Origin of the sequence: Vibrio sp. 2092 (assembly GCF_033339635.1) — a bacterium.
GTDB classification, from domain to species: domain Bacteria; phylum Pseudomonadota; class Gammaproteobacteria; order Enterobacterales; family Vibrionaceae; genus Vibrio; species Vibrio alginolyticus.
The window spans coordinates 57,672-113,893 of the sequence record NZ_JAWOUY010000015.1 but is presented as its reverse complement, the minus strand read 5'-3'; the positions used below and the strand labels follow the sequence as shown (position 1 = coordinate 113,893).

The 56,222-nt window shown below is 44.4% G+C and carries 61 protein-coding genes (2 of these 61 cut by a window edge); 41 read left to right on the top strand and 20 right to left on the bottom strand.

All coding sequences use genetic code 11. The annotated features are described in order from the left end of the window. The 3 genes from R7P80_RS21545 to R7P80_RS21535 form a co-directional block, all read right to left on the bottom strand. Positions 1 to 854: the 5' portion of an HlyD family secretion protein gene (locus R7P80_RS21545; RefSeq protein ID WP_005377122.1), read on the bottom strand. It extends 127 nt beyond the left edge of the window; 854 of the gene's 981 nt are visible here — the first part of the coding sequence; it begins with the start codon at positions 852 to 854; its stop codon lies beyond the left edge, outside the window. 3 nt (positions 855 to 857) lie between these two features. Next, entirely contained in the window at positions 858 to 2,273 is a 1,416-nt protein-coding gene (locus R7P80_RS21540) for a TolC family protein (RefSeq protein ID WP_053306992.1), read from the bottom strand. A 130-nt stretch (positions 2,274 to 2,403) separates the two neighbouring features. Beyond that, complete coding sequence (locus R7P80_RS21535; protein WP_005377125.1) at positions 2,404 to 2,631, bottom strand: hypothetical protein; 228 nt, start codon at positions 2,629 to 2,631, stop codon at positions 2,404 to 2,406. Between the two features lie 476 nt (positions 2,632 to 3,107). Between R7P80_RS21535 and R7P80_RS21530 the strand changes: the two genes are divergently transcribed. Together R7P80_RS21530 and R7P80_RS21525 are read left to right on the top strand one after the other, a co-directional pair. Then, positions 3,108 to 4,727 carry a sensor histidine kinase gene (locus R7P80_RS21530; protein ID WP_053306993.1) on the top strand — a complete coding sequence of 540 codons (1,620 nt, stop codon included), beginning with the start codon at positions 3,108 to 3,110 and terminating at the stop codon, positions 4,725 to 4,727. After that, on the top strand, positions 4,724 to 5,410 hold the full coding sequence (locus R7P80_RS21525; RefSeq protein WP_017634565.1) for a response regulator: 687 nt from the start codon (positions 4,724 to 4,726) through the stop codon (positions 5,408 to 5,410). Before R7P80_RS21530 ends, R7P80_RS21525 begins: the two co-directional genes overlap by 4 nt. Before the next feature lie 91 nt (positions 5,411 to 5,501). Here the strand turns inward: R7P80_RS21525 and R7P80_RS21520 are convergent, their stop codons facing one another. Both R7P80_RS21520 and R7P80_RS21515 read right to left on the bottom strand, forming a co-directional pair. Then, complete coding sequence (locus R7P80_RS21520; protein WP_064376719.1) at positions 5,502 to 7,637, bottom strand: TonB-dependent siderophore receptor; 2,136 nt, start codon at positions 7,635 to 7,637, stop codon at positions 5,502 to 5,504. Between the two features lie 99 nt (positions 7,638 to 7,736). After that, entirely contained in the window at positions 7,737 to 8,702 is a 966-nt protein-coding gene (locus R7P80_RS21515) for a helix-turn-helix domain-containing protein (protein ID WP_053350326.1), read from the bottom strand. 537 nt (positions 8,703 to 9,239) lie between these two features. Between R7P80_RS21515 and zwf the strand changes: the two genes are divergently transcribed. The 4 genes from zwf (at position 9,240) to R7P80_RS21495 (ending at position 13,696) form a co-directional block, all read left to right on the top strand. Then, positions 9,240 to 10,742, top strand: a complete 1,503-nt coding sequence (gene zwf, locus R7P80_RS21510; RefSeq protein ID WP_017634563.1) for a glucose-6-phosphate dehydrogenase — start codon at positions 9,240 to 9,242, stop codon at positions 10,740 to 10,742. After that, positions 10,739 to 11,455 (top strand): 6-phosphogluconolactonase, encoded by a 717-nt coding sequence (gene pgl / locus R7P80_RS21505; protein WP_017634562.1) that lies wholly within the window; start codon positions 10,739 to 10,741, stop codon positions 11,453 to 11,455. The genes zwf and pgl overlap by 4 nt, the downstream gene beginning before the upstream one ends. Before the next feature lie 38 nt (positions 11,456 to 11,493). Then, a complete protein-coding gene (gene gnd, locus R7P80_RS21500) occupies positions 11,494 to 12,942 on the top strand; it encodes a decarboxylating NADP(+)-dependent phosphogluconate dehydrogenase (protein ID WP_005377160.1) in 1,449 nt (482 codons plus the stop codon). 226 nt (positions 12,943 to 13,168) lie between these two features. After that, entirely contained in the window at positions 13,169 to 13,696 is a 528-nt protein-coding gene (locus tag R7P80_RS21495; RefSeq protein WP_005377161.1) for a hypothetical protein, read from the top strand. Between the two features lie 10 nt (positions 13,697 to 13,706). Here the strand turns inward: R7P80_RS21495 and R7P80_RS21490 are convergent, their stop codons facing one another. Continuing rightward, positions 13,707 to 13,910, bottom strand: coding sequence for a hypothetical protein (locus R7P80_RS21490; RefSeq protein WP_005377162.1), 204 nt, complete (start codon positions 13,908 to 13,910; stop codon positions 13,707 to 13,709). Between the two features lie 578 nt (positions 13,911 to 14,488). Between R7P80_RS21490 and R7P80_RS21485 the strand changes: the two genes are divergently transcribed. Continuing rightward, positions 14,489 to 14,626, top strand: a complete 138-nt coding sequence (locus R7P80_RS21485; protein WP_005377165.1) for a hypothetical protein — start codon at positions 14,489 to 14,491, stop codon at positions 14,624 to 14,626. Between the two features lie 61 nt (positions 14,627 to 14,687). Here the strand turns inward: R7P80_RS21485 and R7P80_RS21480 are convergent, their stop codons facing one another. Further along, a complete protein-coding gene (locus R7P80_RS21480) occupies positions 14,688 to 16,454 on the bottom strand; it encodes a sigma-54-dependent Fis family transcriptional regulator (protein WP_225491905.1) in 1,767 nt (588 codons plus the stop codon). Positions 16,455 to 16,693: 239 nt separating this feature from the next. Here R7P80_RS21480 and R7P80_RS21475 point away from each other — a divergent pair, with 239 nt between their 5' ends. Then, positions 16,694 to 18,214: an aldehyde dehydrogenase family protein gene (locus tag R7P80_RS21475; protein ID WP_005377169.1), complete on the top strand. Its 1,521-nt coding sequence runs from the start codon at positions 16,694 to 16,696 to the stop codon at positions 18,212 to 18,214. Between the two features lie 125 nt (positions 18,215 to 18,339). Here the strand turns inward: R7P80_RS21475 and exsE2 are convergent, their stop codons facing one another. Together exsE2 and exsC are read right to left on the bottom strand one after the other, a co-directional pair. Then, complete coding sequence (gene exsE2 / locus R7P80_RS21470; protein WP_225491906.1) at positions 18,340 to 18,645, bottom strand: T3SS regulon translocated regulator ExsE2; 306 nt, start codon at positions 18,643 to 18,645, stop codon at positions 18,340 to 18,342. Between the two features lie 8 nt (positions 18,646 to 18,653). Next, positions 18,654 to 19,100: a type III secretion system regulatory chaperone ExsC gene (gene exsC, locus R7P80_RS21465; RefSeq protein ID WP_005377174.1), complete on the bottom strand. Its 447-nt coding sequence runs from the start codon at positions 19,098 to 19,100 to the stop codon at positions 18,654 to 18,656. Positions 19,101 to 19,488: 388 nt separating this feature from the next. Here exsC and R7P80_RS21460 point away from each other — a divergent pair, with 388 nt between their 5' ends. The 20 genes from R7P80_RS21460 to R7P80_RS21365 all read left to right on the top strand — a co-directional run bounded on the left by R7P80_RS21460 (position 19,489) and on the right by R7P80_RS21365 (position 35,597). Further along, positions 19,489 to 19,902, top strand: coding sequence for a YscW family type III secretion system pilotin (locus R7P80_RS21460; protein WP_225491907.1), 414 nt, complete (start codon positions 19,489 to 19,491; stop codon positions 19,900 to 19,902). Positions 19,903 to 20,511: 609 nt separating this feature from the next. Then, the gene (locus R7P80_RS21455) at positions 20,512 to 21,372 is read left to right on the top strand and encodes an AraC family transcriptional regulator (RefSeq protein WP_005377191.1); all 861 of its coding nucleotides are present in this window, start codon (positions 20,512 to 20,514) and stop codon (positions 21,370 to 21,372) included. Between the two features lie 148 nt (positions 21,373 to 21,520). Continuing rightward, complete coding sequence (locus R7P80_RS21450; protein WP_132937103.1) at positions 21,521 to 22,501, top strand: T3SS regulon anti-activator ExsD domain-containing protein; 981 nt, start codon at positions 21,521 to 21,523, stop codon at positions 22,499 to 22,501. A gap of 12 nt (positions 22,502 to 22,513) precedes the next feature. Continuing rightward, on the top strand, positions 22,514 to 22,942 hold the full coding sequence (locus R7P80_RS21445; RefSeq protein ID WP_054575043.1) for a YscB family type III secretion system chaperone: 429 nt from the start codon (positions 22,514 to 22,516) through the stop codon (positions 22,940 to 22,942). Next, positions 22,939 to 24,813, top strand: coding sequence for a type III secretion system outer membrane ring subunit SctC (gene sctC, locus R7P80_RS21440; protein ID WP_263856725.1), 1,875 nt, complete (start codon positions 22,939 to 22,941; stop codon positions 24,811 to 24,813). Before R7P80_RS21445 ends, sctC begins: the two co-directional genes overlap by 4 nt. 5 nt (positions 24,814 to 24,818) lie before the next feature. After that, on the top strand, positions 24,819 to 26,120 hold the full coding sequence (gene sctD / locus R7P80_RS21435) for a type III secretion system inner membrane ring subunit SctD (protein ID WP_017821344.1): 1,302 nt from the start codon (positions 24,819 to 24,821) through the stop codon (positions 26,118 to 26,120). Next, on the top strand, positions 26,107 to 26,310 hold the full coding sequence (locus tag R7P80_RS21430; RefSeq protein ID WP_005377198.1) for an EscE/YscE/SsaE family type III secretion system needle protein co-chaperone: 204 nt from the start codon (positions 26,107 to 26,109) through the stop codon (positions 26,308 to 26,310). Before sctD ends, R7P80_RS21430 begins: the two co-directional genes overlap by 14 nt. 18 nt (positions 26,311 to 26,328) lie before the next feature. Continuing rightward, complete coding sequence (gene sctF, locus R7P80_RS21425) at positions 26,329 to 26,577, top strand: type III secretion system needle filament subunit SctF (RefSeq protein ID WP_005377199.1); 249 nt, start codon at positions 26,329 to 26,331, stop codon at positions 26,575 to 26,577. Between the two features lie 3 nt (positions 26,578 to 26,580). Continuing rightward, a complete protein-coding gene (locus R7P80_RS21420; RefSeq protein ID WP_005377200.1) occupies positions 26,581 to 26,940 on the top strand; it encodes a YscG family type III secretion system chaperone in 360 nt (119 codons plus the stop codon). Then, positions 26,937 to 27,572 (top strand): YopR family T3SS polymerization control protein, encoded by a 636-nt coding sequence (locus tag R7P80_RS21415; RefSeq protein WP_054728549.1) that lies wholly within the window; start codon positions 26,937 to 26,939, stop codon positions 27,570 to 27,572. The genes R7P80_RS21420 and R7P80_RS21415 overlap by 4 nt, the downstream gene beginning before the upstream one ends. An 8-nt stretch (positions 27,573 to 27,580) precedes the next feature. Continuing rightward, a complete protein-coding gene (gene sctI / locus R7P80_RS21410) occupies positions 27,581 to 27,925 on the top strand; it encodes a type III secretion system inner rod subunit SctI (protein WP_005387149.1) in 345 nt (114 codons plus the stop codon). Then, positions 27,925 to 28,671: a type III secretion system inner membrane ring lipoprotein SctJ gene (sctJ, locus tag R7P80_RS21405; RefSeq protein WP_086012989.1), complete on the top strand. Its 747-nt coding sequence runs from the start codon at positions 27,925 to 27,927 to the stop codon at positions 28,669 to 28,671. The genes sctI and sctJ overlap by 1 nt, the downstream gene beginning before the upstream one ends. Next, the gene (gene vscK, locus R7P80_RS21400) at positions 28,664 to 29,329 is read left to right on the top strand and encodes a SctK family type III secretion system sorting platform protein VscK (RefSeq protein WP_054728547.1); all 666 of its coding nucleotides are present in this window, start codon (positions 28,664 to 28,666) and stop codon (positions 29,327 to 29,329) included. Before sctJ ends, vscK begins: the two co-directional genes overlap by 8 nt. Next, positions 29,308 to 29,946: an HrpE/YscL family type III secretion apparatus protein gene (locus tag R7P80_RS21395; RefSeq protein ID WP_005387146.1), complete on the top strand. Its 639-nt coding sequence runs from the start codon at positions 29,308 to 29,310 to the stop codon at positions 29,944 to 29,946. Before vscK ends, R7P80_RS21395 begins: the two co-directional genes overlap by 22 nt. A 185-nt stretch (positions 29,947 to 30,131) precedes the next feature. Then, a complete protein-coding gene (locus R7P80_RS21390) occupies positions 30,132 to 30,563 on the top strand; it encodes a type III secretion system chaperone (RefSeq protein ID WP_263856726.1) in 432 nt (143 codons plus the stop codon). A 3-nt stretch (positions 30,564 to 30,566) separates the two neighbouring features. Further along, positions 30,567 to 31,730: a VopS family T3SS effector adenosine monophosphate-protein transferase gene (locus tag R7P80_RS21385; RefSeq protein ID WP_104979260.1), complete on the top strand. Its 1,164-nt coding sequence runs from the start codon at positions 30,567 to 30,569 to the stop codon at positions 31,728 to 31,730. Between the two features lie 255 nt (positions 31,731 to 31,985). Then, positions 31,986 to 32,432 (top strand): type III secretion system chaperone, encoded by a 447-nt coding sequence (locus R7P80_RS21380; RefSeq protein ID WP_025768119.1) that lies wholly within the window; start codon positions 31,986 to 31,988, stop codon positions 32,430 to 32,432. A gap of 10 nt (positions 32,433 to 32,442) precedes the next feature. Continuing rightward, positions 32,443 to 33,420 carry a type III secretion system effector VopR gene (gene vopR, locus R7P80_RS21375; RefSeq protein WP_017821338.1) on the top strand — a complete coding sequence of 326 codons (978 nt, stop codon included), beginning with the start codon at positions 32,443 to 32,445 and terminating at the stop codon, positions 33,418 to 33,420. 230 nt (positions 33,421 to 33,650) lie between these two features. Continuing rightward, a complete protein-coding gene (locus tag R7P80_RS21370; RefSeq protein ID WP_005387141.1) occupies positions 33,651 to 34,109 on the top strand; it encodes a CesT family type III secretion system chaperone in 459 nt (152 codons plus the stop codon). 9 nt (positions 34,110 to 34,118) lie between these two features. After that, on the top strand, positions 34,119 to 35,597 hold the full coding sequence (locus tag R7P80_RS21365; RefSeq protein WP_042523794.1) for a hypothetical protein: 1,479 nt from the start codon (positions 34,119 to 34,121) through the stop codon (positions 35,595 to 35,597). 89 nt (positions 35,598 to 35,686) lie between these two features. Here the strand turns inward: R7P80_RS21365 and R7P80_RS21360 are convergent, their stop codons facing one another. The 10 genes from R7P80_RS21360 to vscN form a co-directional block, all read right to left on the bottom strand. After that, a complete protein-coding gene (locus R7P80_RS21360; protein WP_372035280.1) occupies positions 35,687 to 36,589 on the bottom strand; it encodes a DMT family transporter in 903 nt (300 codons plus the stop codon). A gap of 106 nt (positions 36,590 to 36,695) precedes the next feature. Beyond that, positions 36,696 to 37,406, bottom strand: a complete 711-nt coding sequence (locus R7P80_RS21355; protein WP_031781101.1) for a helix-turn-helix domain-containing protein — start codon at positions 37,404 to 37,406, stop codon at positions 36,696 to 36,698. A 102-nt stretch (positions 37,407 to 37,508) separates the two neighbouring features. Next, positions 37,509 to 38,558, bottom strand: a complete 1,050-nt coding sequence (gene vscU / locus R7P80_RS21350; RefSeq protein ID WP_042523790.1) for a SctU family type III secretion system export apparatus subunit VscU — start codon at positions 38,556 to 38,558, stop codon at positions 37,509 to 37,511. 15 nt (positions 38,559 to 38,573) lie between these two features. Further along, positions 38,574 to 39,359, bottom strand: coding sequence for a type III secretion system export apparatus subunit SctT (gene sctT / locus R7P80_RS21345; RefSeq protein WP_137282056.1), 786 nt, complete (start codon positions 39,357 to 39,359; stop codon positions 38,574 to 38,576). Continuing rightward, entirely contained in the window at positions 39,356 to 39,622 is a 267-nt protein-coding gene (gene vscS / locus R7P80_RS21340; protein WP_005377227.1) for a SctS family type III secretion system export apparatus subunit VscS, read from the bottom strand. Before vscS ends, sctT begins: the two co-directional genes overlap by 4 nt. 13 nt (positions 39,623 to 39,635) lie before the next feature. Then, positions 39,636 to 40,286: a SctR family type III secretion system export apparatus subunit VscR gene (gene vscR, locus R7P80_RS21335; RefSeq protein ID WP_005377232.1), complete on the bottom strand. Its 651-nt coding sequence runs from the start codon at positions 40,284 to 40,286 to the stop codon at positions 39,636 to 39,638. After that, on the bottom strand, positions 40,283 to 41,251 hold the full coding sequence (gene vscQ, locus R7P80_RS21330) for a SctQ family type III secretion system cytoplasmic ring protein VscQ (RefSeq protein WP_025768125.1): 969 nt from the start codon (positions 41,249 to 41,251) through the stop codon (positions 40,283 to 40,285). The genes vscR and vscQ overlap by 4 nt, the downstream gene beginning before the upstream one ends. Beyond that, complete coding sequence (locus R7P80_RS21325; RefSeq protein WP_182016480.1) at positions 41,248 to 42,453, bottom strand: type III secretion system needle length determinant; 1,206 nt, start codon at positions 42,451 to 42,453, stop codon at positions 41,248 to 41,250. Before R7P80_RS21325 ends, vscQ begins: the two co-directional genes overlap by 4 nt. Positions 42,454 to 42,462: 9 nt before the next feature. After that, the gene (locus R7P80_RS21320) at positions 42,463 to 42,924 is read right to left on the bottom strand and encodes a type III secretion protein (protein WP_005377236.1); all 462 of its coding nucleotides are present in this window, start codon (positions 42,922 to 42,924) and stop codon (positions 42,463 to 42,465) included. Further along, the gene (gene vscN, locus R7P80_RS21315; RefSeq protein ID WP_182039224.1) at positions 42,921 to 44,243 is read right to left on the bottom strand and encodes a SctN family type III secretion system ATPase VscN; all 1,323 of its coding nucleotides are present in this window, start codon (positions 44,241 to 44,243) and stop codon (positions 42,921 to 42,923) included. Before vscN ends, R7P80_RS21320 begins: the two co-directional genes overlap by 4 nt. Positions 44,244 to 44,428: 185 nt before the next feature. Between vscN and sctW the strand changes: the two genes are divergently transcribed. The 13 genes from sctW (at position 44,429) to R7P80_RS21250 (ending at position 55,268) form a co-directional block, all read left to right on the top strand. Next, positions 44,429 to 45,322 (top strand): type III secretion system gatekeeper subunit SctW, encoded by an 894-nt coding sequence (gene sctW, locus R7P80_RS21310; protein ID WP_017821331.1) that lies wholly within the window; start codon positions 44,429 to 44,431, stop codon positions 45,320 to 45,322. Beyond that, the gene (locus R7P80_RS21305) at positions 45,303 to 45,587 is read left to right on the top strand and encodes a TyeA family type III secretion system gatekeeper subunit (protein WP_005377239.1); all 285 of its coding nucleotides are present in this window, start codon (positions 45,303 to 45,305) and stop codon (positions 45,585 to 45,587) included. Before sctW ends, R7P80_RS21305 begins: the two co-directional genes overlap by 20 nt. Then, positions 45,574 to 45,948 (top strand): type III secretion chaperone SycN, encoded by a 375-nt coding sequence (gene sycN / locus R7P80_RS21300; RefSeq protein ID WP_005377240.1) that lies wholly within the window; start codon positions 45,574 to 45,576, stop codon positions 45,946 to 45,948. Before R7P80_RS21305 ends, sycN begins: the two co-directional genes overlap by 14 nt. Beyond that, positions 45,945 to 46,322: a type III secretion system protein VscX gene (vscX, locus tag R7P80_RS21295; protein ID WP_064368455.1), complete on the top strand. Its 378-nt coding sequence runs from the start codon at positions 45,945 to 45,947 to the stop codon at positions 46,320 to 46,322. The genes sycN and vscX overlap by 4 nt, the downstream gene beginning before the upstream one ends. A 5-nt stretch (positions 46,323 to 46,327) precedes the next feature. Continuing rightward, positions 46,328 to 46,669, top strand: coding sequence for a type III secretion system chaperone VscY (gene vscY, locus R7P80_RS21290; RefSeq protein ID WP_005377248.1), 342 nt, complete (start codon positions 46,328 to 46,330; stop codon positions 46,667 to 46,669). Further along, positions 46,653 to 48,779: a SctV family type III secretion system export apparatus subunit VcrD gene (vcrD, locus tag R7P80_RS21285; RefSeq protein WP_104979251.1), complete on the top strand. Its 2,127-nt coding sequence runs from the start codon at positions 46,653 to 46,655 to the stop codon at positions 48,777 to 48,779. Before vscY ends, vcrD begins: the two co-directional genes overlap by 17 nt. Beyond that, the gene (locus tag R7P80_RS21280) at positions 48,779 to 49,192 is read left to right on the top strand and encodes an LcrR family type III secretion system chaperone (RefSeq protein ID WP_005377252.1); all 414 of its coding nucleotides are present in this window, start codon (positions 48,779 to 48,781) and stop codon (positions 49,190 to 49,192) included. The genes vcrD and R7P80_RS21280 overlap by 1 nt, the downstream gene beginning before the upstream one ends. Positions 49,193 to 49,252: 60 nt before the next feature. After that, complete coding sequence (locus R7P80_RS21275; RefSeq protein WP_005377254.1) at positions 49,253 to 49,537, top strand: LcrG family type III secretion system chaperone; 285 nt, start codon at positions 49,253 to 49,255, stop codon at positions 49,535 to 49,537. Between the two features lie 10 nt (positions 49,538 to 49,547). Next, positions 49,548 to 51,371, top strand: coding sequence for a virulence-associated V antigen (locus R7P80_RS21270; protein WP_064368454.1), 1,824 nt, complete (start codon positions 49,548 to 49,550; stop codon positions 51,369 to 51,371). A gap of 12 nt (positions 51,372 to 51,383) precedes the next feature. After that, on the top strand, positions 51,384 to 51,869 hold the full coding sequence (gene vcrH, locus R7P80_RS21265; RefSeq protein ID WP_005377258.1) for a SycD/LcrH family type III secretion system chaperone VcrH: 486 nt from the start codon (positions 51,384 to 51,386) through the stop codon (positions 51,867 to 51,869). Between the two features lie 7 nt (positions 51,870 to 51,876). Next, on the top strand, positions 51,877 to 53,076 hold the full coding sequence (vopB, locus tag R7P80_RS21260) for a type III secretion system translocon subunit VopB (RefSeq protein ID WP_005377260.1): 1,200 nt from the start codon (positions 51,877 to 51,879) through the stop codon (positions 53,074 to 53,076). A 10-nt stretch (positions 53,077 to 53,086) separates the two neighbouring features. Then, positions 53,087 to 54,091: a type III secretion system translocon subunit VopD gene (gene vopD / locus R7P80_RS21255; protein WP_005377262.1), complete on the top strand. Its 1,005-nt coding sequence runs from the start codon at positions 53,087 to 53,089 to the stop codon at positions 54,089 to 54,091. Positions 54,092 to 54,296: 205 nt separating this feature from the next. After that, positions 54,297 to 55,268: a TAXI family TRAP transporter solute-binding subunit gene (locus R7P80_RS21250; RefSeq protein WP_005377264.1), complete on the top strand. Its 972-nt coding sequence runs from the start codon at positions 54,297 to 54,299 to the stop codon at positions 55,266 to 55,268. Between the two features lie 293 nt (positions 55,269 to 55,561). On the opposite strand, the gene R7P80_RS21245 is transcribed toward R7P80_RS21250, so the two are convergent. Then, positions 55,562 to 56,222, bottom strand: the 3' portion of a protein-coding gene (locus R7P80_RS21245; protein WP_005388172.1) for a sulfite exporter TauE/SafE family protein. It continues 110 nt past the right edge of the window; only the last 661 of its 771 coding nucleotides appear in the window; the start codon falls outside the window, past its right edge; it ends in the stop codon at positions 55,562 to 55,564.

The following is a 56,222-nucleotide window of genomic DNA, read 5'->3' as shown; positions in this document are numbered from 1 at the left end:
TCACCCATAACGGCAACATGCGTTACTTTGAACTCAACATTTTTGTTTAAGGCAGGCAAATAGGCATCAAAGGTTGCTCCTTTTTTAAAGTGTTGAAGGTAATCTTCACGCACATTAAGTGTCGCCCAGGCATCTTCTGTATCTATCACAGTAACAACCGGGAAGCCCTGAGGTGCTAATTCACCACTTTGAAGTAGAACTTGAGAGACTTCGCCGTCAAACCAGCTGTAGATCTGAGTATCTTTCGCGTACGCTTCTACTTCGGCTACGGCACCTGATGCCATGCGCGCTTTTTCCGCCGCAGCCACTTTGGTTTCACTTCTAGCGCCTTCTTTTGCCATTTCGTACATTTGAAACGCGGCACTTTCTGTGTATTTCGCTGCTTGCCACTGAGTTAAAGCTTCATCGCGTTTTTGTTCTGCAACCACGCCATCGTTATAAAGGTTATTCACACGATTGTAGGTTTTTTCCATTAAATTCGCAGCGGCTTTGGCTTTCATCCACTGATCTTTTGCTGCTTGGATTTGTTGCTCACGTGCGCCTTTCTCAGCTTCTTGAGCTAAGGCGTCCGCCGCTTTTTCACCTGCTTTTGCTTGTTCTAACTTCGCTTCAATTTCAGGACTATGAAGGGTAAAAATAAGCTGACCTTTCTCTACATCGTCGCCTTTACGTACCATGACCTCATCAATACGCCCTGGGACTTTTGAGGAAATGCTGTATTGCTGGGCTTCAATTAATCCCTGTAAGCGGATCGGTTCCGGTTGATAGGCTTGGTAAAATTGATACCCAACCCAAGAGGCAACACCCAAAGCACAAAGTGAGAGTAAAACGGGTTTTAGTGATTTAGCTGCCATGATTTATTTCACCTCTTTGGATGTTGAAGCAGGGATATAAGCGGTATTTTGATATTGTTCGAAGCTGTTCATTTCACTGCTCAATGCGAGTAGCTTGGTTAAAGATATTAAATAGCGGAAACGCGCCGCTGAACGTTGTGTTTCTATACTCGCGACATAAAGTTGTGCATCCACAACATCCAGAGAAGACGACAGACCCTGAGTAAATGCTTTTTCACGCAAGCGCAGGTTTTCGTTAGCGAGTTCAATGCTAGATGCGAGCCCTTGTACTTCATCAATGGCTTGCTGAGCCTCCAAGTATGTCTTTTGGACTAACAGCGATAAGTCTTGTTTGGCTTGGGACTTTAATGAGTCGACCTGCGAGACGACGCTTTGAGCGGCTTTGACTTTTTCGCTTCGCCCTGATGATTCAATCAGTGGAATGCTGACACCAACACCAACTAACCAGTCAGGCTTCATTTGGCTTGCGAGAGAATCGTCTTCATACAAGCTGTAGTCGCCGTAAAGATAAACTTCAGGGTAGTATTTCCCTTTTTCTGCTTTGATTAAGCTAGAGGCTTGTTTGTGTTTAGCGCTCAGAAGTTCTAACCCCGGATAGGTAAGCAGCGTTTGATCGACAAAAGCGCTAAGAGGGGGAAGACTGTCGTTGATAAACAAAGATTCAGCGGGCTCTACGGCATCATCTTGCGCGAGTAATTTACCTAATGCAGCCTGAGCGATACTCAAATCGCTGGCTGCTTTACGTGTTTCTACAGATGCTTTATCTAAAGAAGCCTCGGCTTGCAGGCGCTCAACGTGCGCGATTTGTCCTTGCTCTTCAAGCTTAATGGCAAAATCTCGATGCTTTTTTAGCCCAGCTTCAACCGCTTGCCGCGTTGCGAGTACTTCCTTTGCCAGTACGACAGAAAAGTAGTACTTCGATAAATCTTCAAAACGCGCTTGTTGTTCCATTAAAAGCTGACTTTTCGCCTCATCCGTTTTGCCTTCTGCTGCTGATTGAGCCGCAGAAATTCTACCACCAGTAAAAATTGGCCAAATGGCACGAATAGACGAAGAGAAAATATCGCGCTCGGTTATGGTCGAAGTGGTATTAGCTAAGGCACCAAAAATAGGCTGAAAAGCAGGAGGTACGTTAATGTGTGCTCCTGTGCTGTCTAGAATCTGTTTTCCCGAAAGCGTGATATCGGTATCTAAACGCGTGTAATTCGCGCCAATGGTAACTTGAGGTAAGTTGAGATTGCTGGTGGCACTCTCTTGGTATTGGTAGTTCTCGACGTTTGAGCGTTGAGCTTTAAGAGAATAGTTGTTTTCTAGCAATAGCTGCCATGCGGTATCAAAAGTGATCGGTGCCGCATGACAGGCAAGGGAAATCGAGCTGCTAAGTAAGCCCAGTATCCAAAACTTTCCTGTTTTTTTCATAATGGCTGCTTTGTCGTAGAGTATTAGCTCTAATATAAAGGATTCGTAACTGCGTGTTAAGTAGGAGGGAAAATTGGGCAGTAGTATGCGCCCAGTTATATTTGTGCTGGGCGCGGGAGATGTTACAAATTTATTTCGTATATGGACAGTGAAACTCCGCTCTCCACTCGAGCTGACGAGAACCTCGCATCGTATTCAATAGATCTTTTCCACTCATTTGAGGGAACGATAACAGGACTTTGAGATCAGAAGTACCGCCTCCGTTTTTTTCATAAGCCCTGACGTGTGTAAATGTTGAATACATATTCTCTGACAGCATCGCCTTATTCAGGCATATTCCAAAGGTATCGCGTTCCATGTTTGGTGTTCCTTCTAACTATAAATGCACCTCTGTTTATAGTTTTCCAGTTTTCAGATGGTGTCTAAGTGTTTGTCATGTAGTCAGTATTTGTGTTTTGTTTTATTTTTGTCCAAACCACTGACATCAATGTTGAGCTTTTAATAGACTTCCAGCTTCACTGCTTTCAAACCGAAACTCTCATTGGTTTCGTTGATTAAAAATTATACGTTGTAAAGTCTAAAAACGCCTCAAAAACCGCTAAAATCGATGTGATCGCGATCATGATTTTAAGGGCAATTTATGTATGGAATTGAGTATCAGAGAGGAATGCTAAATTTGGTGAATGGTTGTAATTTTATGTTTCAGCTCGTCGATTAATTAACCGTAAACTCTGCGGTTTGTTTGCCTTCCTCACAGATTTATCACCGCGACAACGTCATGCTGTTAACTGAGTGTTAACGTTACGCTCAAGAGTGAATCACAAGGATGTATCAATGAGTTGGAAAACCATCAGCTTTCGTAAGCGGATGCTCATTATCATGACGCTATCGGGGTTGATAGAGCTGTTATTGCTTGTCGCCGCGGGGTTCACTTATCTCAAAATCAATCAAGAGCAAGAAATGGGAGAAAAAGCACTGGGTGTTGCCCGTTTTTTAGCGGACTCAGCGGTTGTTCGTGAAATGATCGAAACCCAAAACCCCCAGCCATACCAACTTCGCTTTAGAGAATTAACCGAAGCCATAGGTGCTGCATTCATCGTTATTGGCGACCATAAGGGAGTACGCTTAATCCACCCTGTTGATGAGCGGTTGGGCAAGCCAATGAGAGGTGGCGACAATCGTCGAGCGCTAGAACAGGGGTTGTCTTATGTTTCGACGGCACAGGGCTCGTTAGGTTATTCAGTTCGTGGTAAAGCTGCGATTTTTGACGAGCAAGGGAACATCATTGGTGTGGTTTCGGTTGGCTATTTGCTCGACCGACTGCAAGACCGCATCGAACCATTTTTGGCCTTTTTGATTTTAATGGTCATCGTAGTTGTCGTCGCTAATGCCATTGTATCCAATTATGCGTCGAGAAAGTTTCAGCGCGCCATTTTAGGCTTTGAGCCTGAAGAAATAGGGCGGTTGTACGGCGAATTAGAAGTGACGATGAGCACCATCAAAGAGGGCGTGTTAAGCATTGATGCCCAAGGGATACTTCGCTCGATAAATCGTAGTGCCTGCCAGATTCTCGGTATTGATAGAGAATCAGCGCTCAATAAACCTTTGACTGATACGCTGCGTGATAGCGATCTATATACAGTGTTAGAAAGCGGGCAGGAAGATCATGATATTGAAATATTCCTTAATCATAAGCGCCTGATTGCAAATCGCTCTCCAATTTATGTTGATGGAAAAATCGTGGGGGCGGTATCGAGTTTCCGTTTAAGGGATGAAATCAATGATCTAACCGAGCAGCTATCACAAACCAAGGAATATGCAGATTTGTTACGTTCACAGACCCATGAGCATCGCAATAAGCTCAACACCATTAGTGGGCTAGTACAAATGGGTGAACTTGATGCGGTGCAAAAGTTAATTGGACAAGAAACCGCACACTATCAGGCAATGATTGAGTTTTTAAGAGATACCGTTAAAGACCCGCTAATTGCAGGTATGTTGCTTGGAAAAACTGAACGTGCTCGCGAGTTAGGCTTACAACTGGTGGTTGAGGAAGGCAGTCGTCTGGAGCCCCTGCCTGAGTGGCTAAATTCGGAAGACCTAGTCACAATTTTGGGTAATTTGATTGATAACGCTTTCGATGCCACGTTAACTTCAATTCGCGATGAATCAAATGTTGCGTCAGAACGCAGAAACATTGATGTGTCCGTTAGCGATTACGGAAATGAAGTGATACTTGAGGTGATAGATCATGGCTGTGGCCTCCCAAAAACAATGGATCCACAAACATTATTTACAAAAGGCGTTTCGACGAAATCTCGTCAAAATCGAGGTGTTGGGTTACACCTTGTCAATCAGCTTGCTACTCGATATCACGGCCATGTTGAGATGATACCCAATACAAATTATGGGACAAGAATAACGGTGTACTTACCCAAGGAAGAACAATTATGAGTATGGCGACTCGCGTAATGATCATTGAAGATGATCTGGCTATTGCTGAGCTGCACCACAAATACTTAAGCCAACTGACAGGTTTGGAAGTGGTTGGAATTGCGACCACGAGAATGGAAGCGGAAATGCAACTCGACATTCTTAAGCCAGATTTACTATTGATGGATGTCTATCTTCCCGATGGCACAGGGCTTGAGATACTAAATACACTGCGTGCAAGTAACCAAACGTGTGATGTCATTTTGATTACAGCCGCAAGGGATGTCGATACATTACAACAGGCGATGAGGGGTGGCGTTGTCGATTACCTGTTAAAACCCGTGATGTTTCCACGCTTAGATGCCGCACTGAAAAAGTATGTGTCCCAACGCCAACAACTAGACATCGTAGAGAGTTTGGATCAGAACCTCGTTGATAAAATGCTGCAGTCTCATGCCAATCAAGACAACTTGCCGAACCGATTACCAAAAGGGATTGATGGTGTAACCCTAGACAAGATCAGAGAGTTGTTCCCAAATGGCAGTGTGCTGACCGCTGATGAGGCAGGCGAAAAGATCGGCGCGAGCCGAACAACGGCGAGGCGCTATTTGGAGTATCTTATCAGCACTGGTGAACTAGAGGCTGATTTAAACTATGGCTCTGTTGGTAGGCCAGAAAGGTGCTATAAAAAAGTGACAAGGTAGCGTTTATATTGATGCTCTATGCAAAATAAAAAGCGATGGCTTATTGTAGAAACCATCGCTTTACAAATTACTGCTGTTCCGTTCTAAGAGGTTAGAAGTTGTATTCTAACTTCGCTTCGATAGAGCGCTCAGCGCCAAACCAACAGTTATTTTTGTCGTAACAAGAATAGTATTCTTTATCGAATAGATTGCTTGCAGAAAGTGTGACGCTAGCCCCTTTCATTGATTCAGATACCGTTGAGAAATCGTAACTTGCTGCTAAATCAAACAAGGTGTAGTCCGGTACTTTTTGACTATTCTGTGCATCAATTTGTGCTTCTCCGACATAGCGAACGCCAGCACTGGTACGAAGGCCTGAAAGATTTCCTTCAAAGAAGTAATTGGCCCATAGAGAGGCCGTTTGCTCAGGTACCCAAACCGGCGTTTTACCTTCTTGGTTGTAATAACTGTCCTCGGTAATCTCCATATCGGTATATGTATAGCCTAGAGTGAAATCAGCTTGTGCTGTGGCTTGCCATTTTGCCTCAAGTTCAATACCTTGTGATACCACTTCGCCCGCTTGATAGTTCGGTGCATATGGATTATTCGGATCGGTCAAGATCGCGTTTTTCTTCGTAATATGGAAGAGTGCTAAGTTACCTGAGATATCACCAGATAATGGTGCGTATTTAAAGCCTAACTCCCATTGATGACCGGTTGATGGCTCAAATGCTTTACCAGAAGAGTCGGCACCCGCAATTGGCTCGAAACTTTCCGAGTAAGTAAGGTATGGCGAGAGACCAAAATCTAGCTCATACAAACCACCGACTCGGAAAGATACGTTGGTATCGTCTAACTCTTCCTTGCTCTTGGATACTGTTCCTAGATAATCGCTAACGGCGTCTGTATTTGAATCGTATTTATCCCAACGAAGACCTGCAATCATTACAAGTTGGTCGTAACGAACTTGATCTTGGAAATAAACGCCAATCTGCTTCGTTTTGATATCCAAGTTTTGTTTGTATTGGAAATTCAGTGCATTACGATCAATGCTGTTGTGGTCAGGATTAAAAATGTCCTGAGTTAGCGAATACCCAAGCGTGTCTTTGTATTTTACATCTGAGTCTAGATACTGATAATCAAGCCCGAACAATAAGTTATGTTCAAAATTTCCTGTTTTAATGTAGCCCGATAGTTGGTTGTCAATCACAAAGGATTTGGACTTTTCATCGGTTAAATAGGCATTTCGACCAACGGTACGGTTATCCGCTTCAAGTGCACCGTTATATGTGTTTTCCTGATAGGCATCGGCGGTCATGTAGCGGGCATTCTGTAGAAATTGCCAATTGTTGTTAAAGTCGTGTTGGACTTTGTAACCCATCATCAGAACTTCGCGTTCGTAAGTGTTCCAGTCCTCATCCCCTAAATAAGTGCTTGGTGACATCGAGCCAAGTGGGTTTTTAATCACTGAGCCAGATGCAGGCACAGTCGTGTAGATACCTGCTGATGGATCATTTTGATAGTAAACATTCACGTTCACTAATGTGCTTTCTGTCGCTTGCCAATTGAAAGATGGGGCGAGTACATAACGTTCATCTTCAGACGTATCGGCTTGACCATCTCGCTGTTTTGCCAGGCCGACGATACGGTAATCCACATTAGAATCACCAATTTGTCCTGTGGTGTCGAACGTCAGTTCTTTTAGGTTGTTAGTCCCAGTACTAATCGAGACAGAGTGCGAGGGTGTTGACTGAGGCGCCTTGGCGATAATGTTGACCATACCTCCTGGTGGAATATTGCCGTAAAGAACAGACGTTGGCCCTTTAAAAACCTCGATTTGCTCAAGAGCAACGGAATCGACCTGCGGTTGAAGGTTCCAACCGTTGTACAGCAAAGGAAGACCATCATAAAAGTTGGTGTAGTTAATAAAACCACGAATATTGAATAGGTCAAGTCGGGAAACGGCACCACCACGCAATTCTGTATTTACGCCAGGCGCATAACGTAATGCTTCGCTCACCGAGTTTACGCCGCGTAGGTCCATGTCATCTTTAGTGATTACCGTGATCGCTTGCGGTGTTTCCTCCGGTTCTAAAACGGTTTTAGTTGCGGTGTTTCGGTATGTTTCTCCTAGCACCGTAATCGTTTCGTGTTGGGATACGCTCTCAGTCGCATTGGCGTGGCCAGCGAGCAATGCGGATACGACGATAGCAACCGCTGAACGATGAAATCGAATCGGACTTTCCATATTTATAAATTCCACTACTTTTTCTATTTATTGATAATGATTGTTATTTGTATTCTATATTCAAAGAAATAGGAAAAGTTAACAATTTGGTGCAAAACACTAATCTTTGGAACTTATTCTTCTGTTCTTAGGTTTTAAAGATAGCGAGTCGTTTGGCTCGACAGGAATCCAATACTGCATTTGTGCTTGTTCGCTATCAACATCATAACCTTCTGGATAAAGCTCTAACTCATAACCATCGATAGCATGATAATTAGAGTAGGGTAGCCAATGTAAAATAAACCATTCCAGCGTTGAGGCGAGCTCTGATGCTTTGCCTATGTGTGTAATGACGGCGTAGGTTTGCTCAGGAACAGCCAAGAGGTCTAACCCCGAGTTGGAAGAGTTCGTTGATCTTGGTGCGTTTGCTGTTGGACTGCACTCATAACCTGCCCAATACTCAAGTTGTTGGTTGTTTGAATACGCTTGCGTCACATCAATCACGCCAAAGTAAGTACTTTCCGAATTATTAAGGTTTTCAGATGAATAAAGACGTGACCAAAGTGACGGTACTTTGGATTGGAAATCGGGCGTAGCGGAAAACAATCCGTGAATAGGTTCATGATAACCAGCAAGTTCAAAAGCCGGTTTTGTTTCTATTCGAACTTCAATAAAGCGCTGATGTTTTTTCTCTTCTTCTGGTGTCTTACGCAGCGTCAAAGGTTGCCTCAACCCGGAGAGTTGTTGCGTTTTTCGATATTCGCGGGGGCTTTTTGAAAACATATTCCTGAACGCTCGGCTAAATGCGTGTTCAGATGTAAATCCCATTTCTATCGCTATATCTAACGAGCGGTCAGAAGTATGGATTAAGCGCTCAGCCGCAAGGCTAAGTTTAAGCTCTCTGATGTAGTGAGCGACGGATACGCCAGTGTGTTGTTGAAATACGCGTTGCAGTTGCCAGCGCGACCAACAACTTGCTTTTGATATTTCATCTACGCTCAGAGTGCTGTCTAAGTTGGTGTGAATGTAGTCAAGCACCGATTGTATTCGGTTAATGGGATGTGGGTTAATGGCGCTTGATTTCATGGCGTTCTACTTTCACATTAATAGTGATTTCATTATCTTTAATTGAGTATCATTATCAATAGGATGATGAAATAAAAAGTAAGTAACACAGATCACGATAAAACTGTAATGGATTGCAAGTATGAGTAATTTTTACCCATATTAGAGTTTTTGCTTAAATTTTGTAGCGTTCAGATGAAACTTTTTTTATCAATAAAATACAATCGCTTATGACGTTTTGTGCAACTTATTTAAACGTTTGCACTGGCAAGTGTTGATGTAAATCAAATAGTCGTAGACAATATTGCCCCGTGTCGGACTCTCCTCCAGCGAGTACAGTGTGTACTTTTGAGACATAAGTGACTTAAATGACCTCAATACGTCGTGTTTCCAAGAATCGGAAATGCAACTTCTTAAGGTTCTTTGGGCCCATAGACTTTACCTATCAACGTAATAGGTAAGACCAATTTTCTATTTTGAGGTGCCATTGATAGGGTTGGCTCATTCTCTAGCCGTATCCGGGCACACAATAAGTACCTCGTTTTTAAGGGAAAGATGATGGTAATACCAGAAAACAGCAGCATCGTTATTTTTGGTGCTTCAGGTGACCTTACGTACCGTAAGCTCATTCCTGCTTTATACCACCTCTACGCGAACAAGCAGCTTCCAGAGAATTTTGCCATTCTGGGTGTAAGTCGCACTGAATACAGTGATGAGTCTTACCGCGCGAAGCTGAAAAAATCGCTTCAGGAAATGGAAAAGACTGAGCCAGAAACGCTTGATGCATTTATTAACCATCTGCACTACCAAGCAATTAATACTTCTGACACACAAGATTACGGTAAGCTATCTTCTCGCTTAGACCAACTTGCGGACGAATATCAATTCGAGCAACGCAATACGCTTTTTTACTTAGCAACCCCACCAAGTTTATACAGTGTGATCCCTGCAAGTCTTGCAGCACATGGTCTTAACAGTGAAGAGGATGGCTGGAAACGCCTGATCATTGAGAAACCATTCGGCTATGATCTTGAATCGGCGCGTATTCTGGACAAAGAAATTCACGAGCACTTCCAAGAGCATCAAATCTACCGAATTGACCATTACTTAGGTAAAGAAACGGTACAAAACCTACTTGTGCTTCGTTTCTCTAATGCGATGTTTGAGCCGCTTTGGAACCGTAACTTCATTGATTACGTTGAAATCACAGGCGCAGAATTCCTTGGCGTAGAGGAACGTGGTGGTTACTACGACAACTCTGGCGCTGTGCGCGACATGTTCCAAAACCACTTGCTACAAGTATTAGCAATGGTAGGTATGGAACCACCAGCGCAAATCAATGCAGACTCGATGCGTGATGAAGTGGTAAAAGTGCTTCAATGCCTAAAGCCATTAGACGAAAACGCTCTGCGCAATGACCTAGTATTAGGCCAATACACGGCGTCTGAAGTCCGTGGGCAAAGCCTACGCGGCTACCGTGAAGAGCCGGGAGTTGCAGACGATTCTCGTACAGAGACTTACATCGGTTTGAAAGCGTACATCAACAACTGGCGTTGGAATGGCGTGCCATTTTACGTGCGTACTGGTAAGCGTCTTCCAACACGCGTTACTGAGGTGGTTATCCACTTTAAACAAACACCGCATCCTGTGTTTGGTCAAAACGCACCAGAAAACAAGCTGATCATTCGTATTCAACCAGACGAAGGCATTCAAATGAGCTTTGGCTTGAAAGAGCCAGGCGCAGGCTTTGAAGCGAAGGAAGTGAAAATGAACTTCCATTACGCTGACCTGCAAGAAACGCAAATGCTAACGGCATACGAGCGCCTTCTACTTGATGCTTTGAATGGTGATGCTACGCTATTTGCACGTAGTGATGCGGTGGAAGCGTGTTGGCAATACGTACAGCCAATCTTAGATTTTAAGCAAGATCCACAATCCCTCTTCGGGTACGCATGCGGCACTTGGGGACCTAAAGAGTCAGATGACTTGTTACAGCGTGATGGCCGCGCTTGGCGTTTCCCATGTAAAAACTTAACAGATACGGATTACTGTGAACTATGATCAACCATAAGATCTACCAAACAGCAGAACAGGTAGTTGAAAGCCTAGCTAACGATATGAAAGCGTTTAGCGAAATGGGCAGACCTGTTCACATCTCTCTTTCTGGCGGCAGCACTCCTAAAATGCTGTTTAAACTACTGGCTTCAGAGGCTTACGCAACCTCCATTCAATGGGAAAACCTCCACTTTTGGTGGGGTGACGAACGTTGTGTTGCCCCTGACGATGCAGAAAGCAACTACGGTGAAGCGAACACGTTGTTGTTTAGCCAAGTAAATATTCCTGCGGAAAACATTCACCGCATCCGTGGCGAAGATGAGCCTAAAGCAGAAGCCGAGCGCTTTGCAAAAGAGATGGCAGAGGTGATCCCGAGTGAAAACGGCACACCTGTGTTTGACTGGATCTTATTAGGCGTTGGTGCAGATGGTCATACAGCTTCTCTGTTCCCTGGCCAAACGAATTATGATGATGCGAACCTATCTCTTGTGGCGTCGCATCCTGAATCGGGCCAACTTCGTGTGTCGAAAACCGCACGCGTATTAGAAGCAGCGAAACGCATTAGTTACTTAGTGCTTGGTGCAGGAAAAGCGGACATTGTTGAAGAAATTAACAGTTCACCAGCACACGCACTGCCATACCCAGCGGCTAAGATTCAAGCGAAATCGGGCCTAACGGAATGGTATTTAGATTTAGACGCGGCAGCAAAAATTGCTTAAGACGCTGCTCGTCGATGAAATAAAATTGGAGAGAAACAATGAAAGGTGATATCGGTGTAATTGGCCTAGCAGTAATGGGTCAAAACCTTATCCTAAACATGAACGATCACGGCTTTAAAGTGGTTGCTCACAACCGTACTGCTGCTAAAGTAGACGAGTTCCTGGAAGGTCCAGCAAAAGGCACGAACATCATCGGTGCATACTCTCTAGAAGAACTAGTAGAGAAGCTAGAAACGCCGCGTAAAGTAATGTTGATGGTTCGCGCTGGTGACGTTGTAGACAAGTTCATCGAAGCGCTAGTACCTCTGCTAGACAAAGGCGACATCATTATTGACGGTGGTAACACTAACTACCCAGATACAAACCGTCGTGTTGCTGCACTACGTGAAAAAGGTATCCACTTCATCGGTACTGGTGTGTCTGGTGGTGAAGAAGGTGCGCGCTTCGGTCCATCTATCATGCCTGGCGGTGCTGCTGAAGCATGGGAAGCGGTTAAGCCTATCTTCCAAGGTATCGCTGCGAAAACTGACGCTGGTGAGCCATGTTGTGACTGGGTTGGTAACGACGGTGCTGGTCACTTCGTTAAGATGGTACACAACGGTATCGAATACGGCGACATGCAGCTTATCACTGAAGCTTACCAGTTCATGAAAGACGGTCTTGGTATGTCTGCAGACGAGATGCAAGCAGTATTCGCTGATTGGAACAAGACTGAACTAGACAGCTACCTTGTTGAAATCACGGCTGACATCCTTGGCTACAAAGATGAAGACGGTGAGCCTCTCGTTGAGAAGATCCTAGACACAGCAGGCCAAAAAGGTACTGGTAAATGGACTGGTATTAACGCACTAGACCTAGGTATTCCACTAACACTTATCTCTGAGTCTGTATTCTCTCGTTGTCTATCTGCACTGAAAGACCAACGTGTTGAAGCTGAATCTCTATTCGGTAAGACAATCACTCCAGTTGAAGGCGACAAGCAAGAGTGGGTTGATGCACTACGTCAAGCGCTACTAGCTTCTAAGATCATCTCTTACGCTCAAGGCTTCATGCTAATGCGCGAAGCATCGAACGAGAACGGTTGGGACCTAAACTACGGTAACGTAGCCCTAATGTGGCGTGGTGGTTGTATCATCCGCTCTGCGTTCCTAGGCAACATCCGTGATGCGTACGAAGCGAATCCAGACATCGCATTCCTAGGTTCTGATGAGTACTTCAAAAACATCCTACAAGGCAGCCTAGCAGCATGGCGTAAAGTAGCAGCGAAGTCTCTAGAGTCTGGTATCCCAATGCCATGTACGATTTCTGCGCTATCTTTCCTAGACGGTTACACAACAGCTCGTCTACCAGCGAACCTGCTTCAAGCTCAACGTGACTACTTCGGTGCTCACACTTATGAGCGTATTGACCGTCCACGTGGTGAATTCTTCCACACTAACTGGACTGGTACAGGCGGCGACACAGCGTCTACAACTTACGACGTGTAATCGTTTTAAGTAAACCGACTAAATATAAAGATATAAAGGGATGCCCAAGTGGCATCCTTTTTTGTGTCTGTAAGATATTGGTAGATTTAAAAGTTACATTAAACGTTGATTCGTCACGCACTTCTCAGAAATGGGAGAGCATGCATTTGCTAGCAGTTTAATATTTCTCTTCGAAGAGTGAAGCTAAGCCGCTCTCTGCCGTCTCCTCAACTATAAGGTAATAGAAATGACACAACAGAAGCATCCATTTCACACAGCTTTCGTGTTGCTTATGTTCATATTACTGATTACTTACTCCATCTATCGCCTTTATCATCATTTCGTTTTCGAATCTCTACCGCTTCAGCTCAGTAGTGGTTTTCAAGTGGTCTACATTGATGCGTCATATGTTTTAAGTATCGCAAGCTTACTCTTGTGCCCTACATTATTGGTCTATATTTTATTTGATCGAATGACTCAGTTAGTCAAAGTGCCGATTAAAGTGATAACTATAACAATTGTCTTGTCCCTTATCGTTGCTATTCCAGGTCAAATTTTTGAATTTGGGCGATTGAAGTATATTGCAGAAAATAATGGTTACTCAGCGTGTCCACCTTTCACAATTGCATCAAGCGGAATGTTTGTAGAAGCTATGGTAAAAGAAGAAAAATACTGTATAGAACCAGAAATTAATCGTATTGGTATGTATGGTTATTTTCACGAACTCGAACGGATTGATAACTATATCAAGTCACACAGAAATGACATTCAATAGAAAAGAGCGCCTAGGCGCTCTTTTCAGTGGTCGTTTTCTTGTTTTGATAAAACCTGTCTTTTAGGTAGAGAATTGCACTGACCACAAGAGCCACTAAAGAAACAGTAAATAGGGCGTACATGCTGAGAATCCATGCGAATGTGGCCGTCAAGAATGCGATGAAGGAAAACATCCTGCTGAAAGACATCACATGGCCAAGTTTGTTACTTTTCATAAACGCCTCCCGAAGCTAAGTGGGGATAGACAATTGTGGTCATATGCCACACTTTTAATTGTCTGCTCTTTTGGGGCGTTTCACACAAAAAAGTGGCTAAAGATTTCTCAAAAAAGGTGAAATATTGAACTGGTAGACAAATCGTTAAACTGAGTTGCACAGATATGACTTCGGTTGTCTATCACTTCAAAGTTTTTAACTACGCAGATTAAGGGCATGTAGCGTTATTATTATCGTATTCGAACTCTACGATACACAATTGCAAGTGAACCTACACTCGTAAGCTCATCCCTGTCGTCAGTTACAGTAAAAGCTTTTTTCTCTTTTTAACAATACCTTAGTAACTACGGGCAATTAAACCCGTTTTTCGATCGAAACTCAGATTGCACAAAAGGTGAAAAAGAGTGCTAGGTAAGCCTTTAAACTACGCCTATAATTAGCGCCCACATGGAGGATGTTTATTATATGAACATCCTTTATTTTTTGAAACTAGCAACAAGGATCCAGTAAAACATGTTTTTCTGGTTTTGTTTACGTCGACCAAGAAGGTAATTAACACAGCAAATTGAGGTTCTAAGATGACTCTTAACAAGTACTTTGTTTTCATTCCAGCAGAATTGGAACAGGAAATGCACAAGGACAATCAAGTGATCTCTGAGAAGGAAACTCAACGTCAGGCATTAGTAAAACAGGCACAACAACAAGGCGGCCTGTAAGCTAGGTTTCAAAGAGAAAGAGCACCGCAACGGTGCTCTTTTTATATCTGAGGTCGTAGAATTAACTTAATATGCCAAGGTTTTTCAATTTTCTGTAAATGGTATTTCGGCTCACACCAAGCATACGAGACGTTTTGCTAATGTTCCCCTGGTTGGCTTGATATGTTTTGAGCAACTTATCTTCGACGGTTGCACGCAGTTCTGAAGTTGGTTCAGCCGATGCTGCTCCTTCTTGAGCTTGGCTTAGTTTCTTACTTAGGTGGGCTGGGACGTGTGTGAGTTTCAATATTTCTTCACCTTGCGCCATTAAGGCGGATACTTTGATTAAACTATCGAGTTCACGCAAATTTCCTGGCCATGAGTAAGACAGCATCAGAGAAAGGAGGTGAGGGCAAAGCTGTTGTTCAGATTCGGTGTGACGCCGATGAATGTTCTCAATCAGTTGTCGTTTGTCATCACGTTTCTCAAAGCGAGGTAGCTCAATGATCAAGCCATTAAGGCGATAAAACAAATCTTGGCGGAACAATCCTTCGCTGACCAAATGTTCCAGATCTTTATGCGTGGCTGCAATGATTTGCGTATCGACTTGAATACTTTGGTTTGAACCCACGGGAAGCACGGTTTTATCTTGCAATACATGGAGCAAGCGGCTTTGAGCTTCCAAGGGTAAATCCGCGATTTCATCCAGAAACAAAATCCCTTTGTGCGCTTGGCGAATTTTTCCCTGATAGCCTTTGCTGTTTGCGCCAGTAAAGGCACCGGCTACGTAGCCAAACAATTCAGATTCAACCAGATCTTTTGGTAGCGCTCCGCAGTTGACGGAAACCAACGGTCCCGTTTTTCTCTGGCTGTTTTTATGGAGTGCTTTTACAAACTCGTTTTTGCCAACACCAGTTTCTCCGAGAATCAACAAACTGATGTCTTTATCGATGACGCGATTGGCTTGCTGCCAACAGTGCTCAACAGCGGAGTCGCCATAATAAAGATCATTGGACGCCGCTACAGCCCGAGACTTGACCTTGCTATCTTTATCGGCAAGCGGTTTTGTTTTGAAAACGAAAGGGTGCTCATTTCCCCGAGTGGATAGAATGTCGTCTAAGGATTGCCCAATGATATTTTTTTGCGCAAAAAGTTGAGAGGCTACTTGATTGTGAGCCAAAACTTGTCCGTCTTCATTTGCAATGATAATTCCTTGCCAACCACTATTCAGTAAACCTTTTTCGCACGCTAAATCCACACGAATATGCCCTTGTGGAATCAAGTTAAGTAGTTGATTCTCCACTTGCTGGACCATGTTTTGTACTAGTACTTGCGTTGAGAAGTCATGTCTCTTTTGCTCGCTCGTAATATCTAATACGCCAATGAGGTTACCAAGATGATCGAAAATAGGATTAGCCGAACAGCTAATAAAACGATGGTGTTGGATAAAGTGCTGATCACCAATAACAGAAACGGGCTTTGCTTCAACCAAAGCTGTACCAATCGCGTTGGTGCCTTTGACCTTTTCTTGCCAGCATGCTCCAGAGCTTAGCGAGATTTCCGTCAACTTCTCACGAAATCTAGGCTGTCCCCAACTGCCGATGATGACACCATCTGAATCCGTCAAAATTAAGCGGCTGTCGCTATGAGCAAATAGCTGATTAAACAGAGGGAGCGCAAATTGAGTGACTGCCTCTAGCAAAAAATTGAGTTGGTGACGCCTATCTTGGAGCGTTGCTGGCGTTACTCGAATATCTTCAGGGCGTCGACGCTGTTTTAAACCCGCTTGTTCACTTCTGACCCATGAAGTTGAAAGCCAATTGTTATCGCTAATGTGTTGAAGTTCCATGACTGTACCATTTTGTCACAGTGAGGGTGTGCCATTTTGGAACACTTGAACATTGGTGTTCACACCATACATCCGCTCAAACATCGCTCACTTGGTTTGTTATCGCTTGGTAATCATAGTTTTACATTTAATTAACAACAAGTGTGGCGTAGTTGGCGTGTGACTTGCGTAATGCTCTTTGTGAACAGTGCGATACGACACTGCAATAACACATTGAACGAGAAACAAAAGGAAGAGTTATGATCTATGCACAGCCAGGTAGTGAAAATGCCATTGTTAACTTTAAATCGCATTACGATAACTTTATCGGTGGGGAATGGGTAAAACCAACGGGTGGTGAGTACTTTGACAATATCTCACCAATCAACGGACAAGCGTATTGTAAAGTTGCTCGCTCTGGCGAGGAAGATATTAATTTAGCACTGGATGCCGCGCACAACATCAGAGCAAAATGGGCCAAAACCAGCGTGACAGAACGTTCGAACATCTTGCTGAAAATTGCTGACCGTATTGAGCAGCATCTAGAAGAGCTTGCAGTTGCAGAAACTTGGGAAAACGGCAAACCAGTTCGCGAAACCTTGGCGGCAGATTTACCTTTAGTAGTGGATCACTTCCGTTACTTCGCTGGCTGTATTCGCGCACAAGAAGGCAGTGCGGCAGAACTGGATGAGCACACCGCAAGCTACCACTTCCCAGAACCGATTGGTGTGGTTGGTCAAATTATTCCGTGGAACTTCCCAATGTTGATGGCGGCTTGGAAACTAGCACCGGCACTAGCGGCGGGTTGCTGTGTGGTATTGAAGCCAGCAGAGCAAACCCCAACATCCATTCTGGTTCTGATGGAAAAAATCGGTGACCTTCTTCCTCCTGGTGTCATCAACGTTGTAAACGGATATGGTTCTGAAGCGGGTCAAGCATTAGCAACCAGCAACCGCATTGCGAAACTCGCTTTTACCGGGTCTACGCAAGTTGGCAACCACATTCTGAAATGTGCAGCAGACAACTTGATCCCATCGACAGTTGAGTTAGGTGGTAAATCTCCAAACATCTACTTCTCAGATATCTTCGATTACGAAGATGAGTATCTTGATAAGTGTATCGAAGGTACGTTACTTGGTTTCTTCAACCAAGGTGAAGTTTGTACTTGTCCATCTCGCGTACTGGTTCATGAAGCGATTTATGACAAGTTTGTAGAGAAACTGACGGAACGTGCACAGCTGATTAAACAAGGTAATCCGCTCGATACCGATACTCAAGTTGGTGCTCAGGCTTCTCAAGAACAGTTTGATAAGATTTTAAGTTACCTGGAAATCGGCCGTGAAGAAGGCGCAAAAGTGGTCTTTGGTGGTGGAGTGTCAGAACAGCCAGAGTCTATCAACCAGGGGTACTACATTCAGCCAACCATGTTGGAAGGCCACAACAAGATGCGAATCTTCCAAGAAGAAATCTTTGGCCCAGTGATTGCTATCACCAAATTTAAAGATGAGGCTGAAGCGTTGGAAATCGCAAACGACACTGAATATGGCTTAGGCGCAGGTGTTTGGACACGTGATGCGAACGTTGCATATCGTATGGGCCGTAATATTGAAGCTGGCCGGATCTGGATTAACTGTTACCACGCTTACCCTGCACACGCAGCGTTCGGTGGTTACAAAAAATCGGGTATCGGGCGCGAAACGCACAAGATGATGCTGGATCACTACCAGAATACTAAGAACTTGCTGATTAGCTACAGCATCGACCCGTTAGGCTTCTTCTAGTGAAACTAAGTAATTAATAAAGAAAAAGCAGTATGAATAAAAACCCCGAATCTTCGGGGTTTTTATTAGCGTGAGCTTGTCGGCTGAAGGGTAACTTAGGTGTTTAACCTGCTTATATTGTGATATCAGGAACGTTGAATTATCGCCACTTTTCGTTCCATAAGCTTTTCTACGGCGGCGTTTTGCTTGTCAATATTGAGTTGCGGATCAAAGTCCAAAACGCGATTGCAAGATTCGAGACTGGCAAATTGATTTAAACATTCACCAAGCTCTCTTTTAGATCTTGTTCGCGTCATACTGCTTTCTGATGAGGAGAGTAGGGTGACTTTACGGCCATGAAACGTTCCTTGCGGCACTGCATCACTTTGCTGCGCTTGTTGAACGTCATGAACCGATGAATTGGTGTATGTGGATTGGATGTCATTGGACATAAAAACACCTAAACTCTCAAGTCTAAAGTTTGTGGCATCGGTGGTGCCTCATCAATAGTTACATGAGAAGACAATAACGCTTCCCACGACTCGCTGTGCGTCAGCAATTCTGCTAAAGCTGTTTCAAAATATTCGTAATCCAGTCGCCTAATGTTAATGAGTCGATTTAAACATAGGACGTGTCGGTGGTTATCTAAACTAAAAAATAACTGGTGCTCAGGCCAGTGATAATTAAAGGCCAAAAAAGAACGATAAAGATCGGAATTTACAATTTGAAGGCCAACAATCTCAGCTTCGAGCTGCAGAGTTGTCGATTCAGGATGAAAGATGATATGCACCCTTAGATTATCATCAAAGGCTAAGCTTACTTCATTTTCCGTTAGATGCAGTGCAGGCAAGCCTATTTGATGAGCAAACTTTAGCAAAATCTCATCGATAGTTTGGCGTGCTGACATAGGAATAGTCCCTTTTGAAATTTTATCAAGGAAAATATTAGATGTATCTCTTCATGTTTATCAATATTAGTCGGTTGTTATTATATTTTGGCTTTTAAATGTGTTGAGAGAAATAGAAAGGCAAAAGTAAATGTGTTCAGATGCATATCTCGATGGTAGTGATATATATGAATATCATTTTTCTCTAATAAACTTCAATTAAGGAAGGAATGAAAGTGAGCAGAAACTGCTTTTGAAATTACAGTCCATGTTAACTACGTGTTGTTGAAAAATGCGATTTATTGTCCGCTTGTAGTATAAATATAAGTTGATCTTTTATATTTTTACATAAAGAATTGTGTGGATTTCAAATGAGCTAGATTATATAAAATAAGTTTATGGAGTCATAATGAACAATTCTATATGGGCTGGTTTTATTGGGTTATTCATACTGAGTGGGTGCAGTCAGACTGTGTCCGTCAATGGGGTGGATGACTTTGATACACAGAGTCAGGCATCAGTCTATGGTTGGGTTTCTGTCGACGGCTACTTTCCACCTTCGATTACTTCTCTTGAAGTGGAAATATGTAAAGTTATTGATAATCAATGTCTTAAATCGGCATCTCAGAGCTACCAAGGCGTTCAGTTGCCTGTGCAGTATTCGTTTTTAATTGCACCAATTCAAGCTGGTGAAGGAAAAATGAAGATTATTGGAAAGCTTTATTCAAACGGTGAGCTCGTTGCGGAAAAAGAAAAGAACTATTTATTTTTAGATGGAAATAAACAAGAAAACTTGATTCTTGTTCCAAAAATAAACAGATAAAATTTTAAGTACTACATTTTTATTAGAATTTTCTAATTTATAAAAATAAAGACTATATCTTTCCTGTTGTGAAAGATTTGTTGTCTTTTATAAACATTAATTACATGACTTTGAAGTCATCGGGTCAGTTGTTTTTTAGACTCATACTTGTTGCAAAAACAGTATTTTTTATGATTATATCTCGCTCCTTGAACACGTTGGTTTGGCGTTTTAGGCTATAAAATATACATTTTTATGATTTTGGAAATTTAATTTTGTTCTCGAAACGGTGCCGAAATCTATTTAATTGTATTCTAATGTATAACAAAACAACCAAACTTAAATAACGAAATGATATTTAAGTTTTGGCTAATGATAAACGCTATCTGATAAAAATAATAAAGACGGACAGCAGAAATTTACCAAGTCAAACCTTTACCTTTAGGTAAAGGTAATGCTTGGGTTATTTGCTAATTATTCGGGGGGTATGGTAAGTGATAGAACTTCTATGCTCTTTTCTTTGCTTCTTTAATTCATACAGCAGTACTTAGAAATAACAACGATCAAAGTAGTGCTTTGAAAGTTTCTCAACATTTGCACTGAGAAACTCAAAATAATGAAGGGTAGAAAATGGATGTGTCAGGCCAACTAAACTCAGAAAGGGTCGACTCGAGTTCACGAAAAATTCGTAGTTTTTCCTGCTATGAAAAATCTGACGAAGTATTTCACTCAGACCAGTCTCACATTGTTGTCGTTCACAATGGTCAGCTTCGAGTTCAAACAGGTGATTGCACAATCGATGTTGCTGCAGAAAATGGGGTATTTCTATCTCAAGGGGATTACTTGTTAGAGTACTCTCCGCTAGATGGGGCATACAAAGCGTCGATTATTGCTTACGACAATGAACTCGTTAGTCAGTTGCTGCAAAAACACAGTGATCTCTTGATGATGCTGCCTAAGGTAGACAAAGTTTGTTCTGGTTTGTTTACTTTTGGTTTGAACATACTTGTTGAACAAGTGCTTTCTAGCATGCAGACGCTTGAGCAACAAGCGTACCCTGATGCCATTATGTGCCTAAAATACGAAGAACTACTCATTCTCTTGCTACACAGCAAAGGAGGAGAATCACTGTATGCGTTGCTGTCACAACAAACAAACCGTACGTCGGAACGGTTACGTCGATTTATGGAACAGCATTACTTAAAAGAATGGAAGTTGACAGACTACGCGCAGGAGTTTGGTGCCAGCTTAACCACTTTTAAAGAGCTTTTTAATGAGCACTATGGCATTTCTCCAAGAGCTTGGATCAGTGAGCGTCGACTACTGCATGCTCATAAACTGCTGTTGACGAGCAAGATGAGCATCGTAGATGTGGCGATGGAGGCAGGGTTTTCCAGCCAGTCTTACTTTACGCAGAGTTACCGTCGTCGTTTTGGAACGACCCCAAGCCGCGTACGTTCGGGAGACGATCAAGTGGCTATCGCGAAATGAAATGACTTGGGACTAAAATTTTCTGACTAATTTTGAAAGTCACTCACCAGTGTAAATTCTATTATGTATCGTGTAACAACGAACGATTAAAAATTATTACATCTCTTTCTTTCTGGATTGTTCGAAAGGGGTGCGGAGACGAACATAAATGAAAAAGCAGCATTGGCGACGCCGTTCGCTTTTTCCAGACAGCATAGTGACACAGCGGAAAGTGACTGTTTTACAAAGAGGAGCTCGTTATGAAAGCGCCTCGAAACCTACGCAGGATCTCAATGTTGTGCACGTCAATCACCGACAATTGTTGAGTGAAGGCGTCATAAATTATGAGCAGTTATCTTTACTTCAACGCTTGTTGGATAGAAATGTCGTCGATAGCCTGTGCGCTAGCCAGTTAGTAAAAACGTATCAAAAACTTGGTGCTTCGATAGACCGGTTTGCCATGCGTTTATTTTTGGAAATTGGATCGCAGCTCAGTGATAGCAGCACAATCACAACGTTCGAACAAAGGCTGGACTACATCAACTCTCGTCTGGGCTTTCGCTTTAATTTGGCTGTCCCAAAAACGTTGATGCTTTGTTTCCATTTATCACTCAACGAGTGGATTAACCGACAAGTCGATCAAAGTGCTCTTCATGCTTCGATTAAAGTTGAACAACTTATCAATCAACTCGATATTCAGAAGGAATATTGGTCGAAGCTATCAGGGGAAGACACCAGTGCCGTCTTTGTTCAACAGCAACTCGATCTTATTAAGAGCCAGCAGCATCAACTTAAAAAGCAACTTGGGACGTTAAGCGAACAACAGTTGCAAGTGATTAAATGTCATCGTTCGTTAATTGAGAAGTGGCAACCGTCTTTAGACGAGCTGAAAGGGTTCGCGGAGTATACCTCTACAACCGAACAATTTATTTCTGAGTGGAAAAATTGGTGTTCGGAAGTGCGACTTGAGGCTCCTGAGCTGAACGAAGTTTGGGATGCATGCGATGTGGTTTACAACGACCAAAATGCGGTTGCGAAAGTATGGCAATGGTTCAAGAACATGCAAACTGTTGGTGATATCGATCACTACTATTTTGATACTCAAAGTGGTCAGTGCGGCCAGGCTTGCAATCACCTCAGCCAGATCTAAATAGGGCGTTAAATGTTAGATAAGATGATGAAATCTTTAGCGGAAGCGCTAAAGGTAGGGGATTTTATTGCCTCAGAAAATGGTTCTTACAACATCGAGGTTGACCAGTTATCACTGACCATCAAGCAACATGCGTCATGGATTTTATGGGAAGCGACGTTACCCTTCCAGTTTAAAGAGCATCTAGATTATCAACAAGAACAAGCGTTACAACGTTGCATGCAGCTCTCATTAAAAACCATTCGTGAGGATGGCGGCGTACTGACAACCAATGATGATCAGCAATTGATTTTGCAAAGTAAAGTAAGGGTTGAGGACTGTTCGGTGGAACGGTTCTCTACTTTACTTTCTAAGCACGTCAATCTATGTGAACGTTACATTGCATTATTGGAACAAGAACGCGTGAACCACACAATCAACCATACAGTGTGGTTACCATGATGCAAAAAATCTTTCCCAACATTAGACGTGCTGCAACAAAGGCATTGTTATGCGCAGTGAGTGTTGTTCCTTTGGGATATGCGCAAGCAACAGACTTACACTGGCCTGAACAACCGTTCCGCTACTATGCAGATAACGACTCATTAAAAGAGTTGTTGAATAACTTCGGTGCAAATTATCGTGTCTCGGTTTCTGTTAGTGACAAAGTCAACGATCGAGTGAATGGGCGTTTTACCCCTGAAGATCCGGCGGAATTCCTCGATTACTTATCGCAAGTGTACAACTTGATGTGGTATTTCGATGGTGCCGTCTTACATGTCTATAAGGCGACAGAAACTCGCTCACGTTTACTTCAATTGGAATTACTTACGGCTAGAGAGCTACGCAGTACGTTAATTTCCACCGGCGTTTGGGATTCTCGTTATGGTTGGAGAGCTGCTGAGAGCAAAGGGTTAGTCTATCTTGCGGGTCCTCCACGTTATGTCGACTTAGTGGTACAAACGGCGGAGGCATTGGAAACGCGCTTGCTGCAGAAATCGAATTCAACCGACGAATTATTCGTTGAGATAATTCCTTTGAAGTACGCTTCTGCAACGGATAGAGAAATTGCATATCGAGATCAGACAATTACGGTCCCTGGCATCGCATCGGTGTTAAAACGGGTCGTGTCTGGTGTTCAAACTCAAGTGACGAGTGCGTCTAGCAAAGAAGTTACCAGTTCAGATAAGCCTGTAAAAAGTAATAAAACCGCCTCAGTTCATGGTGGCGCAACAGTTGAAGCAGAGCCGGGCCTTAATGCGATTATCGTTCGTGATACTCAAGCACGATTACCGCTCTATCGTAAACTGGTCGCGCAATTAGACCAGCCGCAATCAAGAATTGAAGTCGCGCTATCGATTGTCGATATCAGTGCCAACGATTTAAGTCAGTTAGGCGTGGATTGGCGAGCAGGAGTGTCTGTCGGAAACAACCGCATTGTCGATATCAAAACAACCGGTGATGTGAATTCGGGGGATGTGACGCTCGGCAGTGGACAGAACTTTAAGTCCTTGCTTGATTCAACCAACCTAAATTACTTGCTGGCTCAAATTCGTTTATTGGAATCCAAAGGCAGTGCTCAAGTGGTTTCAAGACCAACATTGTTAACTCAGGAAAATGTCGAAGCGGTACTGAACAACAGCAGCACGTTTTACGTCAAGCTGGTTGGTAAAGAAACCGCAGCGCTGGAAGAGGTCACGTATGGCACGTTACTGAGAATTGTCCCACGTATCGTTGGTGATAGATTTGCTGCACGACCTGAAATTAACCTGAGCCTTCATCTCGAAGACGGTGCAAAGATCGCTGATGGTGGCGTCGATGATCTTCCTTCCGTTCGTAAAACTGAAATCAGCACCTTAGCGACGGTTAAACAAGGGCAAAGCTTACTTATCGGTGGTGTGTACCGAGATGAAGTGAGCCATCAGTTACGTAAAGTGCCATTGCTAGGAGACATCCCATATTTAGGCGCGCTGTTTAGAAGTAATACCAATACTAAGCGCCGCACAGTACGAATGTTTATTTTAGAACCTCGAATTGTTGTGGATAGTATTGGCGATAGTGTGTTGATTGGCAACGAATATGACTTGCGACCAAGTATCGGCAAGCTTAACAACATCTCCAACAATAGCGCTGAATTTAAATCGGTAGTGGAAGTATATAGCTGCACATCGAGGGTTCAAGCCGAGCGCTATCAACAAGACTTATTGTCACAGCAAAAGTCGTCTCAATTAACGCAGTGCCGATTACCAACAGGGCAAAAGGGTTGGCGGGTGAAAGTATTGGAATGTGATGACTCACAAAGTGAGTGTGTGCGCCCTTCAGAGGAGTCTTAACCGCGATGCAGCAATGGAAAATTCGTATTTTATCAGGCGTGCATACCGGAGTAGAAGTCACCTTACCTGAAGGTGCTCTCGTGCTTGGCAGTGACGACTTTATTGCTGATCTTGTACTGTCTGATGCTGGGGTCGAAGCGAACCATTTCACCCTCGTTTGCCAGCAAGACTCGGTCATTTTACGAGGCTGCGAAGAGGCAAATATTAACAGTGAAGACATCGCTGTTGCAGGTGATGGTATCGAGTTGTCACGCCATGCTGTTGTCTCGGTCGGCGTTGTGAAGTTCGCTCTGGGATACGCGGAAGATGCGTTAATTGTGAGTAACGTCAGCGACGAATCTAGCCAACAGAATACACCTGTGGTTGCTGTGCAACGCTCTAGCTGGAAAAAAACAACGCTCATCGCTTTGCTTTGTAGTTTTGTCCCGAGTGTCATTTTTGCCGGTATGTGGTACAGCCAAGCTAACGGAAACAACAATGAAATTGTTACAGAAGCAGAACCCATTGTTTTGGTACGTAACATCTTAGGCGAGCTCAAACTTAGCGACGTTCGCGTGGAATGGAATGCCGCCGCACGCCAAGCAGTCTTAGAGGGCTATGTTGAAGACCGAACACAGAAACTCGATCTGCTTGGTCGAATTGATGTATTGGGCATCAATTACAAAAGTGACTTAAGAACGATGGAAGAAATCCGTCGCGGGGTTCGATTTATTTTGCGCAACCTCGGCTATCACCAAGTGAAAGTCGAAAATGGCGATGAGACCGGCACACTGCTGCTGACGGGCTATATCGATGATGCAAGCCGCTGGAACCAAGTTGAACAAATCTTGGAGCGAGACGTGCCTGGTCTTGTTGCGTGGAAGGTTGAACTGCAGCGAGCGGGTGCCTACATGGATACGCTAAAAGCGTTATTAACGGATGCGGAGCTACTGAAGAAAGTCCAGTTGGTCACCAGCGGTGATCGCATCGAAGTTCGTGGTGAGCTTGATGATATCGAAACGACTCGATTTTACGGTGTGACCCGAGACTTCCGGGAACAATATGGTGAGAAACCGTACTTAGTTTTGAAATCCATACCTAAGGTGAGTAAAGGCACTAACATCGATTTCCCGTTTCGTAGCGTTAACTTTGGCCAGGTTCCATATGTGATTCTGACCGATAACGTTCGCTATATGGTCGGTGCAAGAACGCCTCAGGGCTACCGAATATCCAGTGTTACACCTGCTGGTATTGAGTTGGTTAAAGGCGGGCGGGTGATAACAATAGAACTTGGATATGAAGGCGAGACGAACAATGACAAATCTTGAACAAATTTTAAATAACGACACAAACGGTGCGGAAGTGCACAAGATTAAGAGCAAGCTCTTAGAAGCACAAGCGGTGGTGAAACGTCAGTTGGATTTAGGGTGCTCACCACAGCAGTACCAATTGCTACTCAAACAGTATGAAGCTTACACAGCCGCCCATGCGGTCGTTGAATCATACGAAGCTAACTAAAAAATACGAGGAAGTCTTATGTCATTTTACGATGCTAGTAACAGTGTAAACCTTGATGATGTTAAAGCTAAGTTAGAACAACAAGCGAAAGATGCCAACACAGAAGTGACGGCAGCCATCAAGAACCTAGAAACCAATGCCGATGATCCATCAAAGCTTGCCGAGCTTCAGCACGCGATCAACAAATGGTCTGTTGTTTACAATATCAATGCGACCACCACTCGTGCGATTAAAGATGTGATGCAGTCGATTCTCCAGAAGGTGTAAAGCATGGAACGAGAAACGCGCCAACTGCTGGCTGAAATCGCGCTGATGGCAACAGGTATGCATCGTCATCAAGAAGCCAACACGATTGCAGATGGCCTTGAAGCAAGCTCTGGTTCTGAAGAGACCGTTGCGATGATTCGTGCAATGAGCCTCATGAATAAAGGCTTGTATGAAGAGGCTCATCAATTACTCGAACCACTTTGTAACGCCTATCCAGATCTGATCAGCTTAGCGGCTCTTGCTTCTGCCAAAGCCGGTTTACTGAGCAAAGCGGAAAGCTGGGTAGAACTTGCGTCACAAGGAAGCGAAGAAAGCCAAGCATTTGCTGCGAGCTTTTCTCAGGACATTAGGAATCTTGGATGATCATTGATTCAAGCAACCTAAGTCTTCAACACCAATCTTTGCGTCAGTCGGAGTCGCGCCATTATGAGCGGAGCGATGAAGACAAGATGAAAGCACTCATGGAGCGAAGTGACAAGCAAGAGCAAGTTTCACATGTTTATCCAAAAGAGACGCTAGAGAAAACAGAAGCCAAACTGGCGGAGATTAAAGCGTGGTACGAATCATTAAAAGACGCAGAGGTTGTCAGTAAACAAAGTGTCTTATCATCGTTAAATGAAGCGTTCTCCGACCCTCAAGTTAAACGAGAGGCAATGTGGTACGCCTTTCATGAGGCGAAGAGTGCAAAAGGCAACGAGCAGCCACAATCTGATTTGTTAAAGGTGTTGAAGCAGGAGTTACTAGGGAATTTTTCGGGACAGCTTATTGCCGAACCACCTGCTGATAAAACAGCACTAAAAGCAATGCTAGCGCAGCATTTTCCACTGGGTGCCCAGAAAGAACAAGCCTTATGGCATTGCTGGGCAGAGTTGAAGTCGTTACCTGATATGGCATCAACACTGGACATGGTTCGTGATGAACTTAGCTTCATGATCCAAAAAAATGCGATGGTGAAAAACATCATGACTCACAGTCACAAGTTAGATTTATCTTAGGAGTACATATGATAAACACGCAGTACACCGAGGTGATGCAAACCAACATTGATAAGTTGCAGGATGCGCAAGTCGAAGACGGTTTAAGCGAACGTTTTGAGCAAGCCATGTCGGTTCCCGAGGCAAGTAATGGCCTGGAGGGAGGTTTGCTAGAAAACATCAGCGAGTTGAAAAACACTATCGATAACGCGAAAAGTAACCTGCAAGACAACATGAAGATGGTGGGTGATGATCCGGCGCAATTACTGCAAATGCAGTGGGCGCTGACACGCATTACTTTTCAAGAAGAGCTGATCGCGAAAACCGTGGGTAAAACCACACAAAACGTAGAAACCTTATTGAAGGCACAATAGTGATGATGAATAAAATGAGAGCAGTTTTCATCATGCTCACGTTGTTTCTGGTAGGTTGTCAGACCGAGTTATACACCAACGTTACTCAGAAAGAGGGTAATGAGATGTTGTCGATCTTACTATCCGAAGGTGTCGTTGCAACAAAAGAACCTGACAAAGACAACACCGTCAAGTTAATGGTAGACAGTTCTCAAATCGCCTTCGCGGTAGACGCGCTAAAGCGAAAAGGTTATCCAAGAGAGCAGTTTTCTACACTGAAAGAGGTGTTTCCTAAAGACGATTTGATCTCGTCACCATTAGCAGAACGAGCACGTTTGGTGTATGCGAAATCTCAAGAGCTCTCGTCAACCTTATCTCAGATTGATGGCGTGCTGGTGGCACGTGTTCATGTTGTTTTGGAAGATCAAGATCTGCGTCCAGGAGAGCGCCCAACTCCAGCTTCTGCCTCCGTATTTATTAAACACGCGGCAGATATTGCGCTTGATTCATATGTTCCGCAGATCAAATTATTAGTGAACAACAGTATTGAGGGGTTGAACTACGATCGAATCAGCGTAGTGATGGTACCCTCATCAGAGGTTCGAGTTGCTACTCAAAACAATCAATTTAAAAGCATTTTGTCGGTTCAGGTCACCAAAGAGACGGCGAATAATCTTATCGCCATTTTGGTGTTCTTGGTAGCGGCACTCATCGGCTCGAATATCGCTACTTTTACATGGTGTCGTAGGAACACGAAGCGTGGTTAAACCAGAAACACCACTCGCGCAGGTACAACACCAGTTTAACTATGCGCCTTGCCAGTACATCCATAGAAGTTGGATAGAGCAAAAGCAGCCTTGGTTACTAAATATCGAAGGCTGGAGAGATAACCCCATGTTCAACCAATGGTGTATCAATGAGTGGGCGTTATCTCCCGTTCCTGAGACGGCTTTTAACAGACCTTGTCATAGTTTGGCATTGCTCCCGACAGACGCGTTGAATCAACTCGTATTGATGGTGGGTGGAGCTTTGCATTGTGTTGCGATGCGAAGCGTTGTCTTAAAACATCCTAAACAGGTTCTGAACAACGTTTTTGGTTTGGAAGGCGCTCGGTTCTTAATTCAAAACGGGCCGATGCTGTTATCCAGCTGGCCGCAAGGCTGGCAGCGTTCGTTACCAGAACTACTGGATGAAAGGTCTGTTGAAGCAAGCATGAGGGCGCTGGGATATTTTTGGATGAGGTTTATTTTGATTAACTCACCGGAAGATGTTGTTCTTCGTTGGCAATTCAAATTGGAAAAGCAACTTAGCGAAAACGCGGAAACAGCTAACTGGTTGGAAGCGGATCAACGAGATCTGGCGTATCGACTCACAAAAAAAATCGCAAAACAGGTTATTCCTCAATGGTTTCATTTGTTGAAATAAAAACAGACAATTTGCAGCTGGCACCTGGCTTAAAGGTGCTGAAAGCGAAAGATTATGCCAGTTATCTGGATTCGCAACACTTAGTTGAAGCCGCGAACTCCAAAGCTGAAAGCATCATTGCTAATGCCCAACAAGCCTACGAAACCGAAAAACAACGTGGTTATCAAGATGGCCTTGCACAAGCCAAGATTGAAAATGCGCAAACGATGGTTGAAACCTTAGCACGTTGTAATGACTACTATCAGCAAGTCGAAGAAAAAATGACAGGTGTGGTGTTAGAAGCAGTACGTAAGATCATCGATACCTTCGATGATGTCGATACCACGGTGAGTGTAGTTCGAGAAGCGTTGCAACTGGTGAGTAACCAAAAGCAGGTCATTTTACATGTCCACCCAGAGCAGGTTGTTGAGGTGAGAGAAAAGGTGGCTGGTGTATTAAGTGATTTCCCTGAAGTCGGTTACGTTGACGTGGTAGCAGATGCGCGCTTGAAAAATGGAGGCTGCATTTTGGAAACAGAAGTTGGGATCATCGACGCTAGTATTGATGGACAGCTGCATGCATTAAAGCAAGCCATGGTGAAGCAGCTCAGCGAGCGTAAAATTACGATTCATGAATAAATCTCAAAAACTCAGCACTTGCTGAGTTTTTTAATTTTAATGCCTTTAAACAAAAAAAATCCGACCATTTCTAAAATATTCACTGCCATAAATCCTTAAGAATACACCTAAGAAAGCTGCTTAGTTGATAAGTGTTGCAACTAAGCAGCGCCTCTAAAACAACAAAAATAGGATTATTTAGTCGAATGGCTAATGGATTTATAACTTCTTTACTGACAGATTTTGCCAGCCGCTGCCAATTGGAGCCGTTGGTTTTTGATGAGGATGATTGTTGCCATCTACTCGTTGAGCAAAACACAGCAATCACAATTCGTGTACAAGAAGATCGTGTGACGCTTATCGGGCTGATTTCAGGTAACAAACCGAGTGCTGATATTTTGCATCAACATATGAAAGGTGCCTTAACGCAAGGCTCTCCAGCGGTATGCTGGGAGGAAGAGACCGGATATATCGGTTTCATACACCTGCCTCAGCAACTGCTAACTGCATCTTTTTTCGATGAGTCATTTGCGAATTTCATCGAGTGGTTAAAAAGTGCGAATACACAAGAAGTAACCAATAAAACAACCGAAGTACCGGAAACGAATACCACTCATTTTTCCACATTAAGGGTTTAAAACATGATCAGTTTTGGAAGTGTTAGCGCGTTGCAGGCCGCCATGCCGCAAGCTCGTAACGAGATACTTAACGAAGGTAAGCTGAGTATTGGTGGCAAAGAATACCAAATCAACGCAGCGACCCAAGAATTTACTCGCGCCAATCCTACGAATGGTGCAGTAGCGCGATTTTTTGAAGCGACAGGAAAACTGTTTCGCGAAGGTAGCCCACAATCGGTAGCGAAAGCCCTTACAAAAGCCGTATTTGATAATGAGCAAGGACAAGCTCAGCGTTTACAAGCTGCTTCTTCTGTTGAGCATGGACAAATGTTCTTCAAAGATGGAAGCATAAAAACCGCATCAGATGTCTTAAATGCCTTTGCGAAGTTAGACAGTAAATCAGTTCAGTCGAACTCTGCTGAGCTAAACCAGTTAGCAGAGCGAGCGATGACAGAGGCAATGTTAGAAACCGATTCTGGTAAAAACCTCACATCACTGATTGGCGAAAGTGCAGCGAAGTCGCTTGCTGGACGTGTAGTAAAAGACTACGGCGGTGGTGTATCTGCAGCGAAGAAAAACCCGGCAGGTAGCATTAATCAAATGCAAGCGGTGTTTGATATGGAGGTGATGCATCTTAAATCGGCGCAACGTCATATCGAAGGTCTAGCAAGCACCGATCTAAGCCAAGGTGTATACGCTGAAGGACTGGCAGAGGACGCGTTTAACAAAAGTGGCGTAACCAATAATGTTGAAAGAGCTGCGGCGTGGATCATTAATGCTTCTAACTCTAAAGGAAACGATGCCGAAAATATTACGTCTTTACTGAAAGAATACGCGTCTAATGGTAAAGACTTATTGAATATGGAAAACCTAAAAGAGCTACACGCTCGATTGGTGCCTAATGTTGAGCGTGATTACCGAGGGCCAAATATTTCGGGTGGCACTTTGCCTTCAAGTATTGGCGGTGAGGGCATGTTAAAGCAGCACATTGAAGGCTTTTTGAAAGAGAACCCTGTAGAAGATAAAGACTTAGGTAAACATTTGTTCGCCGGAGTTATCGGGTACCATGGCTTTACCGATGGAAATGGTCGCATGGGGCGTATGCTATACGCGATAGCAGAACTTCGTAACGACTCGTTCAATCCTTTAGCTATGGATGCAGAAAATAGCCTTCACGGTATTAAGTGATTTTTTACTTCTATTTAATTTTTGGAGCGGCGATTGCCGCTCTTTTATTTTCCAGCTTAACCTTAATTTTTCTTCTCAATAAAACGGCTAATAGCAATAAAAATGAGACGTTGAAATAAAGTGTCGGTTTCTATCTCGCCATAAAATCTCTTTTCTCCTTATTCGCTTATTTAAATGAGCCGTTATACCCAAGTGGCTTCGCTGAAACAAATATATCGATGTCACTTAGTTATAATAAATTAGACAGGACACAACATGGATACAGGAAAGATTAATATGCTTCTCTCTGAGCTAGGAGAAGTGCTGAACCTTGAGCGCGTGACAGCGTATGACGATCAAATGTGGTCACTGCATTTTGCTGAAAACAACAGTGTCGATGTTCTGCTCGTAGAGGAAAAAGGCGAGTTATTGATTTCCAAAAACCTGCTTATAGAACAAGATGATATTACGCTAGATAAACTTCAAGTTTTACTTGAATACAACTTTTTGTATCGAGAAACAGGTGGTGTGCAGTTTTGTGTGAATCCAACACGCAAAGACGTTGTTCTTCAAGTTGCTATCGCGACTGGAAGTGAACTCACCAACATTGCTAACTTAATCATTCAGTTGAACGAATTAGTTGATACTTGGGGACAGTTATTTCAAAACAACACGGTTGTAGATTTTAGCCAAACAGACGTACACGCATTTATTCAAGTTTAAGGCATCACACATGGTCAATATTAATACATCGCAAATGCACTCGTTGAGTCAGTTAACGTCACATTTGGCGACACAAAATCAAGCTGACGACAAAGAGGTTCGAGCACACAACGGTAAAGATATTTTTGTTAAAGAGGGCGCACCAAAAAATAAAAGTATCAGCGCGCGTATTAGCCACCAGAATAAAGCGAAAGATATTGTAGTGAACCTGCTTACTAAGCAGGGTATTCCTAAAGATGTTGCGAAGCTCATGCTGAAAAATGTGTTGAATGGTGAAAACAAGTTAACGCTTGGGAGCCTGAAAAATCTTGAGAGATTGTCGTCTGGCCCTAGCTCAAATTGGCCCACTGCACAAACGGCAGCCTCTTCTTCCAAAACCAATAAAGCCTCATCGAGTGTCGCGCTTATCAACGAACATAAAGCCAACCTTCAAAAGCTTGGTGATTTTGCCTGTACGGACTTAAATACGTTCGGTGTTAAGGGGTCACAGTTTTATGAAACAAAAGGAAAGCCACGACTAAAAGAGCTTCACGCGGATCAAGCGCGAATCATGCAAGATCACAGAGCGACGATGTCCGCAAACGGAGTTCAAGCTGCAGCACAAAGAGGAACCGCACCGCAATTAAGCACTCTACAGAACATTGCTAAGGCAGTACAAACCGCGAAAGCCGGCTGCTGTACTACATTTGCTTTTGCTGCCGCCGCTGAGATGATTCAAGGCATGTCAGGAACACCTGAAAGTGAACCCAAAGTAGAAGTGGTTGCGTTTAAAAAGGGTCATTCAGGTACACACCTTTATGTACTGGTTGGTCGACAAGAGGGGAGCGACATAAAAGATCCATCAACGTGGAGTAAGGATGTGAAAATTGTTGACCCGTGGGCGACATCTGCATTCGGTGCACCAATGTTTGGAGATGCACAACGACCACCTGTTTCGAATATGTTCCCGCCAACAGAAGTCATTTTTGATAGCCATAAACTGGGTTAGTCACTCTGCAAAAGAAGTGAGCAAATACACCATGCTAAGCATCTAACCTTTATTGAAAGAGCAGCTCTGAGCTGCTCTTTTTTATTACTCTGGCAACTCGTTTTTAGAGCGAGATTTCTGCGGAAAACCTCACAATGAAGGCGAAAAAGTGACAAAAATAAAGCCATTACCGACATCGTTCAATCTGCAATCGTTGTTCAATAGAGTTATTGAAACAAAAGGAAAAAGTTATGAACACGATTCAACAACTGCTCTTGGAGTTTTGCCAACTCAATGAGTTGCCCGAACTGAATTTTGAAGAAAATGAACGTTGTCAGCTACTGGTCGATGATCGCTACATGTTGTATTTCATCGCTACAGATACGGATGATTTGATGCTGTCTGTAACGTTCGGAGGGTTAGAAAAATCCGGTGAACAACGACTAAAAGGTTTAGAGCTTCTTGCTCATGCTAACTATCAAGGAATTGGTAGTGGCAGCCTCGCACTTGCTTTAGCTCCAAATGGTCGACAGCTTGTCTTAGCAGGACGTAAACCCGTTGAGCATCTAAATACGACGAACCTTACCGCTTGGTTTCACGAAGTTATTGAACAGGCCGAGCTGTGGCAAGCGCGTTTCGCAATGTTGGATCAAGCGATTCCAACCACCTCTAATCATGAACAAGCTCATGTTCAATCACTTCGTGTGTAGGAGAGAAAAATGGTTAATACAACACAAAAAATCAGCCAAAGCCCAGTACCTGATCTAGAGCAGTTTCGTGCAGTTGCTGCGCAAAAAGATGACCGAGTGATCAGTAAAAGAGGTGAAGTAAAAGAACCTTCCACATTCCACAAAGGTCACAAGTTTGCTTCTATTCACGAAGGCGTATTGAGAAGCAAATACACTAAGTTTTTCCAAGAAAACATCAAAACTCACCTTGATTTAAAGCAGGCGCTACTTAAGCAAGAAAAACCTGAGGTTGCGCTGTTGGCTTACTCCCTAGTGAGTCCTTCAGGCTATCGCGGTGAGCCACTTACTGAGCGTAAAATCTTAGAAGTTGTCAGCCTATTGGATGAAATAAAAGTGAGCAGCGATACGTACCAGCAGCTTAAAAATACGTTTGATGCGATCAGCAAAGATCCGCGTATGCAGGTAAGCTTAGAAGCCCAGTATCCGGGAAAAATGGATGGCTTTGCTGCTGAACTGCTGCAGATGGGCAAAGAAAAGCTAAAAGGTTCTGGTGTTAACGCCGTTATTAACTTGGCATTACCTGGCGTTGGCTTATTGATTTCTACAGGTCGAGAGCTACACAAAGCGGCCGTAAATGGTGATGCTGAGGCTTACCATCATCAGTTAGAACAAATTTCACAGCTGCCAGGGCGAGATCAACGTCTTTCTATGCCGATGCAGCAAACCTTGGCTCAAGGTCATGCGGTACTGTCGGCTGAAGGTGGCATTGGAGCTACATTAGGTATGGCGACGGGGAGCCTGGGCACGTTCGGTGTTAGCTCTGTAGCAACGGTGGGCGTCACACCGATAGCAAAAGAGGCAATCGGTTCTGCGGCAACGACTGTTATCATGAGCGGCGGTGGTTTTGTGGCGAACCAAGCTGGGGCATACGGGTTAAATACGGAAGTAAAAGAGCAACTTATGCAAGGTGAAATGTCTGGTGTTTTACCTAGACTTGAAGTTTCCAATGCAAAAGGAGACTTTACCTTCAGTATGCAAGATCCGGCTTCTGTCCGCGCATTAATGGCGTACCTTGGTCCTAAGGAGAATACTGAAATGACTTCTCCTCAAGCGCCTAAAGAGGCACAAGAGATGGAAGCCGCTCGATTAACACTGAAAAAGATGTTGGGTTCAGAGCCAAGTGAGCACTTGGTTCCTGACGTAGATTCTATCTTGAAGCTAAGCCCAGAGGATGCACCAAGTAAAACCGAGTCTATTGCTAACGGGGCGTTTAAAAAACTGTTAGGAGAAGATTGGGATTGGCTCATGCCAGCTGTTCGAGCGATTGATAAAGGGGAAGCAAGTAAAATAAACGAAAAGTTAACCTACAAGCTCCCCCTAGATGCAGCAAACGGACGAGTTTATCTTGATAAATGCCCAAACCTGAGTGACGTCCAGTTAGATGCGCTAGAAAAATTAGGCTCACCAAGTCAATTGCGATTGATGTACTTGGCAGAAGGCTGGGTGTAATTTCAAATGGTAAAGTAGGGGGTAGGTGCTGCTCCTTACTTTATCTACCGTCAGCGTTCCTTTTTGGGGCTGGCTCATGTCCATTGAATTTAACTTTTCGACTGAAGAAACAAACACACAAGTGTCAACGTTATACCAACCCAACCAATGAAAGAAATTTCTTCCCCAACAATCGCAACTGCTAGTGCTGCTGCGATAACAGGTTCAAATAGCGTGAGTATGCTAGCTCCACTGGCTGTAACAAACCGTAGCCCAAACCCAAAAGCGACGTAACCTAACCCCATTGGAATCAAGGCCATGTAGAGCATGACCGTCGTATTAGTTGATGATGCAAATAGATTATCGCCCGTGATGAAAAGTGTTGGTAGAAGCAAAACTCCACCAATACCAAAAACACTTCCCATGGCCGTTTGCGATTCAATGCCGTGGTCAATCATAGTCTTTACTCCCCATGAGTAAATGGCGTACGTCAAACCTGCCAATAGGCCAAGTAATACACCCCAATGCTTCATATCATGATCAAATAAGCTATTTGCGGATGACTCAGAAGCCAACAACAAGGTAATGCCAATGACCCCGATTGCGAAACTCATCATCCAGCGCTTGGTTATGGTCTGATTTCGGCTAAAGAGACACTCTAACAAAGCAGAAAAGAAAGGTGCAGTGGAGATAGAAACAACCGTACCAATAGCCACACCGGCGAATCGCATTGATGAATAAAAAGCCAGTGGGTAGGTGGCTAAGGCGATAATACTAACCAGTAACGTTTTCTTCTTATGTACGACTTTTCGAAAATCTCTCTTCAGTGACTTCGCAGACAGACATGCTTGCATAAATCCACCAATACCCATAGAAAATGCGCCAATGGCGAGAGCACTGACATCCGGTGCCAAGCTGGCAGCGGTGCCCGTCGTTCCCCACAGGGTTGAAGCAAAAAGTATGGATAAAGTTCCTAATTGATAGTCGGTGAAATGTTTTTTTAACACTGTAATTTCTACCTAGTGAATGGCTGTTTTAGGGTAGAAAGAATAAAAGAAAGCGATAGAGATTTTTGTGCTGAAAAGACGGAATACTTGTTCCAGAGGACTATTTTAGTGACTACCGGGAAAACTCTCTAGGAGACATGCCAAAATGCATTGAAAACCGTCGACTAAACGCGGAAAGGTCACTATAGCCAACTCGTTCAGCTATCAACTGAACTGGAAGGTCTGTATGAGTCAGTAGTGCTTTGGCTTTTTCCATACGTTGTAATGTAATGTATTTATGAACGCTCACTTTTAGCTGCTCTTTAAAAAGCTTTTTAAACTGCGTCGGACTCAAGCAAGCGGCATTCGCTAATGAGGCAATGGTGAGTGGCTGATCAAGCTGCTCGGCGATCACAACCTGTACATCTCGAATACGCGAATCTACGGAGCGAGACCGCTTTTGTTGCTCCAGCAACAGATAGAAGGTTGCAACCATTGAGTTTTCAATTTCATCATTAACCTGATACTCAAGCTGTTTTTCGACAAACTGGATAAAGCTCAGTAGAGGCGGGCTAATCGAAAACACAGCCACACTACTATCCATCAAATGAGTGGGCAAAGTGGTCATATCCGCAACAATAAAGCGTGATGACTCTTCGGCATTAAAACCGTGAGCACAACTTTTGGGGATGACTATGCAGTCGCCAACCGCCACCTTTCCGACATAACTATCCATATCAATATGTATGTTGCCCTGGAGAGGAAGCACCAGTTGATGATAATCACTATGAGTATGTCGGCTCATACGTTTCGTGTAGGAGCGAATGCTTAAGCTAGATTTCATAAAAACAACATACAGTTAAAGGATACCGCATTATAGCGTTGAAAGTATCGAGGTTGAAAGCTGGGCAGTTGTAAGCCCAGATCTTGAATGGGATGTGGTTTGTCAGTCCGCCTCGGACTCTAACGAGGCCAACCAACGAAGCACTTCCGCAGTTGCTTCAATAAGATCGCTTGGGATGTACTGGTCGACGTTGCCGTCGGCGTATAGTGCACGAGCAAGAGGGACTTTTTGCATCACAGGAACGCCTTCTTCTTTAGCGATTGCGACCATACGTTTGGCTACCGCCTCGGTTTCCATCAAAGTGATGACGGGCAGGGGCGTTTCGCCTTTCTTGTAATAAAGGCCAACCGCGATATGTGTTGGGTTTGTAACTAATACATTAGAACGTTTAACGTTTTCGCGCTGATTGGAGGCTTGTAGCTCTTGGTGCAACTGACGACGTTTGCTTTTTATTTCTGGACTGCCTTCCATCTCTTTGTATTCGCGCTTCACTTCGTCCTTGCTCATTTTGAGCTTTTTCGTGTGATCAAATTTCTGGTACGCAAAATCTGCGGCAGCGATGACGATGAAGCCTACCGAAGAGATAATCATTAATTGTTTAATCATGACGCCAGTAATGGTCGGGACACATTCTAGCCCACAAGTTGGAATTTGCATTAAAGCGTTGATGTTACCGCGTAATGTCACCCAGATAATGCAGGAAAGAAGAGAGACTTTAAGGATCGACTTGATAAACTCAATCACACTCTTAAGGGAAAAAATGCGTTTGGCCCCTTCGACGGGATTGATCTTTTTGATGTCGGGTTTAACGGATTCACCACTAAATAGGAACCCGAACTGCCCCATATTGGAAAAGATGGCGACGAGTGCAGCAACCAGAATAATCGGAGCGAGTAGATAGGCAATTTCTTTTGCGATGGCGATAGCGACATCGACTAGCGCATCTTGGAAACCCTGATAAGCAAGCTTACTTGGTAGGAGAATAAGCGCTGAGATGTGCGACATGTAATAATCGGCGAACGCAAACAGTACAATTATGAGCGCCAAAATTAATGCAGACGATACGATTTCTTGGCTTTTGGCAACCTGACCTTTCTGTCGAGCATCGCGTAACTTTTTTGCGGTGGGTTGCTCTGTTTTTTCTGCACTCATAAAGAATCCTAAGCGTTATTGCCAAATGGTATTGAGTTGTTCTGCGAATCGGGTAATGCCGTAAAACTGTACTTCAAAGTGATCCATCATTATTCCGAGATACACGATCAGTAAAACACTCGCGATGGCACTTTTTATTGGCATGGCAAGGAAAAAAACATTCAATTGCGGTGCAAAACGACTGATAAGCGCCAGACCAAACTCAGCAAGAAACATTGCCAACACTAGTGGAGCGGACATCAACACACCAAGCCACATAAGCTGTTCAAATTGCGCGTAGAAGAAGCTAACCCATGCGTCGCTAACGGTTGGGAAAAAGTCCACGATCGGCCAAGATGTATAGCTTTTGAATAACGCATAGATAAAAGTGACAAAGCCCCCGCCAGAGAAGAACAGGGTAATCAGCGTTTGGGTCAGTAATACCGCTGTTGGTGTGGATTGTGAGCCTAGCGTTGGGTTAAACATACTTGCCATGGCAGCCCCACGTTGGTTGTCGACCAGAAAACCGGCCGCTTCTATCGCCCAAAAAGGGATAGCAGCAACAAACCCTATCAATAGCCCAATTAATACCTCCTTACCCAAAATCACTATCAGCCAAATGCCGTCGGTTTCTGCGGGCAAGCTTTGCTGATTAATCATCGGAAATATAAACAGCGCGAGTGAGCAAAGTACACCATTTCTCACCATGGTGCCGCCTAGCATTTGCTTGCTCAAAATAGGCAAAAAGATGAAGCATGCCATTAACCGAGGTAACGTCAGGCTGTACAAAAATAAAGCCTGGTGTAAGTCGTGATAACTCATCGTATTTGAGGAATTTTATCCATAGCAAGCGAGGCGAAGGCGTGGAGCTCTGCCCCTAGCCATTGCGTTGTGACGAACAGCGTAATAATGACCGCGATAAGCTTGACCACAAAGCCTAACGTTTGTTCTTGGACCTGAGTTAACGCCTGAATAAGCGACACCAATGTACCAACCAATGCTGCGACTAAAATCGGCGGTAATGACAAGTACAACACTAGGGTTAATGCTTGAGTCGTGAAATGAATGATTTCAGCAGAATGCATACTTTCTCCGTGATTAACCGTAACTCAACACTAAGCCGTGGGTGAGCTTTGTCCAGCCGTCAAGCAAGACAAAAAGCAACAATTTGAAGGGGAGGGAAATCGTCATTGGCGATACCATCATCATCCCCATCGCGAGTAGGATATTCGACACAATTAGGTCAATAGCGATGAACGGTAAGTACAACAGAAAGCCAATTTCAAAAGCGCGAGTAAGCTCGCTGACGGTAAATGCGGGCAGTAAGAGCAATAAGCTGTCCGACTCTAAACGGTCTACGTACTTCTGTGGCCACAATGTGCGTGCAGCATCAGTGAAGAATATGGCTTCGGTTTCCCGAATATGCTTTTTCAAAAATTCTCGATAAGGCTGTAAACCGCTTTCAATGAGGCCTTCTACACTTGCAGAATCTTCAAGGGAGATATCATGCTGCTTTACGTAGTCGTAGGTTTCAAACCCGACGGGAGCCATGATGAAAATTGACAGAATGATGGCCAATCCGTAAAGCGCCATATTCGGCGGAATTTGCTGTACACCGAGAGCGTTACGCAGCAGTGAGAATACAACGGCCAGTTTCACAAACGACGTCGCCATCATGGCGATAAATGGGATCAGTGCCAGCAGTGCTAAGCTGACAATGAGATTGAGCTCGTCGGGTAACTGGATCATGCTGGCTCCTGCGTGCCACCGAACAGCTCCAGTACGCGCACACCTAAATGTTCGTTAACATTAACCAGTTCACACTCACCAATGATTTTGCCGTTGGCACGCAATGTTACCGGCTTAGATACAGGCTGGTTTAGCTCGAATACGTACCCTGGCTGAAGCTGGTTAAGCTGCTCTAGCGTGATGGTTTGATGGCCGATATCAAACGTGAGTTCCACAGGCAGTTGCTGGTGGTCGGTTAACATTTCTGAAGTGTTTACGTCATTCATATTGGTTTCTTTTTCAATAATGTGAAGAGTTTGGTCATCTAGCTGGCAGCGCCAGAGATTCTGGTTAGATACTTGAAAAATGGCTTGTTGCTTGGCGATGTAACCATCGTCAAAAAAGATGACATCTCCCAGCTCGAGCGAATTAAATTCGCTTAACGTCAAATGGGTCCTTCCAAGACTTAACCACACAGGTAAAGCGAGGTGTCGAGCTTGTAGAGCAGCGCTGTTTGGTAGCGCATCCAACAACACGTCTGATCCTTCGCTAACCCACAAACAAAGAGAGCCGTTAGGCTTATTGAGCGTTAACATTAAAGTATGCTCTTGGGCCTGGCTCGCCTCTAACGGCTGTAGTTGACTAAGAATGGGTAACTGACCAAATAGCGCTTTGATTGCCTCACTATGCGGTTCTATCTGTGAGCTCAAAAGTGCTAACTGGAGGGAGTTAGGCAGGGACTCAAACGCAGTAGCATTTAAGGTCGATTTCAGCCAATGTTGGAGCTGCGCACGAGAAAAGTCTACTTGTAGGGTTTGCCCTCCAATCAACGTGGTTAAACGGAACCCTTCAAATGAAGGGATTTGAGCAACAGTAATCGATACGCTCTGACCATCAGTCCCTTGGAAGTGGCACTGTTTTGCACAAAGTTGATTGCTGAGCGCGATACTTTCTGCATCCACTTTGGGTATTATTAACGGTGTCATAGGTCATTCTCCGCTTGCCATTCTTCATACACGCTGCGTTGTTGGCGTGAGTGTTGTTGTTCATGTTGTTGTTGATCGAGCTGTTGAGTTTGTTCGCTGATCGCTAAGCGAAGGGGCTGCTCACCACCGAATCGGTTTAGCCGTTCAGCAAGATCTTGTCTAGCTTGCTGGCTAATAATGGAAAGGGCATGCTCTTGTCGAATCGTCACGCTATACCCTTGAGCGTCCAACTTGATGTGGATTTCGCCACCTTTTAATTGTCCTTCACTTAGAAACAGCCGAACCTCTTTGTTGTCCGATGCGGTTGGCAGAGCAACATAGATTTTATCCACCAATTGCTGGAGTAATTGGTTTACGTCTCGCGTTGGGCTTGGTTGAGCCTGCGAAGCAACACTTTTTAGGATGACATCGCCTTGTGTTACCGCACTTGCAAGGGGTTGAGAAGGCACTTTTTCTTCATCCGTTTTAACGGCGACTAGTGCGCTTTTCGTCACGATTTTTTCAAGAGGCTTGGTTTCAGGCAGGCCACCAGTTTGGTCTGATCGTTTGCCTGTATTCTGTAGCGGCGGAGTTGCACGCTTATTGTGCGTTTTTTCAGTTTGCCTTTTCGTTAAGCAAACAATGTTAATCCCATCTTGAGCGAGCTCTGTCGCTGTCGCATTTTGGGGGAGCAAGCCAGATTCAAGCGTAGAGAGATACTCCGGCGAGGTATGTTTATCCATCGGCGTCGGTTTATCATCTTTCAAATGAGCTTGAAAGTGAGGATCAACACGCTCGGTAGAAGGGGAGCTTAGAACTGTGTCGCCATCGCTTTTTCCATCATGTTTAAGCAATTTATTGTTTTTGCTAATTATTTCTTCGCTATTTGCTGCGTCGTCTTGCGATTTCTCTATATCTCTCTTACTGACGACGTCACTTTGACCTTTTAAAGTGGAGATGTTTTTGTCAGCGTTGGCTTCTTGGTTCGATAGGTTAAGTTTCTTATCTAGACCTTGAGATGTCTTATGCCTTAGCGGTATGTCTTCTTCGCCAGTATGATTTTTTTGGGGATTCCCAACGATAGACTCCTTTCCCTTGCTAGGCTTCTTCGTCATTGCATGCTCGAATTGTGATTGAAGCTCGGCCTCCTTCTCGAGAGGCGCTTGTTCCGGCGTTGATTTGTGCAGCGTATTCGATGTTTCAGTTGTTGGGGTAATGCGCATAGTGAACCTTTAGATAATGTCGACAGTGCGAAACTCTTCCTGTTCGAGTTCTTCTTGGTATTGCCTTTCTCGCGATTTTTCCGCGACTTCTTGTTGCTGCAACTGAACGAATTTTTCTTTGGTTTTATGGGCTTGTCGCGCCTCTTTTTGCTTTTCTTTAAGTGCCGAGCGTTCGATTTCAAGCGCTTTTTTTGACTCGGCCACACGTTGTTTAAGTTCGGCTTCTCTCTCTCTTAACAACGCGATTTCTTGTCTTAATGTTTCTAGCTCTTTGAGAACGAGCGTTTGTTGTTTTGCTTTAGCAAAACGTCGCTCTTCTTCTTCCTGGCGCCAAACGTGATAGTCCGCGACAGAACGTTCGGCCTTTTGAACCTGTGCTGCGGCGTTTGACACTCGGTATTCTTGACGCTTGACGGCTTTATCCGCACGGTCAGCGCGAATTTTTTTGATTTCTAATAAGCGTTCTATCATTGTTTCGCCATCCCTTTAAGTTGAGCGATAGTGCCATCAAGATCGCTTGGTTCATGAGTGCCTTGGCGTAAAAAGGCGCGTATATCATCACTTTGTGCAATGGCCAAATCCGCTCGGCTATCTGCGCCATGTTGGTATTCGCCAATTTTTATTAGCAGTTCAACTTCTTCATACTTAGCTAACATTTCGCGAATATGAGCAGCAGACGCCTGATGATCGGATTCAACGATTTGATTCATCACTCGGCTTGCTGACCGAAGTACATCAATCGCAGGGTAATGGTTCATTGCGGCAAGTTTACGCGAGAGAATGATGTGCCCATCTAAAATGGAGCGAGTTTCATCCGCGACAGGCTCTGTCATGTCGTCACCTTCCACCAACACGGTGTACAGTGCTGTAATTGATCCTTTGTCTGATTGTCCAGCTCGTTCCATCAGCTTTGGCAAAGCGGCAAAAACGGAAGGCGGATAGCCACGTCGTGTTGGTGGCTCGCCTGCGGCTAGTCCAATCTCCCTCTGTGCGCGGGCGAAACGCGTCACCGAATCCATCAGCAGTAGCACGCGTTTACCTTGGTCACGAAAATATTCTGCGATAGAAGTGGCAACAAAGGCGGCTTTGGCGCGCTCCATTGCTGGGCGATCAGAGGTAGCGACCACTAAAACCGATTTGGCCATTCCTTCTTCGCCTAGGTCATGCTCAATAAACTCGCGCACTTCGCGTCCACGTTCACCAATCAAAGCGAGAACGGTCACGTCAACTTCTGCGGAGCGAATCAGTTTTGCCAGTAGGGTACTTTTACCCCCGCCAGCCGCTGCAAAAATACCCATGCGCTGACCTTCACCACAGGTCAGTAGCCCATCAATGGATCGAACGCCAAGAGAGATTGGCTTTTCAATCAGTTTACGTTGCATTGGTGGTGGTGCATCGCGATAAACAGGATACCAAGCGCTTGGTTCTTGACTTTGCGTACCATCGAAAGGACGTCCAAGCCCGTCAAGCGTTGTACCTAACAGGTGGTCGCCAACACCCACTTCGTGCATTTTACCCATTGGGCTTACTTCTGTATTTGAGGAAATCCCAAACATATTTCCTAACGGAGTGAGCAAAGCGTGATGCTGCTGGAAGCCAACCACTTCCGCTAACAAAGACAGAGTTTGATCGGGATTACGCAACTCACACAGTTCACCTACACGAACGCCAGGGACGACAGCTTTGATAATGGTGCCGGTGACTTGCGTAACGCGCCCGCGAATTTGGATCAAACGCGTGTGTTTAATCGCAGATTGTTGGATATCAGTGATGTATGAGAAATCGTTCAAGGTAAAAATATGCGCAATGATTGATGCTGAGAGAATAGAAAGTATAAGAATCAATTTATAGTGAATATCAGTCGGGAGTTTTTAGAAAACTGAAAGCGCACTAAAAAAACACGTCTGATTTTGACAGCTTCAACAAAGCGCACTTCCTATAATTCGCCTGTATTGTGCGGAAGGAGTGCAAGTGAATGAGTATTATCAACAATCATATCGCAACAAATCCAAAGTTTGATGCGTCTATCCAAAACGGGTTGGAATCGTCTCGCCCCGACGTTTCACAAAAAGGCAATTATCGCGGTGAAACCGTCCGTGTTCACAATGCCACACAATCACTTTTTGATGCGATGGAAGAACTCACTTCACTCGGTTCCGAAAAAGCAGAGAAAGATCTGACCAAGCGCAAAGTGAAAGACAGTGGTGTTCGAGTTAATGAAGCACATGAACTCGTTTCGGACTATTTAAGAAAAGTCCCTGATCTTGAAAAGAATCAAAAGATCAAAGATTTGGCTACAAAAATGGCGGGAGGAAATATCTCGACCATCGCGCAATTACAAGCCTACTTGAATGGGTTTTCCGAGGAGAAAAGCCATCAATACCTCGCGCTAAAAGCCGTTAAAAAGTTTTTGAGTGCGAGTCCAGAAAGTAAACACCTACTAGCACTGATTGACCAAGCACTTCTAAGAATCGAGCAAAACCCAGATACATGGTCTCAAATCGATACGGAAATCCGCGTCTCAAATTTTGCTGATGAATACAGCCAAGAGCAAGAGTTTAGCTCTTTGCATCAGCTGCGCGGCTTCTACCGCGATACCGTTCATAGTTATCAAGGGCTCGGCGCGGCTTATCAAGATGTAGTGGCGCGCTTTGGTGAGCAGGAGGTATCGACCGCTGTTGACTTTATGCTGCAAGGCATGAGTGCAGACCTTAGTGTTCAAGGTAGCAGTATCGATTCGGTTAAGTTGCAGTGGTTGATGTCCGATATGCAAAAACTCAAAACTCTAAATACGTTGCAAGATCGTGTGAGTCAGCTGTTCCAAATGTTTAAACCGGAAAGGACGAATTATGGCTTATCAAGTTTCTAATTTGATGGCTGATGTGATTGCGTTGGTAGAGCAGCGATGGGTAAGCAGTGATGAGATATGGAAAGTCGCCAACGCAATGGAATTGACGGCGGTAGAACAAAAAATCGATTTTTTTCGAGAGTTCCATAAGTTAGTTCGCGCAATCCCAATTGACGTATTCGCCGATGAAGAACAACGACAGAATTTAATCCAAGCGGTACAAAAGGCGCTAGACGAAGCCATTGATATAGAAGAAGAGGAAGCGTGGGAAGATGAGTTGGATTGATGCATCCGTCGATGAATTTTGCCGAGGAATGGGGCTCGATGCCGTCGATTTCTCATCAGCTGGACGGGTGCAGCTGGATTTTGAGCAAAGTGGTACGCTGCATATTGAGCGACAGGGTGAGCAGTTATTCTTGATGTTGTCTCGAGCGTTATCTTGGCATCAAACCAGTGACATTATTCAAAGTGCACTGTGTTTGTGTCATGCCGATCAAGGCTGGCCTTTCGAAATTAAAACCGGCTTGTTAGATGAGCAAACTCTGGTTTTTTCAGCAAGGCTAAAAGGAGAGGAAGTAACACTTCCGACCTTAGAGCAAGCGTTTACGCTTTTGGCTCGTCTACATAACGATGTGGCAGGCTCATGACTCGAGTCAGCACTTTAAACGTAGGCATCGAAGCCTTTACGCATGTTACTCATAGTGAAGTTAAGGCCGATTTCCCAGAGCGATTTCAATTGCTTCCTGATGGTCAGGCGGTCGCTACACATTTAGAGAAGCTCTATGATCTCAGGCCTTCAGACCAATATCTCATCGCGTTAACTAAGCCCAAGCTGCTGCACTCAGAGTTGTTGCGTCCAGAAAAATACCGTCAACAATTTGATGAAACGTTAGCTCAGCTGCAAGTTCTTGCACAGGATTCAGGCTCCGTTTCTTTTATCAAAGCATCCGAAACGCTACAAAGTACACAACTTGATCAGCGTTACCTCACTATGGCGCTCAATCTTCTTATTCAGGTCTAACCAACATGTTGAGATCCAAAGACATTGAACTCTTACTTGTTCACGCTGCGCTACAAGTTCAATACCAAAAGCCAGAGCATGCCATTTCTATTCTCGATGCGGTTCTAGAAATAGAACCGCAGCACAAAGAGGCGATGCAAACACTTGCTGTGGCATGTTTACAAAGTGGTCGATATACCCGGGCGATTGAGGTGTGCGAGCACTTATTAAAATCCGACCTTCATCCTGACTCGGCAGGACTCTGGTTTTGTTTAAGCCAAGCGCGTTGGAAACAAAATGACGTCGATGGGGCACGCCAAGCGCACCGACGCTATCTGCAATCTTTAAATAGTGAATCACATGAATAAGTTGATCGATATTCTAAACAAAGTAGGGCAACGCAAAGACATCATGCTTGCGGTGATGTTACTCGCGATCGTCTTTATGATGATATTGCCACTTCCTACCGCACTGGTGGATGTGCTGATTGGCACCAACATGAGCATTGCGGTGGTGCTGCTTATGTTAGCGATTTACATCACCACGCCACTTGAGTTCTCTGCATTTCCTGCGGTGCTATTGATCACGACATTGTTTCGTCTGTCTTTATCTATCACGACAACCCGCTTGATCTTGCTACAAGGCGATGCTGGTCAAATCGTTTATACATTCGGTAACTTCGTTGTGGGCGGTAACTTAGTGGTCGGTATCGTTGTGTTCCTGATCATTACCATTGTTCAGTTTATGGTGATCACCAAAGGCTCAGAAAGGGTAGCAGAAGTTAGTGCGCGCTTCTCACTCGATGCGATGCCTGGTAAGCAGATGAGTATTGACGGTGACATGCGTGCCGGAGTAATTGACGTACACGAAGCTAGGCACCGACGATCACTGATTGAAAAAGAAAGCCAAATGTATGGCTCGATGGATGGCGCGATGAAGTTCGTTAAAGGCGACTCCATTGCGGGTCTGGTCATCATTGTGGTCAACATCTTAGGTGGCGTCACGATCGGGGTAACGCAAAAAGGCATGAGTGCTTCTGAAGCACTTGAATTGTTTGCGATTTTGACCGTTGGCGATGGTTTGGTATCGCAGATCCCGGCACTCTTTATCGCGATTACCGCCGGTATTATCGTGACGCGTGTTTCCCATGAAGACTCTTCTGATCTTGGGTCGGACATTGGTGGGCAGGTGATTGCTCAGCCACGTGCGCTTCTTATTGGTGGTGTGCTTTTGGTGCTGTTCGCACTCATCCCTGGATTCCCAAAAATCACTTTTCTGGTCTTGGCCGCCGTGGTTGGTGGTGGTGGTTTCTTCCTTTTCTATCAACAGAAAAAACAAGCGGAATCAGATAGCACCGACTTATCAAGCTTTGTTTCGCAAGGGGCCGGTTCGCCAGCAGCGAAGCCAAGCAAACCCACGCCTTCTAGAAACAGCAAAGGTAAGTTAGGTGAGCAAGAAGAGTTCGCCATGACGGTCCCGCTGTTGATTGATCTTGACGCGAGCCTTCAGGAAAGCTTGGAAGCGGTCGCATTAAATGAAGAGCTAGCAAGGGTGAGGCGCGCACTATATCTCGACCTAGGCGTGCCTTTCCCAGGCATCCACCTGCGCTTTAACGAGGGGATGCAAAATGGCGAGTACTTAATTCAGTTACAAGAAGTCCCGGTTGCACGAGGACGAATTGTTAAAGATCAACTCTTGGTGACAGAAGGGAATGAACAGATCGATTTATTAGGCGTGCCTTATGAGCAAGATGAAGATTTTCTACCCGGTATTTCTAGCATTTGGGTGGCACAGAGTTATGAGCAAAAACTCGTAGCCAGTCATGTCGGTTTTCTCACACCCGACAGAATTTTAACGTACCACTTGTCTCATGTTCTTAAGGAGTACGCGCAAGACTTTATTGGTATTCAGGAGACGCGTTATCTGTTGGAGCAGATGGAAGGCAGTTATTCGGAGCTAGTCAAAGAGGCCCAGCGTATTGTTCCGTTGCAAAAAATGACGGAAATCTTGCAACGCTTGGTTTCTGAAGACATTTCTATCCGAAACCTTCGCGTGATCTTGGAAGCGATGGTTGAGTGGGGCCAAAAAGAGAAAGATGTTGTACAGCTGACGGAGTACATTCGTTCCAGCTTAAAACGTTACATTTGCTACAAATACGCGAGCGGACAAAACATGTTGCCCGCTTACTTATTGGATCAAAGTCTCGAAGACACAATACGCAGCGGTATTCGTCAAACCTCAGCAGGGAGTTACTTGGCGTTAGACCCGTCAGTAACGCAACAATTTGTCAGTGATGTGAAACAGACCATTGGTGACTTAAGCCGCATGCCGAATAAACCTGTGCTAGTTGTGTCTATGGATGTACGCCGATATGTGCGAAAGCTTATTGAATCGGAATACTACGATCTGCCCGTTTTGTCATTTCAAGAACTAACCCAGCAAATCAATATTCAGCCACTTGGAAGGGTGGGGATGTAATGAAAACAAAACTAATACTCTCGCTGGCGCAAGCGGGGATCGAAGTGACGCCATACTTTTGGCAACAAAGTGAAATTCAACTTGGTTATCGAATTGAAGTTGAAGGCTTAGAGCTCGTTTTTCGGGTGGAGGACGGTGAAATCATCATCGTTCTTCTGAAACGCGTTCGTCCAAAATTGGGGTTGAGTAACCCCTTTGCCGGCTTATTTCTCTTGGCTGAACATGCCATTCAACTTTATCCCTCCGATTGGGTCATTCGCGGCAACGTCGATGTGTTACGTGGTAGCAACATGAGCAGCCAGCGATTGGCACAGTTCTATCTAAAAGCATGCGGTGCAAGCCATGATGAGCTAGAAGACTGGTACTGTTTACGCCTAGCAGATTATAGACCTTTGAAAAAGTTGAAAAAGTAAAAACTCACGACTGTTACTGACAGCACCGATGAGATGACCCGCTTTAAGATAGGAATCAAGATGAAGCAACCGTTTACCGATGCGATTGAGAACGCTGAGCTTGCCATTAGAAAAGCTGAAGACAGAACCGATATTTTTAACGAGCTATTGGAAGGCTTAGGTGTTGGTCCTGTTGCGGGGGATGTATTACTTGGCGGCATAAAAGCGCCAGTAGATACCATGAAACGTGCAGAGCAAGAGCTAATAGACGAAGTCCAGCGCCGCCGGCAACAACAAACTCAGCTACAAGGTACGTCAGGTAAACGCAGAAAGCGTCCCACAGTGATGCGCGGCATGATGATTTAGAGGTTTGGAAATGACGAATATGAAAACGACTGGCTCTACGACAGGAGCAACAGACACAGCTGCGAGTAGTGCACCATTACCCACTTTCCAACAAAACTTGATAGAGGTATTTACCCCTGTACTGGGTGAAGCAGAGACTCAGCAACTTGCCTCGATAATCTCTTCATTGCCAACTATCTCGGGACAAACGGAATCACAGAGCATCGCGCTTTATGTTGATACGCTTGAAAACCTAAAAGCGAAAAATAACGCGTTTGCTGGTATATCATTGACCGACACCGCATCTGTTTGGCTAAAGTCGCTACAAAGTGCTAACTCAGATGGCGAATTAACCGCAGCCGAGTTTAATGCTCAAACAAACCAAACGCTATCAAATCAGTTTCATGCTTGGTTTAGTCAGTTACTGACGGACAATGTAGATAGCTCGTTATCTACTGAGTTTGTTAGTCAATTCAATTTGGGGACTCAGAGTAACCAAGCGGAGCAGATCGCCAACTTCTCCGAGACAGGTCTGGCTAATGCCACCAAAGAAATTTCTCTTTTTGTTGCAGAGCTTGCTAATCAAATGAGCTCCCGTGAAGTGAGAGATGCTTCTATTTCTTTTCTTCGCAATGCCTTTAGTAGCTTAGGTTCCGTTAATCTCGCGCAACTGAAGAGCTCGGATTTCCTGTTGACTAAAGAGAGTTTCGCTCTTCAAGTCTCAGCTCAATTAAAAAGTAGTTTTCAAGGCATCGGTATTACTTTAAGCACCGATGACGCAAGTGCGCTAGCTAGCAGAATTACCTGGACTCCTGGTATTTCTAAACAGCAGCTTAAAGAAGCGTTAGATGAAATGGCCGCTCAAGTGAAAGGCCAATATAGCGCAGCTTATGGTGAGGCGAGTGGAACGAACAATCTAAAAGCAGCACTTAACACTGTCATTGGTGGAACTGAGCCTTTGACCCTTTCTAGTCTGTTCGCCAACTTCGCGGTGAGTTTAACAAATATAGAAATCGACGACTTTTACCAGGACAGCGCGATAGCCGATGTCCAAAAAACACAAATAACGGCAGCTCAAGTTAATTTGATCAAAGAAAACACCGAACGAGATATCCGATTACAGTTTGAAAAAATAGTAAAAGGTGAATCTACCGGGGCTTCATTTACTGAGCGATACGAGGCATTGCGCAAGAACTTAGGAGCATTGAAAGAGCGTCTACTCAATATCACCGATAAAGAGAAAGCGGATCGCGAGGTGAGAGCAGAGCACTCTCTAACGGCTCGTGATTTGTTGGCCGTTGTTGAGTCCAGCATTGGAGACCGTTTTGATGAGCAAGTGCTGCTTGCACTAAATGAGCGTCGTGTTAACCGTTTAGAGAAACGTAATGACCAGAAAGAGGCATTAGAGGATCTCACAATACAGCTTAAAGTTTTTGGTGTTGTGCAATCAAAAATTCACTCTACGCAAAGTGTTGATGGGGTTTATAAGCCGGGATATCCAGAAAGTAACTTCAAAGCGAGTGACTTTAACTACAGTAATCAAACGGATTTTGAAGCTTCACCTGAGTACAAGTATTTGACGGATAATAAGATAACAAACCATCGAGACTTCCTTCAAACACAAGGTATTACTATCGGTGATGGTGCGTCGTACCAAGACGAAGAGAAGTCGAAAAAACTGTCTAATTTTTCTAGTTCTGTCAGTGCTAAATCCAAGTTGCTTAACGATGAAGTGCAAATCAAAACCACTGAGCTGAACGACACCAGTTCTCAATACAACTCGACCGTTGAAGCGATGAACAAGTTTGTTCAGAAGTACCACAGTATTTTACAAGAAATCCTACGAGCCATTTAAGGATAACCAACCATGACTAAAACAAACGCGACCGATCCATCCCAAATGCAAGCAGAAGAGCTGCTGTCTTTTCTGGAAGAGGGAGGCACGCTAAAAATGTTGCACGATGTGTCTCAGGACACCATCGAACACATTTATGCCGTAGGTTACAACTTTTTCCAATCGGGAAAGATTGAGCAAGCAGCGAAAGTATTTCAATTACTCAGCATGCTTGATCATTATCAGGCGCGATTTTTCATTGGCCTTGGCGCGGCTCGTCAGGAGTTGGGTGAGTATCTGCAGGCAATAGACGCCTACAGCTACGCAGCGCTAGTGGACGTAAATGATCCACGCCCACCTTTTCACTCTGCTGAATGTCACCTGAAACTGGAACAACTGACAGAAGCAGAGAGTGGGTTTTACAGCGCGAAGGAGATGTCTGCCGGAAAATCACAATATGCAGATTTGCATGAGCGTGCAGGCATCATGTTAGAAGCGGTGAGAAATAAAAAGGAGTAATTAGACTATGAGTTCTATTGCACTTGACCGCATCCAGACACAGGTTTATAGCCCTGAATCTGGCCAAGCCACGTTAGATAACGTGCAGAAAACGGCGTCTACAGCGACGCCTTCTGTGACGGTAGAAAACGTGAAGAGTAAAGATGCAGATGTACTGAACACCGGAAAAGTAAAAGTTCAGTTAGATGCACCTAACGCAGCTGTTAGTGACAAAGTGAATGATTTGACGCTAAAAGCCATGGCACAGCTGCAAAAGATCGTCGATACCATTGCAAAATCTCTCCATGCAGTTGCAGACCAAACAGGTTCGATTGCCGTCAAAATCATCGCAGGATCTGCTGATGATTTTGAAGTAGAGCTTGCTGCTATCACGGATAAACTGAAAAGTGCTCAAAACGAGCTGAAAATTCAGGAAGTGAAGGTCGCAAAAGCTAAGCACGAAAAAGAGATGGTGGAAAACCAAGACAAAATCAAAGAATCGGAAGCCGCTGCAAAAGAAGCCCAAAAATCAGGCTTAGCAGCGAAGATCTTTGGTTGGATCAGTGCGGTGGTTTCTATTGTTGTTGGTGCCGTAATGGTGGCAACGGGTGTTGGTGCAGCAGCCGGTGCACTTATGATCGCTGGTGGCGTTATGGGAGCAGTGAGCATGGCGCTGCAAGAGCCAGCCGTTCAAGATGCGCTAAAAGAAGCGGGCGTAAATGTCGATGTGTTAAACAAAGTCGTAATGGCATTAGAAATCGCCGTCGCGGTTATCGGAGCTGTTGTGACGTTTGGTGGTGCAGCAGCTGGCGGTATCGCGAAACTTGCAGCGAAAGGTGCTGGTAAGGTAGCTCAAAAGGTCACGGAAATCGCTACGAAAGCCGCTGCAAACATGGCGAAAGTGGCAGATATGGGCACAAAAGCTGCGACAACAACAGCGAAAGCGATTCGTTATGGCGCAGAAACCGTTGATCTCGCCGTCAACGTGGGTAAAGGCGCAACGGACAGTGTCCACGCTGCTAACAATGCTCACGTGACAGAGATTCAGGCTGATATCACAGACCTTCGAGCCAAAATGACGTTAAGCCAGGCTGTCATTGATAAGCTCAAAGAAGAGATTGGTAAGTTGATGGAAGACTTCCAAGAGCTGATGAGCCTCATCATGCAAATGATTCAAGCGAAAAGTGAAACTATGCAAACGGTGTTAAGCCGTCCTGCAACGGTATAAGGAGTTTATTATGCTAGATAAAGTAGGCGGAACGGGTCGTGGTGAACTATACGGTTTAGGCGATACCATTAAAACCAACAAAGCAGAAAAAGCACCGGAAACAAAGCTTGAAGCGGGCGCCGTTAAAAGCCAAAGTGAGTCAGGTGTTTCTGGTGCAGCACGCTACCAGTTAGAGACACCTAAAGCTCCTACAGTGAGTAACCAAGCTCAAGTTGTTGCAAACCTAATGAGCGCTCTTGCACCGACGGTGAGCTCATTAATGAGCACAACGATGAAAGCGCTTAACGGTGAGGAGGTGATCAAGTCACCATCAGATGCGGTATCACAATCGTTGACGCTATTAACATTGTTGTATCAAGTATCAAAGCTGAGCCGTGAGCAACAAGTGCTACAACGTGAAATTGCTGTTGAAGCAAACGTCGCGAGTTTAGAAAGCCAAGCGGCAGAACTAAACAACTCGGCAAGCGCGATGATCGCGATGGCAGTCGTTTCGGGTGTACTAGCGGGTGCTACCGCAATTATTGGTGCCCTTGGTTCTTTCAAAGCAGGGAAAGAAATCAAGAATGAAATGGCGAGCAATAATGTACTTAAAACGCAAAAAGCTGGCTTCGATCAAGCAGAAGAGTTATTAAATAACAATAGCTTGTCTAAAACGCAGCAAGATCAGGTTAAGCGTGCGCACTCACTAGCGAAAGACAATATCGCAGACACGACAGCGCAGCTGACAAGTGGTGGCCGTAAGTTCGATAAGTTGATGAGCTCAAACCAAGCGAAGAACGCGATTCTTCAAGCTTTGGGCCAGATGGCAAACTCAGCATCGAATGTAGAGCAAACCAAAGCGCAAGCGCGCAGCAAAGATGATGAAGTACAAGCGACTCGCGCACAAGCAGCCAAACAGAAAGCCGATGAAAACATTGGTTTCCAAGAAGGCTTATTGAAAGAACTACGTGACTTGTTCCGATCTATCTCAGATAGCCAGAACCAAGCGTGGCGAGCATCAGTCCCAACGGTGTAACCATCCGTTTCACTAACTACAAAGCGTTGTTTATACAACGCTTTTTTTATGGGATAAAAGTATAAACGCTATTTATCAGCAGGTTAAGTTGATAAAAAAGTATATATCTATAAATCAACCTCCAAGGATGAGAACTCAAACGTTATCAAATTGTTAACGGTTGCTATACTTAAACGGTCATCAACACAGGTAAAAGGGATGTTCAATGTTTAAGTTTAAGCAAATCGCACTTGCGGCTTCTTTGGCTGCTCTCACAACAGGCTTTTCTGCGTCTGCGGAGGAAACGTTTGTCACGATTGGTACCGGTGGCGTAACAGGGGTTTATTATCCGACTGGTGGCGCTATTTGTCGCTTGGTTAACAAATCGCGAGAAGAGCACGGTATCCGTTGTTCGGTAGAAAGTACTGGGGGGTCGATTTATAACATCAACACTATTCGTGCTGGTGAATTGGACCTTGGTATCGCACAATCAGACTGGCAGTATCATGCTTACAAAGGAACCAGTAAGTTTGAAGAAAGCGGGCCTTTTAAAGAGCTACGCGCCGTATTCTCCGTTCATCCAGAACCGTTTACTGTCGTTGCACGTAAAGACGCGAACATCAAAACTTTTGATGACTTGAAAGGTAAGCGCGTCAACATTGGTAATCCTGGTTCTGGTCAGCGAGGTACTATGGAAGTGCTAATGAACCAGTATGGTTGGAGTAACGACGACTTTAAGCTTGTCTCTGAGTTAAAAGCAGCAGAGCAATCAAAAGCACTTTGTGATAACAAAATTGATGCGATGATTTATACCGTTGGCCACCCAAGTGGAGCGATTAAAGAAGCCACTACGTCGTGTGATAGTAATATCGTAACGGTAGCTGGACCTAATGTAGAAAAACTGGTTGCAGACAACAGCTTCTATCGTGTCGCAAATGTCCCGGGTGGTATGTATCGTGGCACAGATAGTGATGTTCAAACCTTTGGTGTGGGCGCGACGTTTGTTTCTTCTACTGCGGTACCAGAAGATGTGGTTTATAACGTGGTTAAAGCGGTATTTGAAAACTTCGATGATTTCCGCCGTCTCCACCCAGCGTTTGCAAACTTGAAGAAAGAGGAAATGGTAAAAGACGGTTTATCTGCGCCTCTTCACCCAGGTGCGCTCAAATACTACAAAGAAGTAGGGCTGATTAAGTAAGCGTTGCTTTCGCTTATTATTGATGTAAAACGCCATCTTTCTCGATCAATGCCACTCGTTTAACTGCGAGTGGCATATTTCTATCTCTCGTCATCCTGTACAGCGACGAAGGAGCGTGATACAGGATCTTCCATCCGAGCACTTTGTGATCAAAATGGTTTCATTAGCCGCTCAGTGTAGTGCTATTAGATTCCTAACCTCGCTGGAGTGACACAAAAAATCGTTAAGCTATCTGCATTAATCTTTCGCGCTGGTGTTTTTGTAGGATTGTTATCCACTTGTACAAGTTTTGCTTAAACATAAACATCAATGAAAAAGTAGATAGTGATGAGAATAGAAGAAAGAGCAACAAACCCTTTAACATGATTGGGATTCAGTTGACGAGAGACACGAGCTGCAAGATACCCACCTACCAACGTACCGACCAAAACAACACTACCTGTGTGCCAGTCAATGGAGCCATTGGCAACAAAAATCACGATAGCAATGAGTGAAACACACGTAGATACGAGCAATTTCAAACCGTTCATTAAATTAATGTCTTGGTGGCCCGCTACTACCAGATAGCTCAGAACAATAACCCCTAAACCTGCGTTGAAAAAACCACCGTAAGCAGAGACACCAACAAGTAATAAACCCAACGCGATTGCTCCGAGTATGCCAGCATGTTTGTGCTCTTTCGCGACAGTTTTGATTAGCATTGTTAAACGAGAACCGGTGAGAAAAAGCACGGTGGCAAATAAGAGTAACCAAGGGATAGCTTCCATAAATAGCGATTCTGGCGTGTTGAGCAACAGATATGCTCCGACAGCGCCGCCGACTAAACTGAATGAGACTGTGAACAGCAGTTCATGCTTGTTCTTCATGATCTCTTCTCTGAACCCGACGGCTCCGCTAATGTAACCCGCACATGAAGCATACGTGTTTGTTGCGTTAGCCATAATAGGAGGAACA

What these genes read in the sequence shown, in the direction of transcription:
- R7P80_RS21365 (WP_042523794.1), top strand. Translation starts at nt 34,119, where the DNA reads ATGGTTAATACAACACAAAAAATCAGCCAAAGCCCAGTACCTGATCTA.
- R7P80_RS21520 (WP_064376719.1), bottom strand. Translation starts at nt 7,637, where the DNA reads ATGGAAAGTCCGATTCGATTTCATCGTTCAGCGGTTGCTATCGTCGTA.
- R7P80_RS21385 (WP_104979260.1), top strand. Translation starts at nt 30,567, where the DNA reads ATGATCAGTTTTGGAAGTGTTAGCGCGTTGCAGGCCGCCATGCCGCAA.
- R7P80_RS21370 (WP_005387141.1), top strand. Translation starts at nt 33,651, where the DNA reads ATGAACACGATTCAACAACTGCTCTTGGAGTTTTGCCAACTCAATGAG.
- R7P80_RS21420 (WP_005377200.1), top strand. Translation starts at nt 26,581, where the DNA reads ATGGAACGAGAAACGCGCCAACTGCTGGCTGAAATCGCGCTGATGGCA.
- R7P80_RS21515 (WP_053350326.1), bottom strand. Translation starts at nt 8,702, where the DNA reads ATGAAATCAAGCGCCATTAACCCACATCCCATTAACCGAATACAATCG.
- R7P80_RS21525 (WP_017634565.1), top strand. Translation starts at nt 4,724, where the DNA reads ATGAGTATGGCGACTCGCGTAATGATCATTGAAGATGATCTGGCTATT.
- vcrH (WP_005377258.1), top strand. Translation starts at nt 51,384, where the DNA reads ATGACTAAAACAAACGCGACCGATCCATCCCAAATGCAAGCAGAAGAG.
- R7P80_RS21450 (WP_132937103.1), top strand. Translation starts at nt 21,521, where the DNA reads ATGAAAAAGCAGCATTGGCGACGCCGTTCGCTTTTTCCAGACAGCATA.
- vopB (WP_005377260.1), top strand. Translation starts at nt 51,877, where the DNA reads ATGAGTTCTATTGCACTTGACCGCATCCAGACACAGGTTTATAGCCCT.
- R7P80_RS21495 (WP_005377161.1), top strand. Translation starts at nt 13,169, where the DNA reads ATGACACAACAGAAGCATCCATTTCACACAGCTTTCGTGTTGCTTATG.
- vscY (WP_005377248.1), top strand. Translation starts at nt 46,328, where the DNA reads ATGTTGAGATCCAAAGACATTGAACTCTTACTTGTTCACGCTGCGCTA.
- R7P80_RS21530 (WP_053306993.1), top strand. Translation starts at nt 3,108, where the DNA reads ATGAGTTGGAAAACCATCAGCTTTCGTAAGCGGATGCTCATTATCATG.
- pgl (WP_017634562.1), top strand. Translation starts at nt 10,739, where the DNA reads ATGATCAACCATAAGATCTACCAAACAGCAGAACAGGTAGTTGAAAGC.
- R7P80_RS21485 (WP_005377165.1), top strand. Translation starts at nt 14,489, where the DNA reads ATGACTCTTAACAAGTACTTTGTTTTCATTCCAGCAGAATTGGAACAG.
- R7P80_RS21355 (WP_031781101.1), bottom strand. Translation starts at nt 37,406, where the DNA reads ATGAAATCTAGCTTAAGCATTCGCTCCTACACGAAACGTATGAGCCGA.
- R7P80_RS21540 (WP_053306992.1), bottom strand. Translation starts at nt 2,273, where the DNA reads ATGAAAAAAACAGGAAAGTTTTGGATACTGGGCTTACTTAGCAGCTCG.
- R7P80_RS21270 (WP_064368454.1), top strand. Translation starts at nt 49,548, where the DNA reads ATGACGAATATGAAAACGACTGGCTCTACGACAGGAGCAACAGACACA.
- R7P80_RS21535 (WP_005377125.1), bottom strand. Translation starts at nt 2,631, where the DNA reads ATGGAACGCGATACCTTTGGAATATGCCTGAATAAGGCGATGCTGTCA.
- R7P80_RS21490 (WP_005377162.1), bottom strand. Translation starts at nt 13,910, where the DNA reads ATGAAAAGTAACAAACTTGGCCATGTGATGTCTTTCAGCAGGATGTTT.
- vscX (WP_064368455.1), top strand. Translation starts at nt 45,945, where the DNA reads ATGACTCGAGTCAGCACTTTAAACGTAGGCATCGAAGCCTTTACGCAT.
- vopR (WP_017821338.1), top strand. Translation starts at nt 32,443, where the DNA reads ATGGTCAATATTAATACATCGCAAATGCACTCGTTGAGTCAGTTAACG.
- vscQ (WP_025768125.1), bottom strand. Translation starts at nt 41,251, where the DNA reads ATGACACCGTTAATAATACCCAAAGTGGATGCAGAAAGTATCGCGCTC.
- sctF (WP_005377199.1), top strand. Translation starts at nt 26,329, where the DNA reads ATGTCATTTTACGATGCTAGTAACAGTGTAAACCTTGATGATGTTAAA.
- vscU (WP_042523790.1), bottom strand. Translation starts at nt 38,558, where the DNA reads ATGAGTGCAGAAAAAACAGAGCAACCCACCGCAAAAAAGTTACGCGAT.
- R7P80_RS21305 (WP_005377239.1), top strand. Translation starts at nt 45,303, where the DNA reads ATGGCTTATCAAGTTTCTAATTTGATGGCTGATGTGATTGCGTTGGTA.
- R7P80_RS21455 (WP_005377191.1), top strand. Translation starts at nt 20,512, where the DNA reads ATGGATGTGTCAGGCCAACTAAACTCAGAAAGGGTCGACTCGAGTTCA.
- sctT (WP_137282056.1), bottom strand. Translation starts at nt 39,359, where the DNA reads ATGAGTTATCACGACTTACACCAGGCTTTATTTTTGTACAGCCTGACG.
- R7P80_RS21430 (WP_005377198.1), top strand. Translation starts at nt 26,107, where the DNA reads ATGACAAATCTTGAACAAATTTTAAATAACGACACAAACGGTGCGGAA.
- R7P80_RS21280 (WP_005377252.1), top strand. Translation starts at nt 48,779, where the DNA reads ATGAAAACAAAACTAATACTCTCGCTGGCGCAAGCGGGGATCGAAGTG.
- vscR (WP_005377232.1), bottom strand. Translation starts at nt 40,286, where the DNA reads ATGATCCAGTTACCCGACGAGCTCAATCTCATTGTCAGCTTAGCACTG.
- R7P80_RS21320 (WP_005377236.1), bottom strand. Translation starts at nt 42,924, where the DNA reads ATGATAGAACGCTTATTAGAAATCAAAAAAATTCGCGCTGACCGTGCG.
- R7P80_RS21415 (WP_054728549.1), top strand. Translation starts at nt 26,937, where the DNA reads ATGATCATTGATTCAAGCAACCTAAGTCTTCAACACCAATCTTTGCGT.
- sctI (WP_005387149.1), top strand. Translation starts at nt 27,581, where the DNA reads ATGATAAACACGCAGTACACCGAGGTGATGCAAACCAACATTGATAAG.
- R7P80_RS21325 (WP_182016480.1), bottom strand. Translation starts at nt 42,453, where the DNA reads ATGCGCATTACCCCAACAACTGAAACATCGAATACGCTGCACAAATCA.
- zwf (WP_017634563.1), top strand. Translation starts at nt 9,240, where the DNA reads ATGGTAATACCAGAAAACAGCAGCATCGTTATTTTTGGTGCTTCAGGT.
- R7P80_RS21480 (WP_225491905.1), bottom strand. Translation starts at nt 16,454, where the DNA reads ATGGAACTTCAACACATTAGCGATAACAATTGGCTTTCAACTTCATGG.
- sctD (WP_017821344.1), top strand. Translation starts at nt 24,819, where the DNA reads ATGCAGCAATGGAAAATTCGTATTTTATCAGGCGTGCATACCGGAGTA.
- R7P80_RS21380 (WP_025768119.1), top strand. Translation starts at nt 31,986, where the DNA reads ATGGATACAGGAAAGATTAATATGCTTCTCTCTGAGCTAGGAGAAGTG.
- sctC (WP_263856725.1), top strand. Translation starts at nt 22,939, where the DNA reads ATGATGCAAAAAATCTTTCCCAACATTAGACGTGCTGCAACAAAGGCA.
- R7P80_RS21460 (WP_225491907.1), top strand. Translation starts at nt 19,489, where the DNA reads ATGAACAATTCTATATGGGCTGGTTTTATTGGGTTATTCATACTGAGT.
- vopD (WP_005377262.1), top strand. Translation starts at nt 53,087, where the DNA reads ATGCTAGATAAAGTAGGCGGAACGGGTCGTGGTGAACTATACGGTTTA.
- vscS (WP_005377227.1), bottom strand. Translation starts at nt 39,622, where the DNA reads ATGCATTCTGCTGAAATCATTCATTTCACGACTCAAGCATTAACCCTA.
- sycN (WP_005377240.1), top strand. Translation starts at nt 45,574, where the DNA reads ATGAGTTGGATTGATGCATCCGTCGATGAATTTTGCCGAGGAATGGGG.
- sctW (WP_017821331.1), top strand. Translation starts at nt 44,429, where the DNA reads ATGAGTATTATCAACAATCATATCGCAACAAATCCAAAGTTTGATGCG.
- gnd (WP_005377160.1), top strand. Translation starts at nt 11,494, where the DNA reads ATGAAAGGTGATATCGGTGTAATTGGCCTAGCAGTAATGGGTCAAAAC.
- R7P80_RS21395 (WP_005387146.1), top strand. Translation starts at nt 29,308, where the DNA reads ATGGTTTCATTTGTTGAAATAAAAACAGACAATTTGCAGCTGGCACCT.
- R7P80_RS21250 (WP_005377264.1), top strand. Translation starts at nt 54,297, where the DNA reads ATGTTTAAGTTTAAGCAAATCGCACTTGCGGCTTCTTTGGCTGCTCTC.
- exsC (WP_005377174.1), bottom strand. Translation starts at nt 19,100, where the DNA reads ATGTCAGCACGCCAAACTATCGATGAGATTTTGCTAAAGTTTGCTCAT.
- R7P80_RS21390 (WP_263856726.1), top strand. Translation starts at nt 30,132, where the DNA reads ATGGCTAATGGATTTATAACTTCTTTACTGACAGATTTTGCCAGCCGC.
- exsE2 (WP_225491906.1), bottom strand. Translation starts at nt 18,645, where the DNA reads ATGTCCAATGACATCCAATCCACATACACCAATTCATCGGTTCATGAC.
- R7P80_RS21275 (WP_005377254.1), top strand. Translation starts at nt 49,253, where the DNA reads ATGAAGCAACCGTTTACCGATGCGATTGAGAACGCTGAGCTTGCCATT.
- R7P80_RS21445 (WP_054575043.1), top strand. Translation starts at nt 22,514, where the DNA reads ATGTTAGATAAGATGATGAAATCTTTAGCGGAAGCGCTAAAGGTAGGG.
- R7P80_RS21475 (WP_005377169.1), top strand. Translation starts at nt 16,694, where the DNA reads ATGATCTATGCACAGCCAGGTAGTGAAAATGCCATTGTTAACTTTAAA.